The 42,019-nt window shown below is 36.0% G+C and carries 55 protein-coding genes and 3 pseudogenes; 11 read left to right on the top strand and 47 right to left on the bottom strand.

Annotation, left to right across the window (positions count from 1 at the left end; translation table 11 throughout):
* Positions 1-255 (bottom strand): annotated as a pseudogene (locus ACEN33_RS04505) (hypothetical protein); the annotation flags it as partial.
* Positions 256-432: 177 nt separating this feature from the next.
* Between ACEN33_RS04505 and ACEN33_RS04500 the strand changes: the two are divergent.
* Positions 433-810: pseudogene (locus ACEN33_RS04500) on the top strand (IS30 family transposase); the annotation flags it as partial.
* Positions 811-848: 38 nt separating this feature from the next.
* Here the strand turns inward: ACEN33_RS04500 and ACEN33_RS04495 are convergent.
* The gene (locus ACEN33_RS04495; RefSeq protein ID WP_407090545.1) at positions 849-1,370 is read right to left on the bottom strand and encodes a DUF308 domain-containing protein; all 522 of its coding nucleotides are present in this window, start codon (positions 1,368-1,370) and stop codon (positions 849-851) included.
* 174 nt (positions 1,371-1,544) lie between these two features.
* Here ACEN33_RS04495 and ACEN33_RS04490 point away from each other — a divergent pair, with 174 nt between their 5' ends.
* From ACEN33_RS04490 to guaC, 5 genes are all read left to right on the top strand, one after another.
* Complete coding sequence (locus ACEN33_RS04490; protein ID WP_407090546.1) at positions 1,545-2,021, top strand: nucleoside 2-deoxyribosyltransferase; 477 nt, start codon at positions 1,545-1,547, stop codon at positions 2,019-2,021.
* A 16-nt stretch (positions 2,022-2,037) separates the two neighbouring features.
* A complete protein-coding gene (locus ACEN33_RS04485) occupies positions 2,038-3,591 on the top strand; it encodes a Ppx/GppA family phosphatase (RefSeq protein ID WP_407093896.1) in 1,554 nt (517 codons plus the stop codon).
* 55 nt (positions 3,592-3,646) lie between these two features.
* Positions 3,647-5,839, top strand: coding sequence for an RNA degradosome polyphosphate kinase (locus ACEN33_RS04480; protein ID WP_407094650.1), 2,193 nt, complete (start codon positions 3,647-3,649; stop codon positions 5,837-5,839).
* A gap of 244 nt (positions 5,840-6,083) precedes the next feature.
* Positions 6,084-7,712 carry an ABC-F family ATP-binding cassette domain-containing protein gene (locus tag ACEN33_RS04475; protein ID WP_407094649.1) on the top strand — a complete coding sequence of 543 codons (1,629 nt, stop codon included), beginning with the start codon at positions 6,084-6,086 and terminating at the stop codon, positions 7,710-7,712.
* Positions 7,713-7,742: 30 nt separating this feature from the next.
* Positions 7,743-8,717, top strand: a complete 975-nt coding sequence (gene guaC, locus ACEN33_RS04470) for a GMP reductase (protein WP_407094648.1) — start codon at positions 7,743-7,745, stop codon at positions 8,715-8,717.
* Positions 8,718-8,785: 68 nt separating this feature from the next.
* Here the strand turns inward: guaC and ACEN33_RS04465 are convergent, their stop codons facing one another.
* Positions 8,786-9,028 carry a YdcF family protein gene (locus tag ACEN33_RS04465; protein WP_407090550.1) on the bottom strand — a complete coding sequence of 81 codons (243 nt, stop codon included), beginning with the start codon at positions 9,026-9,028 and terminating at the stop codon, positions 8,786-8,788.
* A 394-nt stretch (positions 9,029-9,422) separates the two neighbouring features.
* Between ACEN33_RS04465 and ACEN33_RS04460 the strand changes: the two genes are divergently transcribed.
* Both ACEN33_RS04460 and ACEN33_RS04455 read left to right on the top strand, forming a co-directional pair.
* Positions 9,423-10,136 carry a YebC/PmpR family DNA-binding transcriptional regulator gene (locus ACEN33_RS04460; protein WP_407090551.1) on the top strand — a complete coding sequence of 238 codons (714 nt, stop codon included), beginning with the start codon at positions 9,423-9,425 and terminating at the stop codon, positions 10,134-10,136.
* Between the two features lie 28 nt (positions 10,137-10,164).
* The gene (locus tag ACEN33_RS04455) at positions 10,165-10,635 is read left to right on the top strand and encodes a glutathione peroxidase (RefSeq protein WP_338489894.1); all 471 of its coding nucleotides are present in this window, start codon (positions 10,165-10,167) and stop codon (positions 10,633-10,635) included.
* 54 nt (positions 10,636-10,689) lie between these two features.
* Here ACEN33_RS04455 and ACEN33_RS04450 read toward each other — a convergent pair whose 3' ends face one another.
* From ACEN33_RS04450 to ACEN33_RS04425, 6 genes are all read right to left on the bottom strand, one after another.
* The gene (locus tag ACEN33_RS04450) at positions 10,690-11,337 is read right to left on the bottom strand and encodes a CBS domain-containing protein (protein ID WP_197103538.1); all 648 of its coding nucleotides are present in this window, start codon (positions 11,335-11,337) and stop codon (positions 10,690-10,692) included.
* A 2-nt stretch (positions 11,338-11,339) separates the two neighbouring features.
* Complete coding sequence (locus tag ACEN33_RS04445) at positions 11,340-12,044, bottom strand: ABC transporter ATP-binding protein (RefSeq protein WP_407090552.1); 705 nt, start codon at positions 12,042-12,044, stop codon at positions 11,340-11,342.
* A complete protein-coding gene (locus ACEN33_RS04440; RefSeq protein WP_138404360.1) occupies positions 12,044-12,820 on the bottom strand; it encodes an ABC transporter ATP-binding protein in 777 nt (258 codons plus the stop codon). The genes ACEN33_RS04445 and ACEN33_RS04440 overlap by 1 nt, the downstream gene beginning before the upstream one ends.
* Positions 12,817-13,788, bottom strand: coding sequence for a branched-chain amino acid ABC transporter permease (locus ACEN33_RS04435; RefSeq protein WP_407094647.1), 972 nt, complete (start codon positions 13,786-13,788; stop codon positions 12,817-12,819). The genes ACEN33_RS04440 and ACEN33_RS04435 overlap by 4 nt, the downstream gene beginning before the upstream one ends.
* A gap of 8 nt (positions 13,789-13,796) precedes the next feature.
* Positions 13,797-14,675: a branched-chain amino acid ABC transporter permease gene (locus tag ACEN33_RS04430; RefSeq protein WP_407090555.1), complete on the bottom strand. Its 879-nt coding sequence runs from the start codon at positions 14,673-14,675 to the stop codon at positions 13,797-13,799.
* A gap of 277 nt (positions 14,676-14,952) precedes the next feature.
* Positions 14,953-16,116 carry an ABC transporter substrate-binding protein gene (locus ACEN33_RS04425; RefSeq protein ID WP_407090556.1) on the bottom strand — a complete coding sequence of 388 codons (1,164 nt, stop codon included), beginning with the start codon at positions 16,114-16,116 and terminating at the stop codon, positions 14,953-14,955.
* A 481-nt stretch (positions 16,117-16,597) separates the two neighbouring features.
* On the opposite strand from ACEN33_RS04425, the gene ACEN33_RS04420 reads away from it, so the two are divergent.
* A complete protein-coding gene (locus ACEN33_RS04420; protein ID WP_407090557.1) occupies positions 16,598-17,569 on the top strand; it encodes a lactate/malate family dehydrogenase in 972 nt (323 codons plus the stop codon).
* A gap of 114 nt (positions 17,570-17,683) precedes the next feature.
* Here ACEN33_RS04420 and ACEN33_RS04415 read toward each other — a convergent pair whose 3' ends face one another.
* The 3 genes from ACEN33_RS04415 to ACEN33_RS04405 form a co-directional block, all read right to left on the bottom strand.
* Positions 17,684-18,853, bottom strand: coding sequence for an ABC transporter substrate-binding protein (locus ACEN33_RS04415; RefSeq protein ID WP_407090558.1), 1,170 nt, complete (start codon positions 18,851-18,853; stop codon positions 17,684-17,686).
* Positions 18,854-19,081: 228 nt separating this feature from the next.
* Entirely contained in the window at positions 19,082-20,560 is a 1,479-nt protein-coding gene (locus tag ACEN33_RS04410; RefSeq protein ID WP_407090559.1) for a phosphate:AMP phosphotransferase, read from the bottom strand.
* Between the two features lie 75 nt (positions 20,561-20,635).
* Positions 20,636-21,031: a DUF3224 domain-containing protein gene (locus ACEN33_RS04405; protein WP_197103552.1), complete on the bottom strand. Its 396-nt coding sequence runs from the start codon at positions 21,029-21,031 to the stop codon at positions 20,636-20,638.
* 223 nt (positions 21,032-21,254) lie between these two features.
* On the opposite strand from ACEN33_RS04405, the gene thrC reads away from it, so the two are divergent.
* Complete coding sequence (gene thrC, locus ACEN33_RS04400) at positions 21,255-22,736, top strand: threonine synthase (protein WP_407090535.1); 1,482 nt, start codon at positions 21,255-21,257, stop codon at positions 22,734-22,736.
* A gap of 60 nt (positions 22,737-22,796) precedes the next feature.
* On the opposite strand, the gene ACEN33_RS04395 is transcribed toward thrC, so the two are convergent.
* Positions 22,797-23,447, bottom strand: a complete 651-nt coding sequence (locus ACEN33_RS04395; RefSeq protein ID WP_407090536.1) for a hypothetical protein — start codon at positions 23,445-23,447, stop codon at positions 22,797-22,799.
* Positions 23,448-23,583: 136 nt separating this feature from the next.
* Between ACEN33_RS04395 and ACEN33_RS04390 the strand changes: the two genes are divergently transcribed.
* The gene (locus ACEN33_RS04390) at positions 23,584-24,093 is read left to right on the top strand and encodes a hypothetical protein (RefSeq protein WP_407094646.1); all 510 of its coding nucleotides are present in this window, start codon (positions 23,584-23,586) and stop codon (positions 24,091-24,093) included.
* An 84-nt stretch (positions 24,094-24,177) separates the two neighbouring features.
* Here ACEN33_RS04390 and truA read toward each other — a convergent pair whose 3' ends face one another.
* From truA to ACEN33_RS04220, 34 genes and pseudogenes are all read right to left on the bottom strand, one after another.
* Complete coding sequence (gene truA / locus ACEN33_RS04385) at positions 24,178-24,951, bottom strand: tRNA pseudouridine(38-40) synthase TruA (RefSeq protein ID WP_407094645.1); 774 nt, start codon at positions 24,949-24,951, stop codon at positions 24,178-24,180.
* Positions 24,952-24,973: 22 nt separating this feature from the next.
* On the bottom strand, positions 24,974-25,780 hold the full coding sequence (locus ACEN33_RS04380) for an energy-coupling factor transporter transmembrane component T family protein (protein WP_407094644.1): 807 nt from the start codon (positions 25,778-25,780) through the stop codon (positions 24,974-24,976).
* A complete protein-coding gene (locus ACEN33_RS04375; protein WP_407090539.1) occupies positions 25,773-26,675 on the bottom strand; it encodes an energy-coupling factor ABC transporter ATP-binding protein in 903 nt (300 codons plus the stop codon). The genes ACEN33_RS04380 and ACEN33_RS04375 overlap by 8 nt, the downstream gene beginning before the upstream one ends.
* On the bottom strand, positions 26,645-27,484 hold the full coding sequence (locus ACEN33_RS04370) for an energy-coupling factor ABC transporter ATP-binding protein (RefSeq protein WP_407090540.1): 840 nt from the start codon (positions 27,482-27,484) through the stop codon (positions 26,645-26,647). The genes ACEN33_RS04375 and ACEN33_RS04370 overlap by 31 nt, the downstream gene beginning before the upstream one ends.
* A 253-nt stretch (positions 27,485-27,737) precedes the next feature.
* Positions 27,738-28,118: a 50S ribosomal protein L17 gene (rplQ, locus tag ACEN33_RS04365; protein WP_138404375.1), complete on the bottom strand. Its 381-nt coding sequence runs from the start codon at positions 28,116-28,118 to the stop codon at positions 27,738-27,740.
* A 42-nt stretch (positions 28,119-28,160) separates the two neighbouring features.
* On the bottom strand, positions 28,161-29,105 hold the full coding sequence (locus ACEN33_RS04360; protein WP_218931539.1) for a DNA-directed RNA polymerase subunit alpha: 945 nt from the start codon (positions 29,103-29,105) through the stop codon (positions 28,161-28,163).
* Positions 29,106-29,188: 83 nt separating this feature from the next.
* A complete protein-coding gene (gene rpsK, locus ACEN33_RS04355; protein WP_138404377.1) occupies positions 29,189-29,581 on the bottom strand; it encodes a 30S ribosomal protein S11 in 393 nt (130 codons plus the stop codon).
* Positions 29,582-29,608: 27 nt separating this feature from the next.
* Positions 29,609-29,971: a 30S ribosomal protein S13 gene (rpsM, locus tag ACEN33_RS04350; RefSeq protein ID WP_138404378.1), complete on the bottom strand. Its 363-nt coding sequence runs from the start codon at positions 29,969-29,971 to the stop codon at positions 29,609-29,611.
* 27 nt (positions 29,972-29,998) lie between these two features.
* A complete protein-coding gene (rpmJ, locus tag ACEN33_RS04345) occupies positions 29,999-30,112 on the bottom strand; it encodes a 50S ribosomal protein L36 (protein ID WP_124058139.1) in 114 nt (37 codons plus the stop codon).
* A gap of 32 nt (positions 30,113-30,144) precedes the next feature.
* Positions 30,145-30,363, bottom strand: a complete 219-nt coding sequence (infA, locus tag ACEN33_RS04340) for a translation initiation factor IF-1 (RefSeq protein WP_138404379.1) — start codon at positions 30,361-30,363, stop codon at positions 30,145-30,147.
* A 45-nt stretch (positions 30,364-30,408) separates the two neighbouring features.
* Positions 30,409-31,059: an adenylate kinase gene (locus ACEN33_RS04335; protein ID WP_407090541.1), complete on the bottom strand. Its 651-nt coding sequence runs from the start codon at positions 31,057-31,059 to the stop codon at positions 30,409-30,411.
* A gap of 33 nt (positions 31,060-31,092) precedes the next feature.
* On the bottom strand, positions 31,093-32,388 hold the full coding sequence (gene secY / locus ACEN33_RS04330; RefSeq protein ID WP_407090542.1) for a preprotein translocase subunit SecY: 1,296 nt from the start codon (positions 32,386-32,388) through the stop codon (positions 31,093-31,095).
* On the bottom strand, positions 32,388-32,828 hold the full coding sequence (rplO, locus tag ACEN33_RS04325; protein ID WP_407090543.1) for a 50S ribosomal protein L15: 441 nt from the start codon (positions 32,826-32,828) through the stop codon (positions 32,388-32,390). The genes secY and rplO overlap by 1 nt, the downstream gene beginning before the upstream one ends.
* 33 nt (positions 32,829-32,861) lie before the next feature.
* Positions 32,862-33,041, bottom strand: a complete 180-nt coding sequence (gene rpmD / locus ACEN33_RS04320) for a 50S ribosomal protein L30 (protein WP_138404383.1) — start codon at positions 33,039-33,041, stop codon at positions 32,862-32,864.
* An 11-nt stretch (positions 33,042-33,052) separates the two neighbouring features.
* Positions 33,053-33,556 (bottom strand): 30S ribosomal protein S5, encoded by a 504-nt coding sequence (gene rpsE, locus ACEN33_RS04315; RefSeq protein ID WP_138404384.1) that lies wholly within the window; start codon positions 33,554-33,556, stop codon positions 33,053-33,055.
* A 21-nt stretch (positions 33,557-33,577) separates the two neighbouring features.
* Positions 33,578-33,937, bottom strand: a complete 360-nt coding sequence (gene rplR / locus ACEN33_RS04310; RefSeq protein WP_138404385.1) for a 50S ribosomal protein L18 — start codon at positions 33,935-33,937, stop codon at positions 33,578-33,580.
* Positions 33,938-33,964: 27 nt separating this feature from the next.
* A complete protein-coding gene (gene rplF, locus ACEN33_RS04305) occupies positions 33,965-34,501 on the bottom strand; it encodes a 50S ribosomal protein L6 (RefSeq protein WP_138404386.1) in 537 nt (178 codons plus the stop codon).
* Between the two features lie 41 nt (positions 34,502-34,542).
* Positions 34,543-34,941 (bottom strand): 30S ribosomal protein S8, encoded by a 399-nt coding sequence (rpsH, locus tag ACEN33_RS04300; protein ID WP_138404387.1) that lies wholly within the window; start codon positions 34,939-34,941, stop codon positions 34,543-34,545.
* A 34-nt stretch (positions 34,942-34,975) separates the two neighbouring features.
* Entirely contained in the window at positions 34,976-35,161 is a 186-nt protein-coding gene (locus ACEN33_RS04295) for a type Z 30S ribosomal protein S14 (protein ID WP_138404388.1), read from the bottom strand.
* An 18-nt stretch (positions 35,162-35,179) separates the two neighbouring features.
* Complete coding sequence (gene rplE, locus ACEN33_RS04290) at positions 35,180-35,722, bottom strand: 50S ribosomal protein L5 (RefSeq protein ID WP_138404389.1); 543 nt, start codon at positions 35,720-35,722, stop codon at positions 35,180-35,182.
* A 27-nt stretch (positions 35,723-35,749) separates the two neighbouring features.
* Positions 35,750-36,052, bottom strand: a complete 303-nt coding sequence (gene rplX, locus ACEN33_RS04285; RefSeq protein WP_138404390.1) for a 50S ribosomal protein L24 — start codon at positions 36,050-36,052, stop codon at positions 35,750-35,752.
* 26 nt (positions 36,053-36,078) lie between these two features.
* A complete protein-coding gene (rplN, locus tag ACEN33_RS04280) occupies positions 36,079-36,447 on the bottom strand; it encodes a 50S ribosomal protein L14 (RefSeq protein WP_138404391.1) in 369 nt (122 codons plus the stop codon).
* A 34-nt stretch (positions 36,448-36,481) separates the two neighbouring features.
* Positions 36,482-36,748, bottom strand: a complete 267-nt coding sequence (gene rpsQ / locus ACEN33_RS04275; RefSeq protein WP_138404392.1) for a 30S ribosomal protein S17 — start codon at positions 36,746-36,748, stop codon at positions 36,482-36,484.
* 20 nt (positions 36,749-36,768) lie between these two features.
* Complete coding sequence (rpmC, locus tag ACEN33_RS04270; RefSeq protein WP_138404393.1) at positions 36,769-36,963, bottom strand: 50S ribosomal protein L29; 195 nt, start codon at positions 36,961-36,963, stop codon at positions 36,769-36,771.
* Positions 36,953-37,387 (bottom strand): 50S ribosomal protein L16, encoded by a 435-nt coding sequence (gene rplP / locus ACEN33_RS04265; RefSeq protein ID WP_138404394.1) that lies wholly within the window; start codon positions 37,385-37,387, stop codon positions 36,953-36,955. The genes rpmC and rplP overlap by 11 nt, the downstream gene beginning before the upstream one ends.
* A 2-nt stretch (positions 37,388-37,389) precedes the next feature.
* Positions 37,390-38,049, bottom strand: a complete 660-nt coding sequence (gene rpsC / locus ACEN33_RS04260) for a 30S ribosomal protein S3 (protein WP_138404395.1) — start codon at positions 38,047-38,049, stop codon at positions 37,390-37,392.
* Between the two features lie 3 nt (positions 38,050-38,052).
* Positions 38,053-38,409, bottom strand: coding sequence for a 50S ribosomal protein L22 (gene rplV, locus ACEN33_RS04255; protein WP_138404396.1), 357 nt, complete (start codon positions 38,407-38,409; stop codon positions 38,053-38,055).
* 17 nt (positions 38,410-38,426) lie between these two features.
* On the bottom strand, positions 38,427-38,708 hold the full coding sequence (gene rpsS, locus ACEN33_RS04250) for a 30S ribosomal protein S19 (protein WP_138404397.1): 282 nt from the start codon (positions 38,706-38,708) through the stop codon (positions 38,427-38,429).
* Between the two features lie 37 nt (positions 38,709-38,745).
* Entirely contained in the window at positions 38,746-39,576 is an 831-nt protein-coding gene (rplB, locus tag ACEN33_RS04245; RefSeq protein ID WP_138404398.1) for a 50S ribosomal protein L2, read from the bottom strand.
* Between the two features lie 33 nt (positions 39,577-39,609).
* Positions 39,610-39,912 carry a 50S ribosomal protein L23 gene (gene rplW / locus ACEN33_RS04240; RefSeq protein ID WP_138404399.1) on the bottom strand — a complete coding sequence of 101 codons (303 nt, stop codon included), beginning with the start codon at positions 39,910-39,912 and terminating at the stop codon, positions 39,610-39,612.
* Positions 39,912-40,535, bottom strand: coding sequence for a 50S ribosomal protein L4 (rplD, locus tag ACEN33_RS04235; protein WP_138404400.1), 624 nt, complete (start codon positions 40,533-40,535; stop codon positions 39,912-39,914). Before rplD ends, rplW begins: the two co-directional genes overlap by 1 nt.
* Positions 40,536-40,555: 20 nt before the next feature.
* Positions 40,556-41,188, bottom strand: a complete 633-nt coding sequence (gene rplC / locus ACEN33_RS04230) for a 50S ribosomal protein L3 (RefSeq protein ID WP_197103581.1) — start codon at positions 41,186-41,188, stop codon at positions 40,556-40,558.
* Between the two features lie 27 nt (positions 41,189-41,215).
* Positions 41,216-41,524 carry a 30S ribosomal protein S10 gene (gene rpsJ / locus ACEN33_RS04225; RefSeq protein WP_138404402.1) on the bottom strand — a complete coding sequence of 103 codons (309 nt, stop codon included), beginning with the start codon at positions 41,522-41,524 and terminating at the stop codon, positions 41,216-41,218.
* 377 nt (positions 41,525-41,901) lie between these two features.
* Positions 41,902-42,019: pseudogene (locus ACEN33_RS04220) on the bottom strand (IS30 family transposase); the annotation flags it as partial.

Here is a 42,019-nt window from a genome sequence, read left to right as displayed (position 1 = left end):
TTTTAATTTTGCACGTGCTTGAACAAAAGCTGAAGCGGTGGGAGTTTCGACATGGTAGTTCCATTGTTCAAGTAATTCGCTGTTAAGGCTTTGAGCGCCGAATTTAATAATCGATTCAATAACAACCAACATGGGCAGTTTGCGTTTCCGAGTAAAATCAGCGGAAGGATAATAGACATGTTCTTCCCGATTTTGACAAACGGATTGAATCGCTGACTGTAGATATTGATACGTTATTTTTTGATAGTTATTCACATTAATTCCTCCTAAAAAAGCTCTAATCAAGTGAGATTTTTTAGGTGTTTTTTGGGTTGTCAAGTATTTACGCTTAATTTTCAGGTCTTTTTTGAATAAGATTTGATAAAAAATGGCAGAAAAAAAGCCTATCGATTAATTCGACAGACTTTTTCTTAACTTAATGACATTGGTATATATATTGCTTTACCCATGCCAAATCGCTCTAAAGTTGCTATGCAAACTGCGATTGAAGATTTGAGAGAAAACTTACCTAAGGAAGCTTTAAAGTCCTTTACCTCAGATCGAGGAAAAGAATTTGCTTGTTATCCTGAGGTCGAAGCAGCAGGGATTGATTTTTATTTTGCCGATGCTTATAGTGCTTGGCAAAGAGGAACCAATGAGAACTCTAACGGTTTACTGCGTGATTTTTTTCCTAAGAAAACAGACCTCGCTAGAGTGATTTACCAAGAACTCAATCAAGCTTTGTGGTTAATGAATAATCGTCCTAGGAAATGCTTAGATTACCAAACACCCTTGGAAGTATTTTTACACGAACTCTTATTAATTGAGTAAATAAAAAATTGTCGCAATACTTATTGCAATTCAACATATTAAAAAGCTTGGATTACAAATGATAAGCCGTTTAGCGTGAAGTAAATCCCAACTAAATAAGCAACTGTCAGAATTGATGCGATTGGATTAAAGATTAATATGATTCCAATGATGATACTTATAATAGATAAAAACACAATTAACCAGAAATTTCTTTTACTATATTTTCTAATCGCTCTTGCTGATACCAAGGCAATAACTGAATCAATGATAAACCAAATCGCAAATACGATTGGTAAAGCAATAACACCGGCAGTGATGTTAAAGAATAAGAATACACCAATAATAATATCGATGATACCAATCACAATCAGCCAATTATTCGTCATCCCTGTGTATTCTTTTAAGCGATTACGAATTATAATTTGCGTAATCCCCTTAAACGCTACCGCAAAAGCAAATAAATATATGACAAAACTGGCACTTCCAAGTGGGTTGTTAAATGCAAGTATCCCTAAAATAATATAAATAATTCCAACAATAAGTGACCACCAATTAAATCCATTCTCAGTTTTTGACAATGAAACCACCTCTTTCATTATAAATTATATAATTATTTTAACGTGAGATTTTTATAATATCAATTTATATGCTTGATAAACCTGCACTTAAAAAGTAATAACTTCACCTTCTCAATTGAGCATTCTGACCTCCTCAGTTATAATAAATATATAAACGAGAGGGGAATTATTTATATGTCACAAATTTATTTTGCAAGCCCATTATTTAGTGAAATGGAATTAAATTATAACGCTCAATTAGTTAAACAAATTAGAGAAAAATATACAGAAAGCACTGTGTTCTTACCTCAAGAACAAGGTGATATTAATGATAAACAAAGTTATGCAGATTCAATGATGATTGCTAAAGCTGATACAGAGGCTGTGTTAAAAAGTGATTTAGTTGTTGCGATACTAGACGGGTTAGTCATTGACCCAGGTGTTGCTTCAGAAATTGGCATTGCTTACCAAGCAGGAATACCTGTCATTGGCCTTCACTCTGACCAACGTCACCAAGGTGCGGATAACCAAGAAAAATTAGATGCACTGCAAAATGTTGCCGAATCTCAGTTCCCTTATGTTAATCTGTATACAGTTGGATTAATAAAATTAAACGGAGAAATCGTCAATACATCCCAAGAATTAATCGAACGTATTTCAAATTACATATAAATGAAAGGATCCTTTTATGTATAAAGAAGTTATCGGAGTTATCGATATTGGTTCCAACACCATTCGACTTGTGATATTCGGGTTGGATGAGCAATACAACTATATCGAAATCCAAAATATTAAAACACCTGCCCGTCTTTCGCAGTATTTAATTACTGATAAAGATGGTGAAAACCCTCAGATGTCTCAAGACGGTATTGATAAATTAATTGAAACTTTAATCAGTTTTAGAGCCGTAGCTGAATCATTTAATGTAGCTCAAATCCTTCCTATGGCAACCGCAGCCGTGCGTCAATCTGTTAATAAAGCAGATATTCTTGAACAAGTAAAAGAGGGCACTGGTTTAGAAATTAATCTTGTTTCTGAAGAAGATGAGGCAAGTTACGGTCAATACGCTATCACTCATTCGACAGTCGTTAATGATGCGATTACAATCGATATCGGTGGTGGAAGTTGTGAGATTACTTATTATGAAGATAAAAACATGGTTCAATACCACAGTTTTCCTTTTGGTGCTGTAAGTTTAAGCAAACAATTCTTCCAAGACAAAGATCATAATGATTCCGAAGCCATTGAGGCAGTTCAAGAATATGTCCGCAAGCAATTTAAACAGTTTGATTGGATTAAAAAAGCGAAGCTACCGATTGTGGCAATTGGTGGGTCAGCCCGTAACATTGCGAATGTTCATCAACGTTTAGTTGATTACCAAATGGCCGGAGTCCATGGCTATTCTATGGATGAAGATGATATTAAAGAAACACTAGATTTATTTATATCAACAGATATTGATGATATGACTGACATTGAAGGACTTAGTGCCGACCGTAAAGATTTGATTATTCCTGCTAATATCGTTTTTCTAGAGCTTTTTAAAATAGTAAAAGCAAAAGAATTCCTACTGTCATCACAAGGTTTACGTGAAGGGATTATTCTCAAATATATTAATCATACATACAATTATCCATTAGATAACCAACTCATTCGCGTGCGATCGATTCGTCAAGTTGTTCGTGATTTTCCTATTAACACTGTTGGGGCTCAAATTATCGTTGATATTATTATTAGCTTATATCAACAACTTTGTAAACTTGGCTTATTGACATACAGTTATGAAACTCAAGAAGAAATTGAATTTGCAGCTTATATTTACCGTTTTGGTGGTTTTATTAGTCCAGAAGCCGATTCTCAGCATACGTTCTACCTATTATCTAATATGAACTTACTCGGTTTCTCGCATCGAAAACGTCTGTGTCTTGCATTACTAGCAAGTTACCGTAACCGATCACTATTTAAGCAATATCTAACAAACTATGAGAATTGGTTAACAGATGAAGAAATTAGTAACTTAGAAGTTTTAGGTGGCGTCTTAAAATTTAGCTCTGCTTTAAACGACTCAAAAACTGGTCCGATAGAGGATTTAAAACTATATCGTACCAAAGATAAAAATTACAAACTTGATATTTATCACTCAGCTCCAGTGATTGCAGAAAAATACCGGAGTATGCGCCATGCCAAGCATTTTGAAAGAGCATTAGATGGTGATTTAGAAATAGAATTCATTCAAAAATAATTAGTCTGTAGTGAGAAAGGAGCATTTTGTGAATAAACAAACGGAAGATAATAAAATGGTGGATAACGTCTGGAATCATGATTCTTCAAATCAAGCGAATGCATCAAAGACAACGATTAACTTAGATAATCCTAATTACTACTTTAACCGAGAATTAAGTTGGTTAGATTTTAATCGTCGTTGTATTGATGAAGCCTTTGATAAAGAGAATCCTTTACTTGAGCAATTAAACTTCTTAGCTATAGGCTCTTCAAACTTAGATGAGTTTGTCATGGTTCGCGTGGCTGGAGTTTATGATCAATTTTTAGCCGGTGTAAAAGTCGCTGAAAACAAAACTCAAATGACACCTAGAGATTTATTACAAGGTATCAGTGAGAAAAATCATGAAAATGTCACCGTACAGTACAAACGATATAACGAAATCATTCCAACTTTGGATTCCTTAAATTATTCAATTAAGCGAATGAATGAGTTAAATGAAGAAGAATTGGCTCAAGCAGAAAGATATTTTACAGACTTGATTCTTCCAACTTTATCACCATTGGGAGTCGATGCATATAAACCCTTCCCTCACTTATCGAATAAGAGTTTGAATATTCTTGTTCAACTTGAACAGAAAAAGGAAGAATTAACTGCCATCGTTCCTATCCCTTCATTATTAAATCGCTATACAACACTTGAAGTGGGGAAAAAACGTACAATTATATTAACAGAAGATATTATTGTTCATTTTATTAGTGCTTTATTTACTGGTTACACAATTAAGTACACTTACCCATTCCGTATTACACGAAATGCTGACTTCGACATCATTGAAGACAGTGCCGCAGACTTATTAGCACTGATTGAAGATTATGTTAAAAGTAGAAAAAAAGGAATGGCTGTCCGTTTAGAAATCGATACACGTGGTGTAGAAAATTATAATTCAGACCATCATACATTTTTACAAAATATTCTTGAATTAGCTGACCAAGATATCTACTTAGTTGATGGTCCGCTTGATCTTACTTATCTGTTCTCACTTGTTGACCAAATTGGTGAGGAACACCCTGATCAGTTATATAAACCATTTACACCGCATTTAAATCCAAAACATTTAGGTGAGAGCTTATTCGATGAGGCTGATAAAAAAGATATCTTCTTAAATCACCCATTCGACTCCTTCAAACCGGTTGTATCCTTTGTGGAACAAGCAGCTGAAGATAAGAATACGATTGCGATTAAACAAACGCTTTATCGTGTATCAAAAAATTCCCCCATTATTTCTGCTTTGAAAAAAGCCGCTGAGAATGGTAAAGAAGTGACTGTTTTGGTTGAATTAAAAGCGCGATTTGATGAACAAAATAACGTTTATTGGGCTCGTGAACTAGAAGAAGCTGGTTGTCACGTTCTATATGGTGTGAGCGAGTTAAAGACACATAGTAAAATCACGCTAATTATTCGCAAAGACGACAATAAGATTAAAAGATATATTCATTTAGGTACTGGAAATTATAATGACAAAACAGCAAATACTTATACAGATATGGGTGTCATCTCTTCTCACGATGAATTAGCTAGCGATGCATCTAGTTTCTTTAACTACTTAAGTGGTTATACAGAAAGACCGACTTACAAGCATCTTCACGTCTCCCCCTTTGAGATTCGTGATTCCTTAATTGATTACATTAATGAAGAGATTGATTATCAAAAACAATATGGCAATGGGCGTATTATTACGAAAATGAATTCATTAACTGATAAACCTTTGATTCAAAAATTGTATGAAGCAAGTCAAGCTGGTGTGAAAGTCGACTTAATTGTCCGAGGTATTTGTTGTTTGCGTCCTGGTATACCAGGTATCTCAGAGAATATCCACGTACGCAGTATCGTTGGGCGATTCTTAGAGCATAGTCGTGTTTATCACTTTAACCGTAATGGCAAAAAACACCTATTCCTATCTTCTGCAGATATGATGACACGTAATATGACAAAACGTGTTGAAATTGAGTTTCCAATTTTAGATCAAGATATCGAAGCGGAAGTACTTGATATTCTTGAATTGCAATTAGCAGATACAATGAAAGCGCGCGTCTTGCAATATGACGGAGACTATGTTCGTCCAGATCGAACTGCCACTCATTTAAATTCTCAAAATGAATTAATGAAACGTGCGAATGCTGCTACTGAAGCGATTCAGACAATGACAATTGAAAGTAAGAAAAAAGATAATTGGTTTACCCGTATTTTACGTCGCTTTAATAACTAATTTTCTTAAACGAAAAGTGTTGGTGAGAGTTATTTCGCTGGCACTTTTTTCTGTGTAAAATAGTGCTTGATTAGGCTGAGTATAAGCTATTTTAAAGTGTTTAAAATAAATTCCGATAATAATCAAAGCTTTTTTTGAATTTTTGTATATTTATGGTTTATTTATTAAGTTTTTGTGTTAATATATCTGGTGGTGCCAAAAAGTATTAAGGGCACGAATGAGTATTCCAATGGGAGGAAAAAGAATGATAAATGTATCTAACGTCAGTTTACAATTCCCAGATCGTAAGCTTTTTGATGAAGTAAATATTACGTTTACGCCTGGAAACTGCTACGGAGTTATCGGTGCGAATGGGGCTGGAAAATCAACATTTCTTAAAATTTTATCTGGTGACGTTACACCAACTACCGGAAACGTTAGTATGGACCCAGAAGAACGTCTGGCTGTATTAAGCCAAAACCATTATGGCTTCGAAGACCATACGGTGATTGAAACTGTCATGATGGGTTATAAAGAATTATACGAAACAATGAAAGAAAAAGATGCTATCTATATGAAGCCAGACTTCACAGATGAAGATGGTATTCGAGCAGGTGAATTAGAAGGACTATTCGCAGAAATGGGCGGATGGGAAGCTGAATCTGAAGCGAGTTATATGCTTCAAGGTTTAGGTATCGATACAAGCATGCATAATCAATTAATGCGTGAATTAAATGAAGCGGATAAAATCAAAGTTTTACTTGCTCAAGCATTATTCGGTAAACCAGATAACTTATTACTGGACGAGCCGACTAACGGTTTAGACGCACAAGCCATTGACTGGTTGAGTGATTTCATTATGGACTTCCCTAACACAGTGATTGTTGTTTCCCATGACCGTCACTTCTTAAATACAGTTTGTACGCACATGGCGGATGTAGACTTTGGTAAGATTAAACTATTCGTAGGTAACTATGATTTCTGGTTACAATCAAGCCAATTAGCTGCAAGAATGCAAGCTGACCAAAACGCGAAAAAAGAAGAGAAAATTAAAGAATTACAAGACTTTATCGCTCGTTTCTCTGCGAACGCATCTAAATCTAAACAAGCGACATCACGTAAAAAAATGTTAGATAAAATCACTTTAGATGATATCCAACCTTCTTCACGTCGCTATCCATTTGTTGGCTTCTCACCCGAGCGCGAAATTGGTAATGACTTGTTACGCGTTGAAGGTGTTTCAAAAACCATTGATGGAGAAAAAGTATTAGACAACATTACTTTTACACTTAGCCGTGAAGATAAAGTTGCCTTTTCAAGTCGTAATGACAACGCAACAACTGCCCTATTTGAAATTCTTATGGGGAACATGGAACCAGATACCGGAACAGTTGAATGGGGAGTAACAACTTCTCAAACTTACTTACCACGTAACTCTGGTGATGAATTTGATGGTGTAGAATTAACTATTGTTGATTGGTTAAGACAGTACGCTTCAAAAGAAGAACAAGACAATACTTTCTTACGAAGTTTCTTAGGAAGAATGTTGTTTAGTGGTGAAGATGTTATGAAGCCAGTGAATGTATTATCTGGTGGTGAAAAAGTCCGTTGTCTACTTTCTAAGATGATGCTTTCTAAAGCAAACGTATTAGTCTTAGATCAACCGACAAATCACTTAGACTTAGAGTCAATCACTGCATTAAACGAAGGTTTAATTAAATTTAAAGGTGCCATTTTAATGGCTTCACATGACTTTGAAGTATTAAATACAACATGTAACCGAGTGATTGAAGTCACTTCAAACGGTTCATTTGATCGTGTCAACTCAACATATGAAGAATATGTTAATGATCAAGATGTACAAAATCGTCTGGAAGCTTTATACAACGCCTAAAACAGATTAAAAGGAGACTTAATTAATATAATGGAAGTTTTTGATTTCGAAGATGTTCAAATGATTCCTAACAAGAGTATCGTACAAAGTCGTTCTGAGTGTGATACATCTATCAAGTTTGGTCCACGTGAATTTAAAATTCCAGTAGTACCTGCAAATATGCAAACAGTCATGAATGAAGAACTTGCGGTTTGGTTCGCTGAGAATGATTACTTTTATATTATGCACCGTTTTGACGAAGAAGGACGTATTCCATTCGTTAAAATGATGCACGAAAAAGAACTCTTTGCATCAATAAGTGTTGGTATCAAAGACTATGAATATGACTTTGTTCGTCAACTTGCTGAAGAAAAAATTGTTCCTGAGTATATCACAATTGATGTTGCTCACGGTCATTCAGAATATGTTATCGATATGATTCGTTTTGTTAAAGAATACTTACCTGAGACTTTCCTAATTGCTGGTAATGTGGGTACACCTGAAGCTGTTCGTGAATTAGAAAACGCTGGTGCAGACGCTACTAAAGTCGGCGTTGGACCTGGTCGTGTATGTATTACTAAGTTAAAAACTGGTTTTGGTACAGGTGGATGGCAATTAGCTGCTGTTCGTGCTTGTGCGAAAGCTGCAACAAAACCAATTATTGCTGATGGTGGTATCCGTCACAATGGTGATATTGCTAAAGCTGTACGTTTCGGTGCTTCAATGGTAATGATTGGATCATTATTTGCAGCACACGAAGAAAGCCCAGGAAAATCTCGCGAAATCGATGGTAAAATGTACAAAGAATACTTCGGTAGTGCATCTGAACATCAAAAAGGTGAACACAAAAACGTCGAAGGAAAAATCGAAATGATCCGTGCACGCGGAAAATTAATTGATACATTAGTAGAAATGCAACAAGACTTACAATCAGCCATCTCTTATGCCGGTGGTAACAAATTGGAAGCGATTCGTCACGTTGATTATGTTTTAGTTCGTAATACTATTTATAACGGTGACAGATAATTACTTCGCCCTATAAACAAAAAAGGATGTTAGTTGAGTTTCAAGACTCATTTAACATCCTTTTTGTATTAACTTATAACAGCAACAAAATTACCGTATTTATCAATATGTATATCACTGCAAAAGTGATGATTATTTTTACATACATGTGTCGTTAAACTATAAATAATTAATAAAGCCCTAAAGACATGATAAGCACTCGTTACAACCGAAAATTTGAGCTTTTGCGACGTCATCTTAGCATATGAACATAAGATGTCCTCTTCTGTATTCGTCGCCTGATTCTCTAGGATAATCGCCTCTTTGGGCACTCCTTATAACTTAATCGCTTTATTTACTCGACTGGCTAATAATGACGTGCCCCGGCTACCCCCGCCCCTAGAACCACTTGATAATCAAGATTCATTTTGGTAAAGTGCATTAAATTCAGCATTATAGTTATCAATTAAAGATTGATAATTAAGAGAGAGAAAACAATCCACCTACTTTTAATTTTTACTGCTACTTTATATACCTCATTATTTTAATATAAATATGCATTTTATATTAAAAATTCGTTCTTGACCCACTGACTCTCAAACTTGTCATCATCGCATTCTAGGTGTATACTTTTATCTTAATTATACTCATCAATTTATTATTTAACAATTTAAGAAACTATGGTTATAATAATATAAGATAAACTAAGAAAGAGAAGTGAAGTTAATGGGACGTAAATGGATGAATATCAGAGAAAAGAAAGCGAAACAAGACCAAGACACTTCCTGTGTCTATGCGAAATTTGGTATTGAAATCTATGCAGCAGCAAAATCAGGTGAACCTGATCCCGATTTAAACCAAAAACTAAAATTTGCGATTGAACGTGCAAAGACTTATGATGTACCTAAACATATTATCGATCGCGCTGTAGATAAAGCAAAAGGGTCAGATGATGAGCAATTCCAAGAATTACGTTACGAAGGCTTCGGTCCAAGTGGTTCAATGGTTATCGTAGATGCCTTAACGAATAATGTAAATCGTACTGCTGGAAATGTCCGCTCTTTATATGGTAAAAACGGCGGTAACATGGGTGTCAGTGGTTCAGTTAGTTATTTATTTGATAACACAGCTGTATTTGTAATTGCTAATCAAGATGCTGAAGAAATAATGATGGCTTTACTCGAAGCTGATGTTGACGTCCGTGACGTTCAACAAGAAGATGACCAAGTCGTTGTTTATGGTGAACCAACAGATTTCAGCCATATTAAAGACGCACTTGAAGCATTTGGAATTGATAAGTTCGAAGTTGCTGAATTAGAAATGCTTCCTAAATCAGAAGTATCACTTGGGGAAGATGATTTAGTTCAGTTTGAAAAACTCATTGATGCACTTGAAGATGACGAGGATGTTCAGAAGGTTTATCATAACGTAGATCTATAAGATAACTTTAATTAGAGAAGGAGATATTATGCCACTACCTGACTTTTCACTTATTCGAAGCAATGGTGATCCCTATCGATTGAATGATTACAATAATCACGTTTTATTGATTGTGAATACTGCCACACAATGTGGTCTCAATTCTCAATTCGAAGAGCTAGAAGCACTTTACCAAGAATTCAAAGAACAAGATTTTACCGTCATTGGCTTTCCGAGCAATCAATTTAAACAAGAAGATCAAACCAATGATTCTATGGCAGAAAGTTGTGAGATTAATTTTGGTGTGACGTTTCCATTGAATGAATTAGTGAATGTCAATGGGAAGAACGCTGAGCCTGTGTTCCAATGGTTAAAACAGGAAAAAGGCGGCTTACTTAACAATGATATTAAATGGAATTTCACAAAATTTTTAATTGACCGTCAAGGTAAGGTAGTAAAAAGATATCCACCAACAACTAAACCTATAAGTTTCAAAAAAGATATTCAAGAACTGTTATAAATATTTAAAAGGCCGTCTCAAACAACTTCGTTTGGAACGGCCTTTCTCTATATCTTAATTTGGTTTTTTTGTTACTGATTTAACTTCATAACCACGCTTTTCAATAGCTTGAACTAAATTATCCACTCTATCTGTATTCACACTGATGACAATTCGAATTGAATTCTCAAGATGATAGTAAACAATCATATGAGTTAGGTTATTATCTGACTCAACTAAGGCATCACCAATTTCTTCAATCACACCTTCACGGTCTTTGTCTAACTCAACAACTATAGTCGTCCCAGGTTCGCGCGTTCCTGATATATCCACGAATGCATTAAAGATATCTTTGTCTGTAATGACTCCGACTAATCTTTCGTTCTCTAAGACAACTAAGACACCTAAATTATTTTCAGACATAATTGTCGCTGCATGATCCAATAGTGTATCTGGATTTGCTGAGTGTAATTTTGTAGCCATAATATCTTCTGCAGTTGTTTTCTCTAATAAATAGTTAATTTCATTACGACTTAAACTTGTCGCGTTCGATGGTAAGTTACGATTAATTAAATCTTTAGTTACTAAACCAACAAGCTTGTCATTTTTTAAAACTGGTAGACGATTAATATCATGTTTACGTAATAAATCTTGAGCCTCAGTCACAGAAGTCTGAGGAGTAATCGTAATTAATTCTGCTGTCATATAATCTTTTACGTACATTTTTATCCTCCTAAATATGCTTTATGAACTTCATCACTTGCTAATAACTCTTCACCAGATCCAGACAAAACAACTTTACCAGTCTCTAACACGTAGCCTCGTGTAGCTATCTGCAATGCCATTTTAGCATTTTGTTCAATTAAAAGCACGGTTGTTCCCTGTTTTTGGATGGATTCAATAATACTAAAGATTTCTTTAATAAAGATTGGTGCGAGTCCCATTGATGGTTCATCTAATAATAATAATCTAGGTTTAGACATCAGTGCACGACCCATAGCTAACATTTGTTGCTCTCCACCAGATAAAGTTGAAGCATCTTGTTTCAGTCGTTCACTTAATACTGGGAATCGTTTATAAACGTTTTGTAAGTCTTCTTCAATTTGATCCTTATCTTTACGTAAAAACGCGCCTAATTCTAAATTCTCTTTAACACTTAAGCCTTTAAATACGTGGCGGCCTTCAGGCACTTGAGAGATTCCTGCTTCAACAATCTTTTTTGGTGAATATCTTTCTAAGTTTTTACCTTCATATTCAACCGATCCACCAGCAGCTTTAACTAAACCAGAAATTGTTCTAAGAATCGTCGATTTACCTGCTCCATTGGCTCCAATTAAAGTAACGATTTCACCTTCATTAACTTCAAAACTCACGTTACGAACCGCGTTAATCATTCCATAGTTTACTTGGAGATTATTTACTTTTAACATTAACTATCCCCTCCTAAGTATGCACGAACAACATCTTCGTTTGATTGAATTTCTTTCGGTGTACCTTCAGCAATCAATCGTCCATATTCCAGTACATAAATTCTTTGGCAAATATCCATAACTAGAGACATATCGTGTTCTATTAACACAATCGTCAAGTTAAATTGCTCACGGATTTGCGCAATTAATGATGTTAAATCTGCGGTTTCATTCGGATTCATTCCGGCTGCTGGCTCATCTAAGAATAAGATTTTGGGTTTAGTTGCTAACGCACGGACAATTTCTAAACGTCTTTGTTGCCCATAAGCTAAGTTTCTCGCTTTATCATTAGCATGTTTAGCCAAATCAAAGATTGAAAGTAACTCAAAAGCTTCCTCACGCATATTTTTTTCTGTTTCATAATAAGCAGATGTTCTAAAAATACTTGAGAACATAGAATTCCCATCTTCTCGGTGCATCGCTACTTGAACATTTTCAAGTACAGTCATATCTGGGAATAAGCGAATGTTTTGGAATGTTCTTGCTAGGCCCATTCCGTTAATTTTATCTGGTCGCTTACCATTTAGTTCTTTCATTTCGTCATCAACTTTTAATTTAATTGTTCCTTCTGTTGGTTTATATACGCCAGTTAAAAGGTTGAAGAATGTTGTCTTCCCTGCTCCGTTAGGGCCAATTAATCCAACTAATTCACCCTCGTTCAACTCTAAGGAAACATTTGATACGGCTGCTAATCCACCGAAGTTTTTTGTTAATTTATCGACTTCTAATAGACTCATGAAACTGCCTCCTTATCTTTACTTCCAAATAATCTGTCCACGATACTACCAAATTTGAATTCCCAAGTTCCTAATAACCCTCCTGGGCGGAAAATCATAATTAGCACTAAGGCAACGGCATAAATAACCATACGCAATTGACCATAGTCTTGAAGGAATAAGTTAAGTAATCCTAATAATATCGCAGCAATGAAAGTACCAGTGTAACTACCAATACCACCAAATACGACAATGATTAATACATCAATTGAACGGTTAAATGTATAATCACTTGGCGTTACGATACCAATGAATGTCGCTTGAAGTGACCCACCAACAGCTGCCGTCATTGCTCCAATAACAAAAGCCATAACTTTATATTTAGTAACACTCACTCCCATGGCCTCAGCAGCAATTTCGTTTTGATTGATTGCTAAAGTGGCACGTCCACTACTACTATATGTATAACATACAATAATCGTTACAATGATAATTAAGAAGATATAAACTAACTCCCAAGTTGTTACTAATGGAATACCACTGATACCTGCTGGACCATTTGTAATATCACGTAAATTATTAATTAGAACACGGATAATCTCACTAACACCAAGTGTTGCGATAGCTAAGTAATCACCCTTCAGTCTTAAAGTAGGGACACCAACTAATAATGCCATGATCATTGCAATGACCATTCCGACTGCAATCCCAACAAATAAACCTAATGTACTATTGTCCATTTCTTTTGTAAAGATGGCAGCTGAATAAGCTCCAATAGCAATAAAACCGGCATGTCCTAATGAGAATTGACCGGCCACTCCTAAGATAAGGTTTAAACCTGCGGCATAAATAATGTTCAACATAATTGTCATCAACGTAATTCGGTAGAATGGATTAATAACGCCTGTCGAAGTTAGGAAGAAGATTGCTGCAAAACCAAAGAGCGCTAGCGCTAACCATGATATACTTCGTAAATGTATTCTCTGCATGTTATCACCTAAACTTTCTCTTTAACATTCTTACCGAACAACCCTGAAGGAAGTACAAGTAAGATTACAATTAATAAACCATAAACTACGGCGTCTTTATACATTGACCCACCCATGAAAGTAACGATTGTTTCTAGGATACCAATGACATATCCACCAACCATTGCTCCAGGAATTGACCCAACCCCACCAACTACGGCAGCTACGAAGGCTTTTAGACCTAAAGCTGTACCCATACCAGGAGAAATTGAATTATAATAAACACCAACTAGGACACCTGCAATACCTGCAAGTCCTGAACCTAAGGCGAATGTAAAGGAAATAACGCGGTTCACGTCAATCCCCATTAACTGTGACGCTTCTGAATCGACGGCAACAGCTCGCATTGCTTTCCCCATTTTTGATCGTTGAACAATCGTATACAGTAAGATCATTAAAATCACTGTAATAGCAAATACTAAAATTTGTTTTGAGTTAATTACAATATTACCTATACGATAGATTGAAGTCTCAAGTGGCGATGGAAAAGCTCTAACTTCCGGACCTAAGAAATAAATCATAATATTCTGTAGAAAATACGATACCCCAATTGCTGTAATCAGAGAAGCTACACGAGTTGAATTACGTAAAGGCTTATATGCAACACGTTCAATTACGACTCCTAAAATTGCACAAAATATCATAGCAATTAACATTGCTAAGAATAAGTTCATCTCTAAAACTGTGACTAAGTAATACCCTACAAAGGCACCCATCATAAATATATCGGCATGTGCAAAGTTAATTAATTTAATCGTACCATATACCATTGTATAACCTAAGGCCATCAATGCGTATATACTACCTAAAGCAACACCATTTACTAGTTGCTGCAAAAATAGTTGCATAATAAAATTCCTTTCTTGTTAAAATTTAATAATTTATAAGAGTATAATATAGACTTTCTAATTTTACAACCGGTTTTCTTAAATAAATTAGCTTTTCTCTAATAATTCCAATCAAAAACAAATGTAACCGTTTCATTTTTCTGTCTTTATCCTTTTTACGCTACACTTCTACAAATTATATATTTTATTGAATGTTTCTAATTTAATTCTAATAAAAAGACTGTAGGCTAATAACAAGCATGTTAATAGCTTACAGTCTATGTCTTAAAACACGTTACTATTCACCAACATTAACAGCTTCTACGTTTTCAACTTCACCATTTGTTAATTGCAACATTAAAACTTCTTTAACTGGGTTATGATCTTCGTCAATTGAGAACGTACCCGTTAACCCATCAAATGTTTCCGTCGCTGCTAAAGCATCTGTAACTGCTTGACGATCAGCTGATCCAGCACGCTCAACAGCATCTAATAATAACATTGTCGCATCATAACTTAACACTGCGAATTGATCCGCTTGTTTACCATATTCTTCTTCGAACTTTGTTAAAAAATCTTGTAAATCTTCGTCGTCACTTAAGGGAGAATAGTGAGCTGTGTAATAAACATCATTAACGTTACTTGCACCTGCTAAGTCAACTAAAGTTTGGTTACCTAAACCGTCCCCTCCGACAATCGGTTGTGTAATTCCTAATTCACGTGCTTGTTTAATTAATAAACCAACTTCTGTATAGTAACCAGGTACATAAAGTACATCAAACTCTTGAGATAGTAATGATGTTAACGATGCTGTAAAATCATTATCGCCTGATTGGAATGATTCAGTTGTAACAACTTGTCCTCCTAAAGCTTCAAACTCTTCAGTAAATGCCTGCTCTAGCCCTGTCGCATAGTCCGTAGATTGGTCAACGAATAATGCTGCTGTTTGTGCACCTAATGTTTCAGTAACATATGTTGCTGCCGCACGGCCTTGGAATGCATCTTCAAATGCTACACGGAATAAATACTCAAACACATCTCCATTATCGTCTAATGTCATACCATTCCCCGTTGCTGCTGGTAAAATTGCTGGAACTGCTGCTTCTTGAATGACTGGAATTTGTGCGTTAGAGTCACCTGTTGTTGCTGGTCCTACAATTCCGACAACGTCTTCAGATGCTAATCGCTGAGCAACTGAAGCAGCTTCGGTTAAATCTGATGTATTATCATACTCTACGTATTCAACCTCACCACCTAATACTCCACCATTTTCATTTACTTCTTTAACTGCTAATTTTGCCGCCTCTGACATGGGTGTTCCGTAAGCCGCTGCATCTCCAGTTAATTCAAAGTTTCCACCGATTTTTACAGTATCTTGCGCTAATACTTGACCTGCTCCTAACAAACTCGACCCGACTGCTAATCCTGTTAATAAAGACAACGCTAATTTTCTTAATTTCATTTTGTACTCCTCCTCAAGAATAATTTTTCAACAAAAAACCTGACCTAGACAGATTATCTAGGTCAGGTTTCTTGGGTCACTTTAAAAAAGTGCATCAAATATACTCACTCTAGATATCAATCTATGTGGGCATCAAAATAACTAGCACCTCATAGACACAAACAACCGAAGCCGTGTTTGCACCTAATCATCTAGCTACAAACACTATCTAATGATAATGCTAATAATAATATTTTGAACGTTTAATACACTTTTCTTCATGTGATTCCCTCTTATCTTTTGTTGTTAGATTTATAATAAACGATTAATTAGATTAAGTCAACATTTTTTTAACTATAATCTCATTCACTTTTCATATAATAGTGAAATTTGCTGAGTTATACTCATATAGTATACTTTATATTAATTATTTCTTTAAAAAACAGTTTTTATATGTTTAAATAAGAATATTATTAAAATTTTAATTTAAAGGAGCTTGAAAATGAAGTCACAAAAATTAGGGATTATCGGAGTTGGGCACGTAGGAGAGCATGTCTTAGCATACGCAAGTTCTTCTAACTTATTTGGAGAAATTGTCGTTATAGATTCTAGAGAAGAACTAGCTTTCGGTGAAGCTTTAGACCAAGATCATGCAACTGGATTACTTTCTCGTCCAAACGTCAACATCTACTCATCAAATGCTTATAATGATTTAAGTGATGCGGATGTTATCATCGTATCAGCAACACACGTCTATCCCAAAGGTGAAGTGCCAGCGGACCGTCAACAATTAATAACGAACAATGCTTCAATTATTCGTTCAATTATGAAAAACATTAGTGAAGTCACTCAGGAAGCAATTATTATCTTTATTACGAATCCAGCTGATACTGTCATTTATATGGCTGCGAATGAATTCTCATATCCAAAAGAACGTATGATGAGTACTGGATGCATGTTAGATTCTGCAAGATTACGTTATATCATCGGTAAGCATTACAACGTTGATCCTAAATCAGTCAATGGATACATGATGGGTGAGCATGGTTATAGTGCTGTACCAATCTTAAGCCGTTTAAGTGTTGCTGGTATTCCTTATGACCAATTATCAAAGCATTTCCCTGATATTGAACCGTTAACTGCTGATGAAGTTCAAGAAAAAGTTGTTCAAGCAGCTTATGAAGTATTCGATAACAAATTTGGAGTAACAAACGCGGCAGTGGCGCAATCATCGATTGAACTAGCTCGGGCAATTCTCTTGGATGAACATTCAATTTATCCGATTAGTACACCGTTACTCGAGGGAGAATACAATACAGAACGACCTGTGGCATTTAGTACACCTACGGTGATTACACGTCAAGGTTGGACTAAACGATTTGAAGTGCCATTAAATGAATGGGAAACTGAGAAATTAAATGTCTCAGCTGAAAGTATTCGTGCTTCGATTGATTTAGCAGAATCATTACTATAATCATTAACTATTCCGGCTGAGAGGTAATTACATCTCAGCTTTTTTGTATTGAATATTATATTTTTACACTAAAAAAGCAGAAGGACAATGCCTTCTGCGTGTATATAATACTTATTATTCTGCTGATACGTTCTCAGCCGATACAATTTCGCCTTCTTGTAGTTCAATCATAACCGCTGGTTTAACTGGGTTATGGTTTTCATCAATCGCGAATGTTCCTGTCACTCCTGCAAATTCTGTTGTATCAGCAATTGCATCTGTAATCGCTTGGGGATCTGTTGAACCGCTACGCTCGATTGCATCAATAATTAGCATTGCTGCATCATAACCTAGCGCATTCCATGTTCCCCCCTCTTTGCCGTACTTCTCTTCAAAGGCAGTAAGGAAATCTTGAACCGACTCTTCTTCACTTTCGTTTGAGAAGTGGTCAGTATAGTAGATATCGTTTGCGTTCTCTGTTCCAGCAAGGTCTAATAAAACTTCACTTGAGAATCCGTCAGGTCCAATAATTGGTTGCTCAATCCCCATCTCGCGGGCTTGTTTAATAATTAATCCTGCTTCAGTATAATATGCTGGAATATAAATAACATCAAAGTCTTGTGTCAACGCTGTTGTTAGAATGGCAGAAAAGTCTGTGTCTCCAGCTGTAAATGAATCTTCATTAACAATTGTTCCACCACTACTTTCAAATTCAGAATTAAAGTTATCAGCTAATCCGCGAGAATAATCCGAAGATTGATCGACAAATACGATTGCATTTGTTGCACTTAAATCTTCAGCAGCAAAAGTTGCACCGGCACTACCTTGATATGAGTTATTGAAGCATACTCTAAAGAAATATTCTAATACATCTCCCGCTGAATCAAAAGTAATGTCATCATCGGTTGCTGATGGAGATACCATTGGAATGTTCGCCTCTGTGAAAATTGGCAGTTGCGCCTCTGTGTTTCCTGTTGTTGCCGGTCCGACCACTCCAACAACTCCTTCAGCTACTAACCTTTGAGCAACAGATGCAGACTCAGTCACGTTACTTTGATTATCATAACTCACAATCTCAATTTCTTGACCATCAAGTACTCCACCATTGGCATTCACTTCTTCAACAGCTAACTCTAAACCTTCTAACATTTGAGTCCCATAAGACGCAGCGTCCCCGGATAATTCATAGTTAGCACCAATTTTTACGGTATCTTGTGCTGAAGTTAAGACTGGTGATAGAAGTGCAGATGCTATAGTGACTCCTGTAATAATGTGTTTCCCTATTTGTTTAATTTTAATATTCATAATTTCCTCCAAATTTTATAAGTTAAATTTTTCCGGCAGGCCGAGTAATAATAGGCCTGCCACCATTAATCGACTGTCGTTATCTAATTGTAAGTTGCTTTCTGTATCTCCCATTATTATCCTCCTCTTCTTATAAAATTTGTATTCTAAATTATATTCTATACAATAAAATGAGAAAAGACAACACTTTTCTCATTTTAAATTAATATTAAGTTATAATTTTGATGCTTATGACTCTGGTAACTCACTTAAATGCTCTTTAATATGATTAATAAAGTGCTTTAATACTTCAATTCTGGCAAATTTCTTTTGATTAGTCGCAACAATATACCACGGAGCGTTAGCCGTATGGGTACGATCTAGCATCTCTTCATAAGCAGCAATATATTCATCCCACTGGCTTCGATTGCGCCAATCATCTTCGGTAATTTTATAATTCTTATCTGGTTCTTCTTGGCGATCTTCAAAACGCTCTTTTTGCTCATCTTCATCAATATACATAAAGAATTTCATCACAATACTTCCGTGATCTGTTAATACTTTTTCCGTATGATTAATCTCATCATAAGCGCGTTCCCATTCTGACTCTGAAGCAAACCCTTCGATTCGTTCAACGAGAACACGACCATACCAGCTTCGGTCAAAGATGGCCATGTCTCCATCTTTGGGGAATTTGGTCCAAAAACGCCATAAATAATGATAGCTGTTTTCTAAATCTGTCGGTGCTTTAATTCCATGAATCGTATAACTTCGAGGATCAATATGGCGCGTCAATCTTTGGATTGCTCCACCCTTACCAGCCGCATCTACCCCTTCAAAAGCAGTAATAATAGCAATATCTTTCGTATAACAATCATAAACTAAATCAGCAGCTTCCTTTTGTAAAATTTCTAATTCTTTGTCGTACTCTTTATCTGAGATTGTCTTAGATAAATCAAACTCATCTAACTGGGTATCTTCTATATAATATTTACGATCCGATTTATCTGCTCGCTCTCTTGCTAAAGTCACTCGTTCAATCCCTGATGTGATTTCTTCGAGCGTAATACCTAAAACAGTCTTAGCTGCTAACTTTCTGTCTTCTGCATTAATTATATTCCATGGACTTTCAGGCACATCTGTTTTCTTTAAGACTTTATCAAACCATTCTAAATATTCTTCATAGTTTTTGTTTTGTTTATAATCATTATCTGATAGTAAAAATTGACGGAATTTAGAATCTTCTAAAGCTTCTATATTTTTACTTTGGGTTTTTTCTTTAATATGTAAAAAGAATTTAATAACAATAGTGCCATCATCCAGAAGCATATGTTCTAAGTTTAATAATTCTTCAGTTCTTTGCTTTAATTTATCACTCGATCGTTCATCTTTGTTCATAACCTGTGAGTAAAAACTTTGATCAAATACGACGACTTCTTCGTGACTTGGTAGTTTTTGCCAAAAACGCCACACGCTTGGATGTAGATAATCAACATCAGACCGACTGTCAAATAGTTCAACTTTGACATAACGCGGGTCTAATTCTCTTGTTAAATCATTAATAATGTCGCCCTTCCCTGAGCTCTCCCAACCATCCACTAGGATGAGCACAGGTATCTTTAATCTTTGGACGATTCTTTGTAACTTATCAATTTCTTCCCCTAGATTCGACCGTTTAAAATTGTCATAGCGATCATCAATATCATCGAAATCATATTTTTTTAACATACACTTTCCTCTTCCTTTCATGATACTTAGTCCAAAAAATTAAGTTGATTGTTACAAAAGTGCCAACTTTCCTACTTAAAACTCAATATCAAAATTAATTTCATAAACACTTTCCGAAAGAATACCATCATAGTCGTAACGACCGACTAACATACTTAGTTCTTCACTCGCATCAATAATTCTACCGTTGATTTTCAATATATTATTTTGTACCCGACCATCTTCCTGAGCTGTGAAGCTTCCCTGCTTACCATCGATGGTGCCTTGAAATTCAGCAAAACCACGAATTAATTCTGGAGTAACGTCGGCTTCTGATTGATGTGTTAGGTAATTAGCTTCAATCGTTCCCGTAATTTCCTTGCTTCTAATCTCATAACTTACATTCCAAACAGTGATGACTTTATCTTTATTATCTGTCAAAATATTTTGTTTAAAGTCTCTTTTTACTTTTCCAGTTGTTGACACTAACATGGCAATCATCCTTTCTTATTTCGTACATTTTAGCATTATTCCACATTAAGTTCTAATATACACACTCGTTGAAAAAACTATTTCACTGACTTTGTAATCGGTTGTATTTCCAAACTTAATTATGTACCTTTATATAATTCTATTGAATTTTTACTTAAACATTGCTGAAAGTAAACTTTTTCAGTATAATTTGAATGATATAAAATGAGAAAAAGGTGAGAATATGAATTATAAAAGTACCCGTAACTCGAAGAACATCGTAACACCCTCTCAAGCTATACTCCAAGGACTTGCTACCGATGGTGGTTTATACGTTCCAGAATCCTTCCCAAGTTTTGACTTAAATTGGGAAATACTCAGTCAATATACTTATCAAGAAATGGCTCACTTTATTTTAAAACCATTTCTATCCGACTTTTCGGACAAGCAGCTAAAACGTTGTATTGAATTAGCCTATGATAATAAATTTGACACAGAAGTGATTGCACCGGTAGTAGACATTGATGAGAAGCATTATCACCTGGAATTATTCCATGGATCAACGATTGCTTTTAAAGATATGGCCTTATCGATATTACCCCACTTAATGAAAACTTCTGCTGAGATTAATAATAATTACAATGATATCCTAATCTTAACGGCGACCTCTGGTGATACTGGTAAAGCAGCAATGGCTGGATTCTCAGATGTTCCCGGAACTAAAATCATCGTCTTCTATCCTAAGGGTGGTGTGAGTTCCATTCAGGAGCAACAGATGCTTACGCAAACAGGAGATAATACACACGTAGTTTCTATCGTTGGAAACTTTGATGATGCCCAAACTGAAGTGAAAAACTTATTTAATGATTCAGTTCTGCGTGATGAACTTCAATCGTCTGACAGCCAATTTTCTTCAGCAAATTCTATGAATATCGGCCGTTTAGTCCCACAAATTGTGTATTATTTTTATGCATACGCTCAACTTGTGAAGCAAGGGAAGATTGATGCAGGCAGTGAAATTGATTTTAGTGTACCCACAGGGAATTTTGGTAATATACTCGCTGGTTACTACGCTAAACGTTCAGGTCTACCAATTGGTAAACTACTGTGTGCTTCAAATGATAATAAAGTGCTTTATGATTTCTTCCAAGACGGTGAATATAACCGTCAACGTGACTTTATATTAACGATTTCTCCTTCAATGGACATTCTAGTTTCTAGTAATTTAGAACGTCTCGTCTATCATGCTGTAAATGAAGATAGCGAGCGTTTAAGCGACTTAATGGAACAATTAGACACTAAGGGTCACTATACTTTAACAGACGAGGAGCAGGCGCATTTTTCAAGTTTCCTATCTGACTATGTGACCGAAGCTCAAACTAAAGAGGAAATTAATATTGTTTACAGAAAAACCGGCTATATTATGGATACCCACACAGCAGTGGCTTCTAGAGCATGGCGCAATCTCAACCAAGAAGGACTTTCAACGAACCCTGCTGTTATTGTTTCAACTGCCAGCCCTTACAAATTTCCTGAGGCTGTTTTAGTTGCGCTTGGTGTTGAAGCTGAAACGTTAACAGATCGAGAACTTTTAGATAAATTAAATGAATTATCAAATATCCCGTATCCACCAGCAATTGAAGGTTTACTAGAGGCAGAAAGATTACACGATACTACTATAGAGGTTTCTGACATGCGCGAATTTGTTCGAAATATTGCAAAATAAGTAATCGTAGATACACAAAAGGCAGAAGTACTTCATGTTCTTCTGCCTTTTCTTATATGATTATGCTTTTGTTTTTTCTTCTTTAACCCATGAGTCAATTTTACTAATCTCTTCAACGATATATGCATGAAGCGTTGTGTTTAACTCTTCAAAACCATCAATTTCTCTAATTGGTGTAAAATCATTGATTAACTCACTCATGAATCTTTCTAGTAAGCCATCCGAAAGTTCAATTGATTTATTAATAATGGTATGCAAGTTACCGATTAATTGGTATCGACTTCCAATTAATTCACCGAAATCATTCGATTTATCACGTTCTTTAATTAATACAACGCGACCTAAATAATAATCGTAGAATGCGATATAAGTTTTACCATTAAAGTAATAGTTTAATAATACTTCACAATCTCTAAGTGAAAAATCTTTCTTATGTTTTAAACTTAACGTATCATCCACATTTTTGTTGATAGTTGCAAAGATTTCTTTCGCAACTGTTTCTTCATTGGTTAAATCAGATGCAATGTCTTCAATATTAAACAATGGTGTATTCCAAACCGATTCACGACGGCTAAAACGGAAGAAGAATTTATAATAATCGTGTAATAAGTAATTACGACGACGGATATTATAAACGATATATTTTTGGGCTGGATCTTTGATATAATCAGCGGCTAAACGGATTGCTTGGTTCTCAGTAATATATTGCATTAATTTCTCTCCTTAATTATACTAATAATTAGCTACTCATATGATACCATTTAATAAATATTAATTGAATGTTTAAATGGGTAAATTAATTTAAATACTTTATAAACATACCACAAAAATCGAAAAGAGGGTAATAATGTACATAAGACAAACGAAGAAAAGTGAAATTCCTGAAGTTATGAAAGTGATTGAATACGGCAGACAATTACAAAGAAAGAATGGGAACAATATTCAATGGCCAAATCATTATCCCGCAGCTAGTGATATTGAAACAGATATCTTAAATAACCATAGTTATGTTTGTGTGATAGACGATCAGGACCAAACGGACTTACCAGAGGAAACAATTGTTGCTACAATGTGTATTCAAAGTGGCGAAGATCCAACCTATCAAGAAATCAATGGCAAGTGGCTTAATGATCGTCCTTATGTTACTATTCACCGAATTGCTTCTAATCAACAGATTAATGGTGCCGGAAGCTTTTGTATGCAGTATGTCATAGATCATTACGACAATATAAAAATCGATACACATCGAAAGAATACTTCTATGATTGCTTTAATCGAAAAATTTGGTTTTCAACATTGCGGTGATATTATCATTGAAGACGGAACACCTAGAGAAGTTTTTCAATATTCTAAATAATTTTGTTCCTGGCTAATATTTCGGTCAGGTATATTTTTGTGAATAAAAAAACCTATGATCTTCACTCATAGGTCAGTTTGAAAGTTATTTAAATGGATCCACTTCATAATCAACACGCATTAAGAACAGGCCATTCGGTGGCGCTGTTGGTCCCGCTTCATTTCGGTCTTTTACTTCTAATAGCCTTTGCATCTCATCCACTGGCTTTAAGCCATCTCCAATTTGAAGGAGCGTTCCAACCAGTATACGAACCATATTGTATAAAAAACCTTTTCCATAAAAACGGAAGACTAATTCGTTCTTCGCTTCATCTATCCAAGCTTCAGCTTCTAACACATGGCGCACTTTATTCTCAATGTCAGTTTTCGTAGAACAAAAACTTGTAAAATCATGTTCACCAACAATAATCTTAAGCGCCTCTTGAATTCGTTCCAAATTAAAAGCATACGGATGATGACTCGTGTATAATCGCTTGAACGGATCGGGAAAATCATTAATATCTATCCGATACTGATACTCTTTACCGATGGCATGATAGCGAGCATGAAATTCATCCGATACTTGCGCTACATCGACGATTCGAATAGATTGGTCTAAGATACTGTTCAATGCCTTACGCATTGAATTAGGCTGTATTTTAGCTGGATAATCGACATGGATGACTTGTCCGAGTGCATGAACACCAGAATCAGTTCTTCCCGATGTTGAATTCTTAATTAATTCCCCGGGTTTAGCCTTTGCCATTATATGTAAGGCCTTTTGCAAAGCTTCTTGTATCGATGGCCCATTTGGTTGCACTTGATAGCCGACATAGTTAGTGCCGTCATATTGAATTTTTAACGCATAACGTGTCGTCATTCAGTTTACCTCCAATTACAAATTATCCAATAAATATTCGAATCGCAATTAACGCCGTTGTTACTAATAATAAAGTTAAGAGTGCATAAGCATCTATTTTTGAGAATTTTAATTGTCTATATTTTGTCCGACCTTCCCCACCTCGATAACCTCGAGCTTCCATGGCAATCGCCATCTCATCAGCCCGGTTAAATGCGCTAACGAACAGTGGAATTAAGATGGGTACCATAGCCTTAACACGGTCAATGAAACTACCTTCATCGAATTCTACCCCTCGAGCTCTTTGAGCATTCATAATCTTTTGCGCTTCATCCATCAAAGTAGGAACATAACGTAAAGCAATGGAGAGCATTAACGCCACTTCGTGTGATGGAAAACCTAAACGAGACAACGGTCTTAATAAGTGTTCAATACCATCTGTTAATTCTAATGGTGCTGTTGTAAGAGTTAAGATGGTTGACATCATAATAATTAAGACTAATCGCATAAAGATATAAATCGCATTGATTACCCCTAAAGATGTAATTGTTATCGGACCTAATTGGAAATAAACCGTTCCTCCCACAGTAAATAACATCTGAAATATAACGGTAAACATAATAATCCACAACATTGGTCGAATTCCACGTAAAAAGTAAGATATAGAAATATTACTTAATTTGATGACAAAAAATACAAATGCTGCAAGGAGTAAGTAAGCTAGCCAATGATTTGCTAAAAAAACAATCACAATGAAAGAGAAACTACCTAATAACTTAGTGCGGGGATCTAATTCATGAATTATTGAATTACCTTGTAAATAGCGGCCTAAAAGTAATTTATCAAACATTTTCTGACACCTCACTCTTTAGAGTACGAGATTGTTTAATTTTTACAATCTCATCTGCTAGTTGCTCTACTGTAATCGGTTGAGTCTCTTTTATATAAGTTGTTTCTAACTGAGTATCAATATCTTTAAAAAACTGTAGCGAATGAGGTAGAGATAATTGTAATGTGTCTAGTTTATCCTCATCTTTAAAAATTTCTAATGGTTCTCCTGTCTTAACCACTGTTCCATTCTCCATCACAATGACATTATCGGCATATAAAGCCACATCTTCCATTTGATGTGTTACTAAAACGAGTGTGATGTTTTGTTCGCGATGTAAATTTACAAACATCTCTAGCATGTACTTCTGACCCGCTGGATCTAAACCAGCTGTCGGTTCATCAAGAACGAGAACGCTTGGTTCCAAGGCTAGAACACCAGCAATAGCGACACGTCTCATTTGACCTCCACTCAAGTCAAACGGAGATCGGTCGTAAAGATTCTCAGATAAACCGACTAAAGACAGTTTCTCACGCGCAATGCGTTCAGCTTCTTCTTCGGATACATCAAAGTTTAAAGGTCCAAACATGACATCTTTTAAGACGGTTTCTTCAAATAACTGAGACTCTGGAAATTGAAACACAACACTGACTTGTTTTCTCAGTGCTTTTAAATTTTTATTTTTTGAATCAGCAGTAATTTCTACATCATTAATCTTTACAGTACCATGCGTTGGTCGTAACAACACGTTTAGATGTTGGATAAGTGTTGATTTTCCTGACCCAGTATGTCCGATAATGGCAGTAATCTTTCCTTTAGGAATACTTAAGTTCACATTTTTTAATGCAGAAACGGCAAATGGACTACCCGCATTATAAATATGATCTACATTGTTAAATACGATTGGATTATCCATTGTAATAAAGCCTCCTCATCAAAATATTCATCCGGTATATCTACTCCACGCTCCATTAAAGCATGTTTCAACTTCTGTGTGAATGGTAAATCTAGTCCCATATCAATGAGACCTTCACCTAAATTAAAGATATCGGCAGGAACACCTTCACTTTTCTTTTCGCCATCTTTCATCACAATAATTCGATCTGCTTTGGAAGCTTCATCGATATCATGTGTGATAGAGATAACAGTTAAATCATATTGTTCTTTTACTTTCTCAATTGCTTCAATCACTTCTTCGCGACCCAAAGGATCTAACATCGCCGTTGCTTCATCTAGTAAAATTACATCTGGTCGTAAAGCAATGACGCTTGCAAGTGCCACTCTTTGTTTTTGCCCACCAGATAAACGAGCGGGTTCTTTCTTTTTATGATCAGACATTCTAACTTGTTGAAGTGCTTCATCAACACGTTGAATCATCTCTAGACGTTCAACTCCATTGTTTTCTAGACCAAAAGCAACATCGTCTTCAACCGTTGCCCCAACAAATTGGTTATCAGGATTTTGAAAGACCATTCCGACAGATCTTCTAGCTTCCCAAACGGTTTCTTCATCTAGTAATTTACCATTGATAAATACTTTTCCACTTTCAGGCACCAAAAGACCATTCATAATTTTTGCTAAAGTTGACTTCCCTGATCCGTTTGGTCCGATTAATGCAACCCATTCCCCTTTATTGATGGTCAGATTAACATTCGTCAAAGCAAAAGACTCTACGCCTTGATATTGAAATGATATATCTTTTAACTCGATGATAGGACTTTTCATTATTATCTTCCTTTCGCGACACATCTTTCTGATTTTTTCATAGGTAAATATACCATTTAATTCGATTCTTTTCTCAAAACAATCATATACTTAACTATAAAAAAAGCACTTACGATAGAAGCACATGGATTGGAGGAGAAAATCCCCTCCAATCTAAGCAATAAACATTGCTTGTGCATTAGAGCTAGACCAAATTATTGATCATAACACTCTCCATCATTAAGTGACTAAACTATTGGTTCTTATTAAATTATTAAACTAACTCTAAGATTACCATTGGAGCAGCGTCACCACGTCGTGGTCCTTTTTTAAGGATACGAGTATAACCTCCATTACGGTTTTCATAACGGTTAGCATAATTATCGAATAAACGATCTAATACTGATTCAATAATTACTTCGTCATCTTCAATACGAGCATCAGCTAATTCGCGGCGTAAGAATGAAGCTGCCTTACGACGAGAAGCTAAGTCACCTTTCTTACCTAATGTAATCATTTTTTCAACAGTTTTACGAACTTCTTTAGCACGAGCTTCTGTTGTTTCGATACGTTCGTTGATAATTACATCAGTCGTTAAATCACGTAGTAATGCTTTACGTTGTGTACTTGTACGTCCTAATTTACGGTATGCCATTAAGATTCCTCCATTTCTTGTAAAATAAACCCTAATGATCTATTATTCGTCGTCTTTCAGACTTAGGCCTAGATCATCTAATTTGCCTTTAACTTCTGATAATGATTTACGTCCTAAGTTACGAACTTTCATCATTTCAGCTTCAGTTTTATTTGTAAGTTCTTGAATTGTATTAATTCCAGCACGTTTCAAGCAGTTGTAAGATCGAACAGATAAGTCTAATTCTTCAATTGTCATGATAAGAACTTTTTCTTTTTCTGCTTCTTCTTTTTCAACCATGATTTCTGCTTCGCGTGCTTCATCGTTTAAGTTAACAAAGATATTTAAATGTTCAGTCAATATTTTTGCAGCTAAACTTAAAGATTTTTCTGGACTAATTGATCCGTCTGTCCAAATGTCTAAAGTCAATTTATCAAATATATTCTTTTGACCAATACGTGTATTTTCAACTTGATAATTCACTTTTTCAATTGGTGTATATATTGAATCGATTGGTAATACACCAATTGGCATATCATCACTCTTATTGTATTCGCTACGTGCATAACCTCGACCGTTGGACACGCTAATACGCATGTTCAATTCTGCATCTTCGGCTAAGGTACAAATATGTAAATCAGGATTTAAAATTTGTACATCATTATCATGAATAATGTCAGCAGCTGTTACTGTTTTTGGACCCGCAACATTTAATTCAATTACTTTGCTTTCTTCTGTGTGCAATTTAAGGGCTAACTTCTTCAAGTTTAAAATGATCGTAGGAACATCTTCCACTACACCATCGACTGTAGCAAACTCATGAAGCACACCATCAATTTGAATATTAGTTACTGCTGCACCTGGTAATGAAGATAGCAGAATACGACGTAATGAGTTTCCAAGAGTTGTTCCATATCCACGTTCTAATGGTTCAATCACGATCTTGCCAAATTTTTCATCTTCACTGACTTCAACCGTAGTAATCTCTGGTTTTTCAATCTCGATCATTAGTAATTTTCCCCTTTCAATACGTTATGTCTCAATGATAATTTTGTAGCAACATTAAAAGTTTTTAAATATAGGAATTATCATTAAACACGACGACGTTTTGGTGGACGAGCACCGTTATGTGGGATTGGGGTTACGTCACGAATTGCTGAAACCTCTAATCCAGCTGCCTGTAATGAACGGATTGCCGATTCACGACCAGATCCTGGTCCTTTAACTGCAACCTCTACAGATTTCATACCATGTTCCATTGCGCCTTTAGCAGCAACTTCTGATGCCATTTGAGCAGCAAATGGAGTAGATTTTTTTGATCCACGGAATCCTAATGATCCTGCTGATGACCAAGAAAGTGCGTTACCATTCTCGTCTGTAATCATAACGATTGTATTATTGAATGTTGAACGAATATGTGCGATTCCACGTTCAATATTTTTTCTGTCGCGACGACGTCTACGAGCTTGTTGTCTTTTTGCCATGAAGTCTTAACCTCCCTTTTAAATTAATTATTTCTTACCTTGAACTGCTTTTTTAGGACCTTTACGGGTACGAGCGTTGTTTTTAGTGTTTTGTCCGCGAACTGGTAAGTTACGACGGTGACGGTTACCACGGTATGATCCGATTTCTTGTAAACGTTTGATGTCTAAACTTACTTCACGACGTAAATCACCTTCAACTTTGATTCCGTCAACAATAGAACGTAAACGGTCTAATTCATCGTTAGATAAATCTTGTACGCGAGTGTTTTCAGATACATTAGCATCTGCACAGATTTGTTTTGCTGTAGTGTTCCCGATTCCAAAGATATATGTTAATGAAATAACAATACGTTTGTCACGTGGAATATCAACTCCTGCTATACGAGCCATAGACTAGTTTCCTCCTTTTTCTTAAAATTAACCTTGACGTTGTTTGTGTTTTGGATTTTCGCAAATTACCATTACTTTACCATTACGGCGGATAACTTTGCACTTCTCACAAATTGGTTTTACTGATGCTCTAACTTTCATCATTTTCCCTCCTTAAACTTCTTAACCATCGACTATTTAAAGCGATATGTAATTCGACCTTTTGTCAAATCATAAGGAGACATTTCAACTGTTACTTTATCTCCTGGCAAAATACGGATATAGTTCATACGAATTTTACCTGAAACATGAGCTAAAATTTCGTGGCCATTTTCTAATTCAACTTTGAACATTGCATTTGGCAAGGTTTCTAATATAATTCCTTCTACTTCAATAACATCATCTTTAGCCATTAATACTTCCTCCTTTTTTTACCAGTTAGTGAAATGCTTTGGTATCTATTCTCCAAGAATATTACGTATCTCACGATAAACTACTTCAATCGGATTTTCACCACTAATGCGGTGTAGTATGTTTTTATCATCGTAGAATTCTAAGATCGGTTTAATTGATTCCATCTGTAAGTTAATACGATGTCTAACTTTTTCTGGCTTGTCGTCTTCACGTTGATAGAAGTCATGAGAACCACAGTTATCACAAACACCATCAACTGAAGGTGGATTGTATACTTTATGATACGTAGCTCCACAATCACGACAAATAATTCTACCGCTTAGACGTTTTTCAAGGACATCTGAATCAACATCGATATAAATAACAGCGTCAATATCAGAATTCATATCTTTTAAATTCTCTTCTAGTGCATGTGCTTGGTGAAGCGTTCTTGGGTACCCGTCTAGCATAAACCCATCTGCTTGTACATCTGATTGTGATAAACGTTCACGAACTAAGTTATTCGTGACATCATCCGGCACAAGATTACCAGCATCTGTATATGATTTAGCTTCTAATCCCAATTTCGTTTCATTCTTAATTGCTTCACGGAAGATATCCCCTGTTGCAATATGTACCATTGAATAATCTGTGGAGATATGTTCACTTTGTGTTCCTTTCCCTGCTCCGGGAAGGCCCATTAATAAAATATTCATATAAATCGTCCTTACTTATTTAATATCGATGAACTATTGATAAAGAAATCCTTTATAGCGACGTTTTACCATTCTACCTTCGATTTGTTTAGTTGTTTCTATAGCAACACCTACAACAATCAAAATACTTGTTCCACTTAATGAAATATTCATTGGTATTTCCCAGATAAATCCAGCAACGATCGGTAATACGGCGATTAATGTTAGATATAATGCGCCGACCCCACTTAAGCGATTAATTAATTGTGTAATAAATGTCTCGGTATCATTACCAGGACGTACACTTGGAATATAAGCGCCTTGTTTCTGTAAATTTTCTGCTACTTTCTCAGGGTTAACCTGTACTAATGAATAGAAATAAGTAAAGGCAATGAGTAATACAGTATAGAATACTGCTCCTAATGGATGTTGTAAGTTAAACAAGTTTCCGAAAAACTGCATCACTGGACCTGCGTTGTCAGTACTTAAGAAAGAAAAGATTGTTTGTGGTGTTGTAATAAACGACGTTGCGAAAATTACAGGAATAACACCAGCAGAGTTAATCTTTAATGGTAAGTGCGCTGTATGACGGGCACCAGTTGCTTTCTTAGAGTGATGAATTGGAATACGTCTTTGTGCTCTTTCCATTAGAACAACAATAACAATACTTACGATGATTACTAGTACGATGGCTAATAAAATCAGTAAATTTTGGGTCAGTTCATTACCTGTCACACCTGATATAGATGATTGGAAAAATCCATAAAAATCTTTTGGCACTTCTGCAACAATACCGGCGAAGATCAACATAGATACTCCGTTTCCGACACCATTACGCGTGATTTGCTCACCTAACCAAACTAAGAACATTGTTCCAGCCGTTAAGATTAAAGCAATTGTTAGATAAGTTGCCATTGTAGGGTCATTAATTAAACCTAAACCAGATAACTGGTTAAACCCAAATGATAATCCTAAAGATTGGATAAAACCTAAAACTATTGCTGTGTAAGTAGTAGCTTGATTAAGCTTACGTCTACCGACTTCACCTTGTTTGGCCCATTCGGTAAACTTAGGAACTAAGTCCATTTGCAATAATTGCATAATGATTGATGCAGTAATGTATGGCGATACACCCATAGCAAAGATAGAATATCTTTGTAGTGCACCTCCACCAAAAGTATTCAATAAACCTAATACCCCAGTGTTGCCTAATGTTTGTAAAGCACCAGCATTAACACCTGGTACTGGGATATGAGACCCTAAACGGAATACTGCGAAGATAAATAATGTATATAAAATTCTACGTCGAATATCTCTAACAGTGAATGCATTTTTCAAGAAGGAAAACATTAAATCACCTCAATCGATCCACCAGCACCAGTGATAGCTTCTTCTGCAGATTTAGAGAATTTAGCAGCTTGAACTGTTAATGTTTTCTCTAATTTACCATCACCTAAAATTTTAATTCCTGATAATTCGTTTTTCACAACGCCAGTTTCGATTAATAAAGCTGGTGTAACTGTTGTGCCATCTTCAAAACGATTTAATGTTTCTAAGTTCACTACAGCATAATCTTTACGATTGATGTTAGTGAAACCACGTTTTGGTAAACGACGGAATAAAGGTGTTTGTCCACCTTCAAATCCTAAACGTACTCCACCGCCTGAACGTGCTTTTTGACCTTTTTGTCCACGACCAGCTGTTTTTCCGTTCCCTGAACCTTGTCCACGCCCAACACGGTTACGTAATTTGCGTGATCCTTCAGCAGGTTGTAATGTATGAAGTTTCATTCCTTCGGCACCTCCTTATATAAGATTTTAAACTTAAGCTTCTTTGACTTCTACTAAATGGCTTATTGTACGAACCATTCCACGAACAGATTCATTGTCAGGTTTCACTACACTCTTATTAAGTTTTGTTAAGCCTAACGCTTTAGCTGTTTGAATTTGGTTTTGTTTACGTCCAATAAAGCTACGTTTTAATGTGATTTCTAAGTTGGCCATTGAATGTCCTCCTAACCTAAAAGTTCTTCGACTGATTTGCCACGTAATGCAGCAACTTCATCGGCTTCTTTAAGATTTTTAAGACCTTCAACAGTTGCAGAAATCATGTTAATTGGTGTATTTGATCCAAGTGATTTACTTGTTACGTCAGCAATACCAGCTAACTCAATAACGGCACGAACTGGTCCACCAGCGGCAACCCCAGAACCGGCAGTTGCAGGCTTAAGTAATACTTGTCCTCCACAGAATTCACCAACGATTTCATGTGGAATAGTTGTTCCTGATGTAGGGACTTTAATCATGTTTTTCTTAGCATTTTCGATACCTTTACGGATTGCTTCTGGTACTTCTTGAGCTTTACCTGTAGCAAAACCAACGTGACCATTCTTATCACCAACAACTACTAAAGCAGAGAAACGTAGACGGCGTCCACCTTTAACAACTTTAGTTACGCGGTTAATCGCAACTACGCGATCTTCAATTTCGCCTAATGTTTCTGGATTAATAAATTCCATTAAACAATGTTCCCCTTTCTATTAAAATTCTAAGCCGTTTTCACGAGCAGCTTCAGCTAATGCTTGTACACGTCCGTGATATACATATCCACCACGGTCAAATACTACTGTTTTATGTCCAGCAGCTGTTGCGCGATCGGCAACTAATTTACCAACTGATGCAGCTTGTTCGACTTTTGATCCATTTGATTTAACTTCTTCGTCTTGTGAAGAGGCACTGACTAGCGTCACACCCGCTACGTCATCAATTAATTGAGCGTAGATGTTAGTATTCGAACGGAATACACTTAAGCGTGGGCACTCTGCAGTACCAGAGATTCTATTACGGATACGTAAATGTCTTTTTTTACGTAATTTATTTCTTTCTGGTTTTGAAATCATTTTGTCACCTCTTTAATTTTTTATTTATTATTTACCAGTTTTACCTTCTTTACGGCGAACAAATTCACCAACATAGCGAATTCCTTTACCTTTATACGGCTCTGGTGGACGAACTGCACGAATGTTTGCTGCTAATTCTCCAACTTTTTCTTTGTTGAATCCTTGAACGATGATTTGTGTATTCGAAGGAACTTCAAAATCTACACCTTCGCTAGCTTCGAATTCAACTGGGTGTGATAAACCAACACTCAATGTAAGTTTGTTACCTTGTTTTTGTGCACGATAACCTACACCGATTAATTCTAATTCTTTTTTAAATCCTGTAGACACACCTTCGATCATGTTAGCAATTAATGAACGAGTTGTACCATGGATTGAGCGGTTAGCTTTATTGTCATTTGGACGAGTGAAAGTGATTTCGTTATCCGCGATTTCTAATGAAATTGCTGGCGATAGTTCACGAGTTAATTCGCCTTTTGGGCCTTTAACAGTTGCTGTAGTACCATTTAGTTCTACGGTAACTCCTGATGGAATTACTACAGGTTTTTTACCTATACGACTCACAGTACCGCACCTCCTTATATTTTATAATATTTATCTACAAATTACCAAACGTATGCTAAAATTTCTCCACCGATTTTTTCATTTCTTGCAACTTTATCAGTTACTAAGCCACGAGAAGTTGAGACGATTGCGATTCCTAAGCCATTTAAAACTTTAGGAATATCTTCAGATTTAGCGTAAACACGTAAACCTGGTTTAGAAATACGTTTTAGACCTGTAATAACTTTTTCGTTATTACGTCCGTATTTTAAGTTTAATTTAATTACATTTTGTTTGTTATCTTCAGTTACTTCATAACCTTTAATGAAACCTTCGTTTTTTAAGATTTCAGCAATTGCCACTTTAGTATTAGAAGATGGTGCTGTTACAGATGTATGTTTTTGTGCATTTGCATTACGAATTCTTGTTAGAAAATCTGCAATTGGATCTGTCATTACCATGTGTATTTACCTCCTTAGTTTAAAAGTATTTGAATTACCAGCTTGCTTTCTTAACGCCAGGAATTTGTCCTTTATAAGCAAGTTCACGGAAGCAAATACGGCAAAGTTTGAACTTACGGTAAACTGAATGCGGACGTCCACAACGTTCACAACGTGTGTATTCTCTTACTTTATATTTTGGTGTACGTTGATTTTTTTCTACCATTGATTTTTTAGCCAATACGATTCGCCTCCTTTATTATTTTTTAAACGGCATACCTAACTCTTTAAGTAAGGCATGTGATTCTTCGTCAGTGTTTGCTGTTGTTACGATTACAATATCCATTCCACGAACTTTATCTACGTTATCGTAGTTAATTTCTGGGAAAATTAATTGTTCTTTAACACCTAAAGTGTAGTTTCCACGACCATCAAAGGCTTTGTTTGAGATACCTTGGAAGTCACGTACACGTGGTAATGATACTGTGATCAATTTGTCTAAGAAGTCATACATTCTTTGTCCACGTAAAGTAACTTTAGCTCCAATTGGCATTCCCTCACGAAGACGGAAACCTGCAATTGATTTCTTAGCTTTAGTAATAACTGGTTTTTGTCCAGTTAATAATGTTAATTCTGCAACTGCTTTATCTAAGTTTTTAGCATTTGAAACTGCATCACCAACACCCATGTTAACAACAATTTTATCTATTTTTGGTACTTCCATAACAGAAGAGTAGTTAAATTGTTCAACTAATTTGCTAGTGATTTCGTTATTATATCTTTGTTTTAAACGGCTTTCCATTAAACTTTGTCCTCCTTCCCAAAATGATTAGTTAAGTGTTGTATCTGATTTTTTAGAGAAACGTACTTTTTTACCATCTTCAAAACGGTAACCAACGCGTGTTGCTTCTCCGTTAGAATCTACTAATTTTACGTTTGATACATGAATTGGAGCAGGGAATTCTTCGATTCCACCTGTCGCCATTTGAGTAGGTTTTTGGTGACGTTTATGGATGTTTAATCCTTCAACGATCACTTTATCTTGCTTAGGTAAAGTTTTAAGAACTGTTCCTGTTTCGCCTTTATCTTTACCAGCAATAATTTTTACTGTATCTCCTGATTTAATGCGCATGAATTGTTTCCTCCTTCGTAATTGGATTAAAGAACTTCTGGAGCTAATGATACGATACGCATGAAGTTGTTGTCACGTAATTCACGTGCAACTGGTCCAAAAATACGTGTTCCACGAGGTGTCTTATCATCACGAATAATGACACATGCATTTTCGTCAAATTTTATATAAGACCCATCATTACGGCGAGCTCCTGTTTTTGTGCGTACGATTACTGCTTTTACTACGTCACCTTTTTTGACAACTCCACCTGGTGTTGCATGTTTAACTGTTGCAACAATTACATCACCAATGTTAGCTGTTCTACGACCTGATCCACCTAGTACTTTAATAGTTAATACTTCACGTGCACCAGAGTTGTCGGCAACTTTTAATCGACTTTCTTGTTGAATCATTCCGATGTCCTCCTTCCGATTTCTTCTTTATGTATTAGATAATTACAGCTTCTTCAACGATATCTAATAAACGGAAGCGTTTCGTTTTAGATAATGGACGAGTTTCCATAATGCGGACGATGTCGCCTTCTTTTGCGCTGTTATTTTCATCATGTGCTGTATATTTTTTTGAATATTTAACACGTTTACCGTATTTAGGGTGTACTACACGAGTTTCAACAACAACAGAGATTGTTTTGTCTCCTTTGTCTGAAACGACACGACCACGATAAACTTTACGTTTGTTACGTTCTTCAGTCATTTAACATCTGCCTCCTTTTATTATTTAGTCAGTTCTTGTTCACGTAAGACAGTTTTAATACGAGCGATTGTTTTACGTACTTGACGTAAACGGGCAGTGTTTTCTAATTGTCCTGTTGCTAATTGGAATCGAAGATTGAATAATTCTTTTTTATATTCTTTTTCTTTGTTAACCATATCAGCAGCGGATAATTCTCTAATTTCTTTAATTTGCATTCGATTCACCACCATATTCTTCACGTTTTACGAATTTTGTTTTGATAGGTAATTTGTTTGATGCAAGACGGAAAGCCTCACGAGCTACTTCTTCTGGAACTCCATCGATTTCAAACAAGATTTTACCACGTTTAACTGGAGCTACCCAACCTTCAGGTGCACCTTTACCGGATCCCATACGAACACCGATTGGTTTAGATGTGTATGATTTGTGAGGGAAGATTTTAATCCATACTTTCCCACCACGTTTCATATAACGAGTCATAGCTATACGAGCTGCTTCGATTTGACGGTTTGTGATCCATTTAGATTCAATGGCTCTTAATCCGTATGTTCCGAAGTCGATGTTTTTTCCACCTTTAGCTTCTCCGCGCATTTTACCACGGAATTCACGACGGTGTTTTACACGTTTAGGTACTAACATGATTAATTTCCTCCTCTCTGGTTGTTTTCATTTACTTCAGGAAGGATTTCTCCACGACAAATCCATACTTTAACTCCAAGTTTACCGTATGTAGTGTCTGCTTCTTCCCAAGCGTAGTCGATATCTGAGCGAAGTGTATGTAATGGAACTGTACCTTCACTGTAGTGTTCAGTACGTGCCATATCAGCACCGTTTAAACGACCAGATACTTGTGTTTTAACTCCTTGTGCACCAGCACGCATAACACGTTGGATAGCTTGCTTTTGAGCACGACGGAATGCAACACGGTTTTCTAATTGACGAGCAATATCTTCTGCTACTAATTTTGCGTCTAAGTTTGCTTGTTTAATTTCCACGATATTGATGTGTACTTTTTTACCAGTTAATTTATTTAACTGTGCACGTAGTGCATCAACTTCAGATCCACCTTTACCAATAACCATTCCTGGTTTAGCAGTATGAACTGAAACAATTACACGGTTAGCAGCACGTTCAATTTGAATTGTTGAAATTGAAGCGTCTGAAAGTTTACCGTAGATGTACTCACGAATGCGTAAATCTTCATGTAGGAAGTCGGCATACTTTTTATCAGCATACCATTTAGCATCCCAATCACGGATTACGCCAACACGCATACCTATTGGATGTACTTTTTGACCCATGTATTATGCCTCCTCTTTCTCTGATACCACAATTGTGATGTGGCTTGTTCTTTTATTGATTGGTGAAGCTGATCCTTTAGCACGAGGACGGAAACGTTTCATAGTTGGTCCTTCGTTAACAAAAGCTTCACTTACGAATAAGTTTTCTAAATCTAAATCATAGTTGTGTTCCGCGTTAGCAATAGCTGACATTAACACTTTTTCGACAGCAGGTGATGCTGATCTTGGTGTGAATTTCAGAATAGAAATTGCTTCACCTATGCTTTTTCCTCTAATTAAATCAGTTACTAGACGAACTTTACGAGGGGCAATGCGGATTGTTTTTGCTGTTGCTGTTGCAGATGTAATTTGTTCTGACATCTAATTTCCCTCCTTTATTAACGTCTTCCTGTTTTTTTATCGTCATTTGCATGACCTTTATATGTACGAGTTGGTGCGAATTCGCCCAATTTGTGTCCTACCATATCTTCTTGGATGTATACTGGGACATGTTTACGTCCATCATATACTGCAATTGTTAGCCCAATGAAGTTTGGGAAGATTGTTGAACGACGCGACCATGTTTTAATAACTTGTTTTTTCTGAGCATCTTCTTGAGCTTCTACTTTTTTCATTAAGTGTGCGTCAATAAATGGCCCTTTTTTCAAACTACGACTCACAGTGTAGCCTCCCTTCGGAAATTTAATCTATATACGATTATTTCTTACGTCCACGAACGATTAATTTACTTGATTTTTTCTTAGCATTACGAGTTTTAAGACCAAGAGTCTTTTTACCCCAAGGTGACATTGGACTTGGACGTCCGATTGGAGCGCGTCCTTCACCACCACCGTGTGGGTGATCGTTAGGGTTCATTACAGATCCACGAACAGTTGGACGTTTAGATAACCAACGTTTACGACCTGCTTTACCAATGTTAATTAATTCGTGTTGTTCGTTACCAACAGTTCCGATTGTTGCACGGCAAGTTGATAAGATCATACGAACTTCACCTGAAGCTAAACGTACTAATGTATATTTACCTTCTTGTCCTAATACTTGAGCACTTGTTCCAGCAGAACGAACTAATTGTCCACCTTTACCTGGTTTTAACTCAATATTGTGAATTACAGTACCAACTGGGATATTGATTAATGGTAATGCATTCCCTACTTTGATATCTGCTTCAGCACCTGATTCAATCTTTTGACCTACTTTAAGTCCTTTTGGTGCGATGATATATGTTTTAATTCCATCTTCGTAGTTAATTAATGCGATATTCGCGCTACGGTTTGGATCATATTCGATAGTTTTAACTGTTCCGACAACGTTGTCTTTGTTACGTTTAAAGTCGATAACACGGTAAGCACGTTTGTGTCCACCACCGTTGTGACGAACTGTGATTTTACCTTGGCTATTACGGCCAGCTCTTTGTTTTTTCGATTCTAATAATGATTTTTCAGGAGTTTTTGTTGTAATCTCTGAGAAGTCATAACCAGTCATATTACGACGACCGTTAGTTATCGGTTTGTAGTGTTTAATTGCCACTCGAATTCCCTCCTACTTATCTTATTTTGTGAATTATTCTTCGTCTTCTTCTGTTTCGAATAATTCGATGTTAGCTGAATCAGCTTTTAATGTGATGATTGCTTTTTTGTATTTACGTGTGAATCCTTGGTAACGACCCATACGTTTTGCTTTTCCTTCAACGTTGATAGTATTTACTTTCTCTACTTTAACGCCTTCAAACATAGCTTCAACAGCTTGTTTAATAAGGTTTTTGTTAGCACGACGATCTACTTCAAAAGTGTATTTGTTATCGTCAATGTTATACATAGATTGCTCAGTAATTACTGGACGTAGGATTACTTCTGAAAATTCCATTATGCTAATGCCTCCTCTACTGTTGATAATGCTGCTTGAGTGATTAATACTTTGTCATAGTTAACAACGTCTAATACGTTGATGTTGTTCTCGTCAATAACTTTAACGTTATCGATGTTACGAGCTGATAAGTATGCGTTATCGTTGTTATTTTCTAAAACGATTAATGTTTTAGTGTCTAAGTTTAAGTTAGATAAAATACCTTTAAGGTCTTTTGTTTTTGGTGCATCTAAGCTTAATCCATCAACAACTACAAATTTATCTTCAACAACTTTTTGTGATAATGCTGATAAAATTGCTAAACGACGTACTTTTCTTGGTAATTTGTAACTGTATGAACGAGGTGTCGGACCAAAGACAACTCCTCCCCCAACCCATTGTGGTGAGCGGATAGATCCTTGACGTGCACGACCTGTTCCTTTTTGTCTCCAAGGTTTACGTCCACCACCGCGAACTGCGTTACGGTTTTTAACTGCGTGTGTACCTTGACGTAATGATGCACGTTGCATGATTACTGCATCGAACATAACACTTTCGTTTGGTTCGATACCGAAGATCGATTCGTTTAACTCAACTTCTCCAGCTTGCGATCCGTCTTGTTTAAATAAAGTAACTTTTGTCATTCTCGTTCCTCCCCTCTTAATTAGTTAGATTTAACTGCTTTTTTAATTTGTACTAAAGATTTTTTAGCACCTGGTACATTACCTTTAATTAAGATAACGTTATCTTCAGGATTTACTGCAACGATTTCTAAGTTTTGAATCGTCACTTGTTCACTACCAGTTTGTCCAGGTAATTTTTTACCTTTTAAAACACGTGATGGTGAAGCTGCCATTGCCATCGCACCTGGGCGACGGTGGAAACGAGATCCGTGAGCCATTGGTCCACGAGCTTGGCCGTGACGTTTAATAACCCCTTGGAAACCTTTACCTTTAGATGTTCCTGTTACATCGATGATGTCTCCGACTGCGAATGTTTCTACAGTGATTTCTTGCCCAACTTCATATTCTCCTAGCTCGACATCACGAAATTCGCGAATGAAGCGCTTAGGAGTAGCGTTTGCTTTCGCTACATGACCTTTATGAGGTTTTGTTGCTAATACTTCACGTTTGTCTTGGAAACCTAATTGCACAGATTCATATCCATCTGTTTCATTTGATTTCACTTGTAATACAACGTTTGGTTGAGCTTCCACTACTGTTACAGGGATTAACTCACCATTCTCCGTAAAGAATTGCGTCATTCCTACTTTTGTTCCTAAGATTCCTTTGGTCATGAGTACACCTCCATTTTATTTTTTATTTTATAACTTAATTTCTACGTCTACACCACTTGGTAAATCTAATTTCATTAATGCATCAACTGTTTTAGCAGTTGGGTTAACGATATCGATTAAACGTTTGTGTGTGCGCATCTCAAATTGCTCACGTGAATCTTTATATTTATGCGGTGAACGGATAACTGTATATACCGAACGTTCTGTTGGTAATGGGATTGGCCCTACAGTTTGTGCTCCAGTTCTTTGTGCAGATTCTACGATTTTGTTCGCTGATACATCAAGAGCGCGGTGCTCATAAGCTTTCAGACGAATACGAATTTTTTGGTTTGCCATTGTTTTTCCTCCTCCGTCAAATTTGTTAAATTGACTTGCTCCGCAAGAATTACCGACTACACTGGTCATTGGCAACTCAGCCTAGCGTGTCGCAACCTCTCACTTCATAGCTCGCCCACCTTATAATATAGGGGGCTGTGTTACGTTCAGCAGAAATATATCTACTTATGACACAACGAATATTATAACGAACACAACACTTAGAAGCAAGATTTTTTCGCATTTTTTTAAAAAAAATTCAAAATAATATTTCTTTCTATTATATATACACGTTTTGTGTCTCTATTTAAGCTTTGTAACATTTTAATGGAAAATCCTGGTGGATGGAAGTTTTTTTTATATTTATTTATTATTACTTATTTTTGTATCTTAAATTGTCAAATTAAGTGCAACACAGTTTTATAAAAGATTTCATAAGGTGTTTTCCAATTCAAACATTTTTTGGGACGTGTATTTAATTTCGTTGCCCAACCTTGTATCTCTTCATCAGTTGCA

The organism is Ruoffia sp. FAM 24228, assembly GCF_045528575.1.
Classification (GTDB): Bacteria; Bacillota; Bacilli; order Lactobacillales; family Aerococcaceae; genus Ruoffia; species Ruoffia halotolerans.
The sequence above is the reverse complement of the archived record's forward strand: the minus strand, read 5'-3'. Positions and strand labels throughout refer to the sequence as shown.

Bases quoted from the DNA above. Each gene is read 5' to 3' on its own strand.
- rplQ (WP_138404375.1), bottom strand. From the start codon at position 28,118: ATGGCATACCGTAAATTAGGACGTACAAGTACACAACGTAAAGCATTA.
- ACEN33_RS04460 (WP_407090551.1), top strand. From the start codon at position 9,423: ATGGGACGTAAATGGATGAATATCAGAGAAAAGAAAGCGAAACAAGAC.
- ACEN33_RS04430 (WP_407090555.1), bottom strand. From the start codon at position 14,675: ATGCAACTATTTTTGCAGCAACTAGTAAATGGTGTTGCTTTAGGTAGT.
- ACEN33_RS04380 (WP_407094644.1), bottom strand. From the start codon at position 25,780: ATGTTTGATAAATTACTTTTAGGCCGCTATTTACAAGGTAATTCAATA.
- ACEN33_RS04410 (WP_407090559.1), bottom strand. From the start codon at position 20,560: ATGTTAAAAAAATATGATTTCGATGATATTGATGATCGCTATGACAAT.
- ACEN33_RS04455 (WP_338489894.1), top strand. From the start codon at position 10,165: ATGCCACTACCTGACTTTTCACTTATTCGAAGCAATGGTGATCCCTAT.
- ACEN33_RS04435 (WP_407094647.1), bottom strand. From the start codon at position 13,788: ATGCAGAGAATACATTTACGAAGTATATCATGGTTAGCGCTAGCGCTC.
- thrC (WP_407090535.1), top strand. From the start codon at position 21,255: ATGAATTATAAAAGTACCCGTAACTCGAAGAACATCGTAACACCCTCT.
- rpsC (WP_138404395.1), bottom strand. From the start codon at position 38,049: ATGGGTCAAAAAGTACATCCAATAGGTATGCGTGTTGGCGTAATCCGT.
- ACEN33_RS04475 (WP_407094649.1), top strand. From the start codon at position 6,084: ATGATAAATGTATCTAACGTCAGTTTACAATTCCCAGATCGTAAGCTT.
- rplP (WP_138404394.1), bottom strand. From the start codon at position 37,387: ATGTTAGTACCTAAACGTGTAAAACACCGTCGTGAATTCCGTGGTAAA.
- rpsE (WP_138404384.1), bottom strand. From the start codon at position 33,556: ATGGAATTTATTAATCCAGAAACATTAGGCGAAATTGAAGATCGCGTA.
- ACEN33_RS04445 (WP_407090552.1), bottom strand. From the start codon at position 12,044: ATGTTAAAAGTAAATAATCTCCAAGTAAACTATGGAATGATTAACGCG.
- rpsH (WP_138404387.1), bottom strand. From the start codon at position 34,941: ATGGTAATGACAGATCCAATTGCAGATTTTCTAACAAGAATTCGTAAT.
- rpmD (WP_138404383.1), bottom strand. From the start codon at position 33,041: ATGGCCAACTTAGAAATCACATTAAAACGTAGCTTTATTGGACGTAAA.
- rplW (WP_138404399.1), bottom strand. From the start codon at position 39,912: ATGGAATTTTCAGAAGTAATCCTACGTCCAGTAATTACTGAGCAATCT.
- ACEN33_RS04415 (WP_407090558.1), bottom strand. From the start codon at position 18,853: ATGAATATTAAAATTAAACAAATAGGGAAACACATTATTACAGGAGTC.
- ACEN33_RS04335 (WP_407090541.1), bottom strand. From the start codon at position 31,059: ATGAATATTTTATTAATGGGCCTTCCCGGAGCAGGGAAAGGAACACAA.
- ACEN33_RS04450 (WP_197103538.1), bottom strand. From the start codon at position 11,337: ATGTACGTAAAAGATTATATGACAGCAGAATTAATTACGATTACTCCT.
- ACEN33_RS04370 (WP_407090540.1), bottom strand. From the start codon at position 27,484: ATGAAAAGTCCTATCATCGAGTTAAAAGATATATCATTTCAATATCAA.
- rpmC (WP_138404393.1), bottom strand. From the start codon at position 36,963: ATGCAAATTAAAGAAATTAGAGAATTATCCGCTGCTGATATGGTTAAC.
- rpsK (WP_138404377.1), bottom strand. From the start codon at position 29,581: ATGGCAAAAAGACAACAAGCTCGTAGACGTCGTCGCGACAGAAAAAAT.
- ACEN33_RS04395 (WP_407090536.1), bottom strand. From the start codon at position 23,447: ATGCAATATATTACTGAGAACCAAGCAATCCGTTTAGCCGCTGATTAT.
- secY (WP_407090542.1), bottom strand. From the start codon at position 32,388: ATGTTTTCCTTCTTGAAAAATGCATTCACTGTTAGAGATATTCGACGT.
- ACEN33_RS04405 (WP_197103552.1), bottom strand. From the start codon at position 21,031: ATGTTAGTGTCAACAACTGGAAAAGTAAAAAGAGACTTTAAACAAAAT.
- guaC (WP_407094648.1), top strand. From the start codon at position 7,743: ATGGAAGTTTTTGATTTCGAAGATGTTCAAATGATTCCTAACAAGAGT.
- rpsQ (WP_138404392.1), bottom strand. From the start codon at position 36,748: ATGACTGAAGAACGTAACAAACGTAAAGTTTATCGTGGTCGTGTCGTT.
- rplX (WP_138404390.1), bottom strand. From the start codon at position 36,052: ATGCGCATTAAATCAGGAGATACAGTAAAAATTATTGCTGGTAAAGAT.
- rplC (WP_197103581.1), bottom strand. From the start codon at position 41,188: ATGACCAAAGGAATCTTAGGAACAAAAGTAGGAATGACGCAATTCTTT.
- rplO (WP_407090543.1), bottom strand. From the start codon at position 32,828: ATGAAACTTCATACATTACAACCTGCTGAAGGATCACGCAAATTACGT.
- rplR (WP_138404385.1), bottom strand. From the start codon at position 33,937: ATGATTTCAAAACCAGAAAGAAATAAATTACGTAAAAAAAGACATTTA.
- ACEN33_RS04360 (WP_218931539.1), bottom strand. From the start codon at position 29,105: ATGATCGAGATTGAAAAACCAGAGATTACTACGGTTGAAGTCAGTGAA.
- truA (WP_407094645.1), bottom strand. From the start codon at position 24,951: ATGACGACACGTTATGCGTTAAAAATTCAATATGACGGCACTAACTAT.
- rplN (WP_138404391.1), bottom strand. From the start codon at position 36,447: ATGATTCAACAAGAAAGTCGATTAAAAGTTGCCGACAACTCTGGTGCA.
- rplE (WP_138404389.1), bottom strand. From the start codon at position 35,722: ATGGAAAGCCGTTTAAAACAAAGATATAATAACGAAATCACTAGCAAA.
- ACEN33_RS04390 (WP_407094646.1), top strand. From the start codon at position 23,584: ATGTACATAAGACAAACGAAGAAAAGTGAAATTCCTGAAGTTATGAAA.
- ACEN33_RS04480 (WP_407094650.1), top strand. From the start codon at position 3,647: ATGGTGGATAACGTCTGGAATCATGATTCTTCAAATCAAGCGAATGCA.
- ACEN33_RS04375 (WP_407090539.1), bottom strand. From the start codon at position 26,675: ATGGATAATCCAATCGTATTTAACAATGTAGATCATATTTATAATGCG.
- ACEN33_RS04485 (WP_407093896.1), top strand. From the start codon at position 2,038: ATGTATAAAGAAGTTATCGGAGTTATCGATATTGGTTCCAACACCATT.
- ACEN33_RS04440 (WP_138404360.1), bottom strand. From the start codon at position 12,820: ATGAGTCTATTAGAAGTCGATAAATTAACAAAAAACTTCGGTGGATTA.
- ACEN33_RS04420 (WP_407090557.1), top strand. From the start codon at position 16,598: ATGAAGTCACAAAAATTAGGGATTATCGGAGTTGGGCACGTAGGAGAG.
- rplV (WP_138404396.1), bottom strand. From the start codon at position 38,409: ATGTCAGAACAAATTACATCTGCAACAGCAACAGCAAAAACAATCCGC.
- rpsM (WP_138404378.1), bottom strand. From the start codon at position 29,971: ATGGCTCGTATAGCAGGAGTTGATATTCCACGTGACAAACGTATTGTT.
- rpmJ (WP_124058139.1), bottom strand. From the start codon at position 30,112: ATGAAAGTTAGAGCATCAGTAAAACCAATTTGTGAGAAGTGCAAAGTT.
- rpsJ (WP_138404402.1), bottom strand. From the start codon at position 41,524: ATGGCAAACCAAAAAATTCGTATTCGTCTGAAAGCTTATGAGCACCGC.
- ACEN33_RS04490 (WP_407090546.1), top strand. From the start codon at position 1,545: ATGTCACAAATTTATTTTGCAAGCCCATTATTTAGTGAAATGGAATTA.
- rplD (WP_138404400.1), bottom strand. From the start codon at position 40,535: ATGACAAAAGTTACTTTATTTAAACAAGACGGATCGCAAGCTGGAGAA.
- ACEN33_RS04425 (WP_407090556.1), bottom strand. From the start codon at position 16,116: ATGAAATTAAGAAAATTAGCGTTGTCTTTATTAACAGGATTAGCAGTC.
- infA (WP_138404379.1), bottom strand. From the start codon at position 30,363: ATGGCTAAAGATGATGTTATTGAAGTAGAAGGAATTATATTAGAAACC.